Raw genomic sequence first — 55,400 nt, 5'->3', positions numbered from 1 at the left:
CAGTCGCTGCCTGCCGCGGCTGTTACCAGTGTTGAAAGCCCAATCGTTAATAGCCCCGCGGCTAAAAACAGCGAAATTTCCCCGCGCATGGCCGGTAGCCGCGTGGTGGTGTGCTGGCGAATACGTCGCAGGGTAAAACGGGGCCCATGGGGTAGGTTGCTCAATACCGCCACGCTGGGCAGCAGAAAGGTAATAATGCTGACAATGGTAAGGGCAGGGGTGAGCACAAAGTGAAAAAGCATCACCAACGCTGCCATACCTACCGGCATCAATAGGCTACGTGGTGCCAGTGAGTAGCCATCCACCTCGCTGAGATCAAACCGGCGCCGCAGCTCTAGCGTGGTTAACAGCCCCGACAGCATCGCCATGGGAAAACCCACCACGGCAATTTGCGCGTACTCAACGTCGGGTACTAGCGCGATCACTACGCCCATGGAGGCAAAAAAAGGCGACCACAGCGCCGCGCTAGAGAGCCCGCGGTTAAGCGCCAACAGCTGCGGCGTAGTGAGCGGCCCACGCCGGGCCAGCTTATCGCCGACCATAAACACGGTAGAGAGATTTAAAATCGTACCCAGGAAGTGAACGCCCAACCAGGTACGCAGCACGCCACCCGCTCCGGTCACTCGACTTCCCGTCGCGCCCTTATTACCTTGCTTACCAATCAGCGAAATAAAACTAACGCCCACCAGCATCGCCGCCACAAACGAATTGCCCTGCAACATAGCGGGCCAATCCACCTCGGCGCCATACACAAACCGCGCCACCAGCAGCATGCCCGCACCGAGTGCGATTAGTACGGCCGCCTGAATCCGCGAACGCTTAGGAATATCCCGCCACAGCAACACAACCGCCACCCACAGCAAATAGCTCACCGCATGCGCAGTACTCAACCAACTGGTAAAGCCAATAATTTGTGCGATCAATCCAAGCAAAATCAGCACGCCCGCCAAGCGCTGCCGAGAAGTCGTCTCTTGCATGCCAAACCCTTAATAGTGAATTAGCAGGCTAATAGGATTTGCAAAGGAAGGCCAGTGGCAACGAGTTATGAAGCAAGAGCATTTTGTACACGTGAGAAGAATTGGCAACACTACTTGCGTAGCCACATTTTGTAGCGCGTGGTAACGAGCGGAGCGAGGCACCCGCGAGAGCATCGCGCAGCGATGCCAGACCAAGGCAACCAAACTGACTGTTGAGCCCAAGATAAAAAAATTTGCATAGCCACGTGACCTAAGGCGAACTTGTGAATAAAGTAAGGTTAATAAACTAGCGTGAGCAATTTAAGAGAGCGGTCTGGTGGCTTAAGACAGTATGCCGGGTGGAAAAAAAACAGAGACGGTCGCAAGCGGAGCGTTTTAACGTAACCCAGGTGCGCCGTGGCGGTAGCGTGGTGAGAGTAAATGCCTAGTAACTAAGCTTATAGCATCCAGAGGGCTTGTTAAGCCCGCAAAATGTTGGCCGAGCACATGGGTATAAATCTGTGTGGTAGATACATCAGAATGCCCAAGTAATTCTTGAACCGTTCGAATATCCCTACCGTTTCTCAGCAGCTCGGTAGCAAAGCTATGACGAAATGTATGGCAAGAGATCCGCTTATTAGTCAGCTTTACAGCCGTCACGGCTTTTTTTAACGCCTTCCTGGGTACAGAATCATGCAAATGGTGGCGACACAACACGCCAGTAACGGGATGGCGAGAAATGCTGCTAGATGGAAACAAATACATCCACGCAGACTGCCGGTAAGCAGAAGGGTATTTTTTTGCCAAAACACCCGGAATAGAAGGGCCAATGCTTTCCTGATTGTCTCGGGTCATCTCCTTGAGGATACTAGCGACTTCAGCCGCCATGAGCACTTCAGGCAACCGTTGTGGCTTGGAGGCATACTTGAATTCAAGATCACCCAATGGCTGTTTCAGGAATTGGTTATACAAATACGCCAGCGCGTTCAACGCTATACGTTGGGTGTGGACTACGACATTGCGTTCAGTGGCCAGGTGACCGAGGAAGCCCACAACTTCGGCTGCCCCCATTTCAGTTGGATGACGGCAATGGTTGTATCGAATGAAAAAGCGAATCCAGTAAATGTATGTTTTCTCAGTCCGAATGCTCATCCCGCGGACGCGAATAGACGTGCGAACCTCATTTAGGAAAGGGCTACTGGCCATTTGGGGAAACTCTCTCAATTGCTGTATATAAAATCAGTATAATAAAGTATTCTTAATCTGTAATGCGCGCTTTTCCATATCGCTGGCGGGGTAAGTGCTCAAATTTGCAGCTGTGTCTTAATAAAGCCTTTAAATAACAATGAGTTGATAAATTCAATTGTATGTTTATGTGCAATTTGTAAAGATATCTTAAAATGGTTACGTGCATGCGCATTTCTCTAGCGAACTGTTGTATGGATATTGGTGATTTACCAATACTATCAATTGGTTGGTAGTTTTTGGCAGGGTTGGGCCTTCCAGAAAAACGCGCATGCGCACTAATAAACTGTTAGGCAACTACAGGATTCGATTTTGTTTGTATTTTCTTTCATCATATTTTCGGGATCATTGGGCTGGATGTACTTCGAGCCGGGCTGGGAGCCAGCGTTGTTTTCAATATCTAGCCTAGCAGCCCTTATATTTAACGAAAGCCATGTAAAGAGGTATTTTTCAGAAAAATTAAGGACCTTGAGAGCCAAAAAAATTCCTATCGAGAATGGCTTGATTGCAATCTCCGACGATGAGCTTTTAGATATAGTTCGACCGCTATGCTTGGGGGAAATCAGTCGTATAAATTCGAAGATAGAAATGCTAAAAGCCTGTCTGCGCATGCCCGAAAGAATGTAAAGGACAAGAACCAAAAATTTTATGCTCTCTCCCAAGTAAAGAGATCTAATTCGAAGCTTGAACTGGTTGGTTCTGGGGTAGAAAAAATTATCTACCTATATAACAAAAGGCTGCTAAACGTCGCTATCGACTGTGTTCCAAAAATTATCAAAAACTTTGTTAAAGTTGTTTACTCGTCTTCGACCGGGTATCCAAGTTTTTCAGAAAAAACGAAGCCCTTTGATGTCTACTCAAATAATGTGACTGACGGACAAATTCATTTTGTTGCAGATATACCTGAAACTATAGTAAAGCAGATTTTAGAAAAGCTAAATCTCTCGTCCACACAGCAACTTGCAATACCATACCAGTACTCATTACTGGACTTGCCTGACAAGGCAGTATACGAGTACGTAGTCCCAGCACAGCTGTTTGCTGCGTTGACGAGGTTCGAGGGCTTAAATAGCGAGGATCAGTTCTGGGCGATACATAACTGGGCTTTCGGACCTCATTAAAATGCCTAACCAGGCCAAGCACGGCGACAGCTTTTCCGTTGCGGCTTCGCCTCCACTCCAAAGCTGCGCGTGTTGGCAGCGTTACATTTTGAGGGACAGGCTCTTTGCTCAGTTTCAAAAATAAAGTTCCCACTGACCTGGAAATTCTGGAGTACATATACAGGCACTACTACAATGTGTTCGTTAAATTCGACAAGGAAAACCCGAGTAGGGATGCGAAAATCTATGTCCCTATCGATTGTAGTAGGATCGCCGATCACTTTGGTGTGGATCGGGACATTATATTTGGTCGGCTGTATTACCATTTAGAGCAGAAGTATGCATACTCTTCCGACGGCGTGAAAGTACACTTCTTCGCCAATCGCCTTAAAGAAGACACAAAGTGCATAAACTTCCCATATATGGCCTCTATACTGTCTGATCTTCAGGACCAACAGCGGAAGTATGGGTGGTCGCTAAAGCTATCAATTATTGCAATTGCAATATCTGCAGTTTCCGTAGGCTTTACTGTATATAAGACATTGGATCCGGCACCAGAGGCGCAGACCAATGCAGTCCAAAAAGAGAAAAAAATGTAACAAGTCAATTAAGTTCGTTCCGGCCTGCGGCCTCCACCGGACGCCCCTGTCGGGCCGCCGCTTATTTCAGCGTTGTACCTATGTGATTAGGGGGACTCCGAGTGAAATGGTTTATTCTTTTGTTATTAGCGCTATTTTTGTTTTCCGCAATCGCTGGTTACCAAACAGGGAAAGACTATTTGTCCCAGAACAACGTGGTGCACAGACATGCCTTCGGTAACATTACTCATAAAGTTATTGAAGATAAGGTTTACCTAGTCAAAGAGATAGATGGCTCCGACTCTTACATTTACGATGTAAACACGAATGAGCTTAGTGTAGCTTCATTGGAAATTCTATTGTCAACGTTAGATCGCAAAGACAAATCTCCCTTGTCCTTGGATGGCAAGATTTTTTCCGGCATCGTTGGCGGTGCAACTCTGGGGTTTTCGGTCAAAGATGTACTAACTAATCCAAGAGCTGCTCTCCAGCGTGCGCGGGGCGATTGGAGGAGGATGCTCATAGCGATGTCTGTGATGGCATCGGGATACGGTTTAGGGTTTTGGGTGGCCACCAAAGACCTACCGAACATAAACTCGCAACGGGTCTCAACAATTCTTGAAGATAGAGAAAATTGGATAAAGCAAGAATACATAGAATACTTACTACTTGTAAAAACAGGTGTTAAAAGACTCAAATTCTTGATTGAAAATTCAAGCGAAAAGAAAATTTACGAGCAGCGCTTAGAAGAGTTGACTGGGGCATCGCTTGAAATGGAAATACTTAAGCATCGAGAGAAAGCTGACTTGAAATCAGACCATTTTATCGCTGCATATTCAATACTTGCTGAATCGTCAAATGAGTACGATAAGCTAAAGGAATACAACGATAGTTTCGTTGAAAGATGGGGCGCCTATTTTATGTGGGGATTCTTGGCATTAGGGATGTGTATTCTTGCCGGCTTTTTTTTACAGGAAAAGTTTCGTGAGAACCGTGGTAGGTAGATACAACAATCGGTTGCAGCGGATTCGCTCCGCTCACCGCTGAACCGAGCGTTGAGCCTGTAGAAAAAAACCGCTGACGGCTAAGTTTTGGTAGGATCGAGAAAACAGACGAGGAGTGGTCAGCATGCCGCGCTTCAAGGCTTATAACTACGATCAGAACGCCATGGTGGTGATCAACTACCAGGATCAGCTCCAGCCAGGCACCTTTGAACACGCGGTGCACTACCTGATCGAGCACAAGCTCGACTTATCCGTTTTCCATCCCAAGTACTGCAACGACGCGACCGGTCGGCTGGCCTACGATCCGGCTATCCTACTTAAGATTATCCTGTTTGCTTACTCAAAAGGCATCACCTCCAGTAGTGAAATGCAGTGGTGCTGCGAGACCAATATTATTTTTAAAGCTCTTTCCTGCGATACCGTTCCCCACATCACCACACTGGCCAGCTTTGTCAGTCGCCATGCCGATGAGATTGAAGCGCTGTTTGAATGAGTGCTGCTGGTGTGCCATGAACAAGGCTTTCTGGGCAACGAGCTCTTTGCGATTGACGGCTGCAAGATGTCCTCCGATGCCTCTAAGTAGTGGTCGGGTACGTTCAAAGATAAGAAACATCAGATCATCATTGACGCTCAGGCCTTTGGTTAAGGCCAGGAACATCACACCCTGAAGCCATTTCTGGAGAAGGTTGAAGCGCGTTTTAAGCAGTTTGGCATCGGGCCCGTCGTGACCACCGATATTGGCTTTGCCAATGACAAATTTATCGGGAATAAATTTGCCCAGCCGCAGGCTGGCCCGAAGGGCAAGTCTCATGGATGAGATGAGTGAATTGCCTGTATGAACAGTAGATCATCACTGATTGGATGAAGCACCGAGTGGATAGTCCCCAGGGCAAGCAGATCTACAGCCATCGCATGTCGGTAGTGGAGCCGGTGTTCAGCAATATTGGCACGAAGAAAAGACTGAACCAGTTCAGTCTACGGGGTAAGAAAAAGGTGCAGGGCCCGTGGCAGTTATACTGCCAGGTGCACAATATTGAGAAGTTGGCGAATTACAACCATTTTTCAGCGTGGTGAAGGGGCTTATAGACCGCTTTATGAACAAAGTATCCGTTTTATTGTGTTAAAGGGTGCAGTTTGCATAGTGGGGCGCTGAAATTTAGGGGCTGTCCAGTCAAATAAAATGGCTGAGTAAATAAATTAGGACAAAAGGCGGTGGGGGAGGAAATAGGGTTTTTCTTATAGCCTCGTTAGATTTACTTACACAGATTGGAGAAATCATGCAGTTTGCAGTAGCATTAATCGAATACTTAATTTCTGGCATAGTCGCATCTGCCTGGCTAATGACAGTATTAAGCAATTACATCCCTTTGCCATTCAAGCTCATTAGTGATTATAAAGAGCTTATTTTGGTAATATACTTTCCCATCGCATATGTTTTGGGAATATATGTAGACGTAGTATCATCATTTTTGATACGACGCACAAAAGAAATAGATACAGCATCAAACAAACACATGAAGCCATATGCTTGGCTTAGGTGCGGTGTAGTCAAATGCTTTACCTTTATTGCTGGCACACCAAAGTCAGACTCATATGAAAGAAGCGCTGAAATACTTTCATACTCCATACCGGACGCTGTAAGAACCATGGAGGCTTATGTTAGTAGAGACCGAATTGCCCGCGGCATGGCTCTTAACTCTTTCCTAGGAGCAATCACAGCTTATGTATATGCCCCATGCGAACTGAAATCAACAATCACCATTGCATGCCTAGCATCCTTAATCATTTCTCTTTTGGCATACAAGCGCCTTCGTAGACTATCCTCACGCTTCAAAAGAGTGGTACTTCCAAAGATAAGAAAAAGCAGCACTACCAGAGAAAGCGAAACTGAAAATACCAATGCGTAAAAAACTAACAACTGGACAAATCGTTCGCTGCGCTCACTTGGAGGGCTAAAGCACTTCCCTTAACCAAATGTTGAGCCTGTAGAAAAAAACCGCTGACGCCTAGGTTTTGGTAGAATCGAGAAAACATACGAGGCGTGGTTAGCACGCCTCGCTTCAAGACCTATAACCAAGATCAGAACGCCATGGTTGAGCTCAGCGACCAAGATTAGCTCTAACACGGCACCTTTGAGCTATATGATTGAACACAAAATCGTCTTGTCTTTTTTCCAAACAAGGTGATGTGCTTATAGCGGTGTAATGTCTCGTCAGGTTTCGCATAATCATACCCCACCTCAGTAACGGCTCACATAAATGTCCAGGCCAACACCCTCGTAACCTTATTTCCCTGCTTCATCTCTATTTCCCGACTATCAACGGCACCGAGCTTACGAATCAACTTCTTTGCAGGCTTAACATTGTCAGCTTTTGAAACCAGGCTGCTAAACCAGCGGCATTGAGTTGAATACACTTGGCTTTCTCTTATAAGCTTTTTAAGAAACAGCTGTTCACCACCCTTACACCAAAGCTCTGCCTCCAGCCCACCAAAATTTAGGGTGGGAGATTTAGCTTTTGCTTTTTGTTCACCGCGACTACGCGCAAGGTTATTGAGTTTAAGCTGGCTACCTTTCAGTGCTTCATCAAGCGAGGCATGGAAGGGTGGGTTGCATACGCTGACGTCAAAGAATTCCCCCGCTTGAATGATCCCTTCAAATATGTGGTTTTTATCGTGCTGCGTGCGCAGCGTGAAGCGATCTTTGAGTGTGGGGTTGTTGGTGATAATCGTGGCTACGTTCTCAAGCGACTGAGTGTTAATGTCACTACCGACACACTGCCAGCCGTAAATTTGGCAGGCCAGTAGCGGGTAGATTCCATTTGCTCCAGTCCCTATATCAAGCAGCTTGATGCTGGACTGTTCATGCCCAAGCCCAATTAAATCCGCCATGTAATGGATATAGTCGGCTCTGCCTGGGATGGGAGGGCAAAGCGCGCCCTCTGGAATATCCCAGTCGACAATGTCGTAGTATCGGCTTAATAACGCAGCGTTGAGCGTTTTTACGGCCAATGGGACTGCGAAATCGATGGAAAGGTCGCCATAAGCGTTCGCTTTCACATGGGGGGCTAGTGCTGGGTGGCTTTTTACGAGAGCTGGGAAGTCATAGCCTTGGTTGTGTAGATTCTTCGGGTGCAGGCCTTTGCGAACAGGCTTGGTTCGGCTATTTTCACTTCGGTGGACGGTGTTCACAGTAATAGGCCTGAGGCTTGGCGTTCAATAGTCGAATGGGCTTGTCTTAGTCCGTGATTATAATCTTAATAGCTGTGTTGAGCATACTCGGCAGTTCGAGGGTGGCGTGAGAGCTCAAAGAGGTTCGGATTTTGATTCATGATTGCTCTTCTTGCTCACTCGCTGAGGTATGGTTTGAAGAAGGTGATTCCGATGTTTACCTCAACCTGAATGGGGTGGTGACAGAGGAGAGGAAGACTCTGAGGCGATCCATTATCTAGAGTACGAGGGACAGATAATCGAGTCTGTAAGAATCAGCGTGGCTTTCTGCCCATTTTGCGGCTAAAAACTCGCAAGCTCGCACCGGTGCAAGCGGCGTTAAATTTTCAATCGAGTTAAGTGATGAATATTGAGATTGTTGAAAAAGCAGGTCACCTTAAGCTGATAGAAATTTGGGAAGCATCGGTCAGAGCAACCCACGATTTTTTGGCTGAAGATGATCTACAGGAGCTAAAGCCTTTAATTCTGGAACAGTACTTTGACGCTGTTGATTTAAGGTGTGCTAAAAACGGCAATGGTGAAATACTGGGTTTCTGCGGTGTACATGACGGTAATATTGAAATGTTGTTCATCTCACCTGATGCGCGCGGAAAAGGTATTGGTTCATTGTTAGCGGCCCATGCTCTCAAAGAGCAGGGAGCGACAAAAGTCGACGTTAATGAACAGAATGAGCAGGCGCTAGGTTTTTACCAGCATATTGGCTTTAAAGTGACGGGGCGCTCTCCGGTTGATGGGCAGGGTAAAGCCTATCCGCTGCTACATATGGCGCTATAAAAATTTATCAAGGCTAGGCTAGGCACGGCGACGGCTTTTCCGTTGCGGCTTCGCCTTTACTACAACGCGTTGGGTGTCATAGGGGAAGAATTTAATGCCAACGATGTATGACAAACCCGTTCGCATGTTGATGCAGGACATGATCCCCGCACTTGGCATATCTCCTGGCGGTACGTTCACGCGGGAGCAAGCTGTTCATTGGTTCGCTGAAAACTATCCAAAGATCAAACAAGGTACCGTTGCCGCGCATTTGATCCGCCTCTCTACAAACGTGCCGACGAGGTTGCAGTATAGCGTGCGATCCGATGGATCGGATGATCACTTCTACAAGATCGATAGCAGCACTTTTCGACTGTACGAACCAGGAAGAGACCCCACTCCGATCTCGGAATCCACCCCTGCTCCTGAAGAGCCACCTGAATCACCCTCTGACGGAACTGGCGAGTTTGCCTATGAGCATGACCTTCGAGATTTCCTAGCGAGAAACCTTCAACTTCTTGAGCCGGGCCTTACCTTGTACACCGATGAGGGCATCACTGGTGTAGAGTTTCCCGTCGGCGGTCGATTCATCGATCTATTGGCAGTTGATTCATCTGGAAATTACGTCGTAATCGAACTAAAGGTGTCTAAGGGCTATGATCGAGTAGTCGGCCAGCTCCTTCGGTACATGAACTGGATTAAGATAAACCAAGCTGACGAAGGCCAGCGTGTTAGAGGTGTAATCGTCGCGAAAAACATTAGTGAAGATCTTAGTCTGGCTTGTGCTGGGTTGCCAGATGTCGCATTAGCTGAATATGAGCTGGCTGTGTCGATTAGGCCAATTGCTGGGCTGAAGGCATGATGCCCAACAAATCGCTATAGGCGATGTTTGACCCGCCGCCCACTTTTGCCAAAGCTAAAAGAATTGCCTTCAGCGTATGCTGATATCTATGAACAATTCTGTTGTGCCAACATATATGGCTACTGGCATAGATATTGAAGCGTCTCTGTACATGATTTCATCGGATGCAGCCTAGTAAAGCACATCTACGTGCAGCGCTGTTTAGCGAGTTGTTAGTCTGAGCTACAGCACGGCCCGAAACTAACATTAACAAGTCGCTATAGTACGGCCGATGGCCGCCAGACGCCCTTTCATTGTGGCTTCGCTTCCATTACGAGGGCGCAAAACTCAGCGTTATGTGTATCAATTGGAACGGAGGTATAAATGAAGTCCATTACGACCTCGCTGATGTTTGTAGGAGAGCAAGCCGGGAAGGCCGAACAGGCAATCAAGTTCTATACTTCACTATTCCCTGGTTCATAGTTCATCAATATTCAGCGCTACCAAGCTGGCGAGAATGAGCCAGAGGGTTCCACCAAGATGGCTAGCTTTTACGATAAATCGAAAGAGATATAGCTGAAGGTTAGGTGGTTTCCTAAACTGGACACTGAGATGTAGCCCGGGCGAGGGTGACACCGTGGAAATCGATGAAAACAAGGTCGACGATACTGTTTTGGCTCTTCTCTACCTGACATTGCATGACGGTGCTCGCGCGTGGAAGACTTTTGATTGGGAGTCGCTAAATAGGCTTCACGAAAAGGGGTTCATTGCTGATCCTGTCAATAAAGCGAAGTCAGTCGTTTTGACAGAGGAGGGGCTTCAGGCATCAGAGCGACTTTTCAATCAGCTTTTCTCCATGAAGCAGTAACATTGGCAGGCATTCAGGCGGATATCGCTAACGACACACGAGTTAATGCATAACTAGTGGCTGTTATCGGCCCTTCGGGGCTGGCCCATTCTCTCGGGGAGAGAAATGTTAGTCGCGATGCTTCTTGTCATTAATTGCGGCGGTGTTGTCGATTTTGATCAGTGGCGAACGACTACTCTATGCAAAACGCATTATTGCGGTGCTGCAACCCGGAACAATGCTGAATCCACGCGAGGAAGTCCGTCATGAGCCAGATTAAATCACCTAGAGTTGTCTCCAAAGAGGAATGGTTACAGGCACGCAAAGCCCACCTAAAGAACGAGAAGGCGCTCACCCGCATGCGCGATCTGGTCGCCCGTGAACGGCGTGAGCTGCCATGGGTCAAGATGGAGAAGGAATACGTCTTCGACACGCTGGAAGGGAAGAAGACGCTTACCGAACTATTCGGCACAACCAGTCAACTGGTCATTCACCATTTCATGTTCGGCCCTGACTGGAATGTGGGCTGCCCGAGCTGCTCGCTGGAGGCGGATCATGCCGAAGGCGCTATTGTCCACCTCGCCAATCACGATGTCAGTTACGTTCGTGTATCCCGCGCGCCGCTGGAAAAGCTGGAAGCCTACAGGAGGCGCATGGGTTGGACTGCCACGTGGGTGTCCTCCCAGGGCAGCGATTTCAATTTTGACTTTCAGGTCTCTTTCGCTCGGGAGGATCTTGAGGCTGGTCGGCTCTACTACAATTACCAAGCTATCAAGGATCCGAAATACTTCAGCGAAGAGCTGCCCGGTCTTAGTGTTTTCTATAGGGACGAAAGCGGGGCCGTGTTCCACACCTACTCCTGCTACGCCCGTGGCAATGAGGAGGTCATTGGCGCCTTCGTTTATCTCGACATCACGCCGAAAGGCCGCAACGAGAAGGAAATCATGGACTGGGTTCGGCGCCACGATGAGTATGACGCGAGCCCCGCAAACGTGAGTTGTCACTCATGCTGATGATCTCTGCCGACCGCCTAGCACTCGATCACAACACTCCGGTTTAGCGGACAAAGTTGAGGCTGCGGCCGGTGAAGATCTGCCTATCTCGCTTGGTTATGGCGACTCGCATCTGACAAATCTCAGTACCTGCGGCCCCAGTTTTCGAACCTTTGTTGCCGGGCAAACTAATAGCTTTTGGATGCATGTTGATTTCGATGTGCGATGTGGTTGATTCTAATGAAATGCCCGCGGCAGACTGTCCAGAAAATAAATTAAGACAGTAGGAAATATGAGGTAGATCGAAATTTGGTTTTACTAGAGCCTTGTTACTTATCCTGTACTGGCTTGTGGCCAAGTCTCAGGCTAAGGAACGGATAAAGCTCTAAAATATTAAACTCGGAGATAGAATACGGTGAACAGTGCGTCTCATAATATTAAAGGTCGGTGTCGTTGTGGCCAGGTTGAATTTGAGGTTAGCTCAAAGCCCATGATCACAATGGCTTGTCACTGCACAGGCTGTCAGCAAATGACTTCAAGCGCGTTTAGCCTTAGTTCGCTATTTTCTAGCGCTGCCTTTTCGATTACATCTGGAGAGCCCGTTATCGGAGGGCTGCACGGTCATACACACCACTTTTTCTGTGAGCATTGCATGAGCTGGCTATTCACACGTCCTGAAGGTATGGATGACTTTGTTAATGTGCGCTCAACGTTGCTAGAGAATTCTCGAACCTATAAGCCATTCATTGAAACTTACACGGATGAAAAGCTGGAGTGGGCGATTACTGGTGCAGAGCATAGTTTCGTTAAGTTTCCACCACAGGAGAAATTCCCAGAATTACTCCAGGAGTATGCGCAAAAACAAGGATAAATGCAGTATTGAAGAATGTGGTTCAGCACACATCAATCGGCTGCAGCGGAGCAATTCACGCTGCACTTCAATCACCTCCGAACGCAAGCACCTGGAATTGGGCGGCGGAATATACGCAGACCTAACAGGCGAGGAGTATGTCGCGGATTTCTTGCTGCCCAACTTCTACTTTCACTTGGTCACGACTTACTCAATATTGCGCAGTGTCGGAGTGCCGATCGGTAAAAAAGATTATATGCTTCACCTGATGCCAAAAGTGAAACAAAGTGCAATCTAACCAGCACTCCGAACTGATTACTGCATGTTTCTGCGCAGCTCAAGCTCCGGTATGTGCTGATGGAGAAGTAATTTGAACATTACAGATTTACCTTTCGGGGTCACGGATTGGTCTGAAATTGAGAGGACTGAGTACTCCGGAGAATACGGTGTTGCTTATTGGAAGACTCGAAATTTCGGGGATATCCGGGTTCGTATGGTTGAGTACAGTCCTGGCTATCTGGCGGATCATTGGTGTGCTAAAGGGCACATATTGCTCTGCCTCGAAGGTGAGCTTCATACTGAGCTAGACGATGGTCGTTGTTTTGTTCTCACGCCTGGTTCGAGCTATCAAGTTGCCGACAATGCAGAACTTCATCGTTCTTCGACGGAGCAGGGAGCTACGTTGTTCGTCGTCGATTAGCATCGCATAATCACTGTTATGGATAGGGAGTAAACGTATGGTCTTCGACTTACCTGCACCAGAGCAGCAAGACTCCAAGTCATTGGTTGGCAGTATTGCGGCTCGGCGCAGCGTGAGGGAGTACACGAATGCACCGCTCCCTATCGGTGTTTTGTCTCAATTGCTTTGGTCGGCCCAGGGCGTAACAGGGCCGGATACAAAAAGAGCAACGCCATCGGCAGGTGGATTATACCCGCTACACCTAAAAATCTTGGTGCAGCGGGTATCGGAACTTGAGCCCGGTATCTATGAGTATCAGGCTGATAATCATTCGTTAAAGTTAATTGGGAACCGTGTTCCGGAAGGGGCAGTGCAAGCGCTAGGGATTGGCGATCAACCATGGTTGAAAGAAGCGGCTCTCGTCATTGGAGTTGCCGCGAATCTTGGAGAGGCAGTTCGGCACTTTGAAGCTCAGCCACCCCAGGGAGAACGCGGCGCTCGCTATGTCTATATGGAAACGGGGGCTCTAGCACAAAATGTTCATCTTCAGAGTACAGCGCTCGGAGTTGGTTGTGTTTTAGTGGCAGGTTTCGATGATCCAGGGGTGAAGGAAGTATTGAGATTGCCTTCAGACTTGGAGCCTACTGCGCTGCTTTGTATTGGGCAGCGGCGTGCCTGATAGAGGAGTCGTCATTCATGTTCTCTACTGAGTTCTTGCTTACCTCGTTGGTTGTCGTACTTATCCCAGGTACAGGCGTTATCTTTACCGTTTCCATTGGCTTAATGCATGGGCGTCTGGCAAGCCTCTATGCTTCTCTCGGTTGTACACTTGGTATTGTGCCGCACCTACTGGCTACTGTTCTGGGCCTTGCGGCCATCATGCATACGAGCGCGATAGCATTTCAGGTGCTCAAGTATGCGGGTGTCGCGTATCTTCTTTACCTTGCCGTTGTTACTTGGCGTGACCGAAGCGCTTTCTCTGTTCATGAGGTGAAGCGAAAGGGTGATGCCGTTTCGCTTATGAGCAAGGCGTTTCTGCTGAATATCCTCAACCCCAAGCTGACCATTTTCTTCTTGGCCTTCTTGCCGCAGTTCGTTGCAACTGACGCCCAGTCATCATTAGGACAATTGTTTGGACTGAGTGCTATTTTCATGGCGATGACCTTTGTTGTCTTCGTCATCTACGGGCAGCTTGCCCATGCGTTTAGAGCAGCCGTTATTGAGTCACCGAAGATTCAGAGTTGGTTGCGCAGAAGCTTCTCAGCAGCGTTCGCGGGACTAGGCTTACAGCTCGCTCTGACTGAGCGGTAAGGCTTAACAATTCATTTAAACCGACACCGCAAAGCGGTGCGGCTTAATTCAGCGCTAGGTACAAAGAGAGAAGGGATGAGCGCGACACGAATAATGATCTTCGGAGGCCCTGGCGCAGGTAAATCCAGGTTGGCTCTTAGACTGTCGAGAGTTCTTGACATAGCCGTTTATTGTGTTGATGGGGCCGTTCATGATGAGAAGGGGAAGCTTCGGCCAAACTCCGAAATTGATTGCACAGTAAGATCCTGGGCATCAAAACATCAATGGATCATTGAAGGAGGAAACTCCAGAACCTATTCGGATAGAGCATCTAGAGCTACCGTTCTTGTATGTATGAAGCCGCCACGTTGGCTAAGAGTCTATCGAGTAGCTATTCGAGATAAGCTTAATTTTTCATCGCTTTATTGGTCTTTTAAGTATGATGAGGTGTTTGGGTTTAAAGATGATCTAACCTTGAGCTCAGTAGGAAGAGATATTGCCACCTATAAGATTAGAACAAATAAAGATGCAGATGAATTATTAAAAATACTGGCGCGGAATAATTGTTCTTCATCGCTATGAATGAATAATGCGCTGTGATCATGGGTATAAAATATTCAGTGTGCGAAATTAAGGAGCACCAAATTGGCCAGCATGTTAGAAGAAGGGAAAGAAATTCTATCCCAGCAGCCCTTCAGCTTGCTGTTGGGTGCAAACTTGGAAGTATTTGAAACTGGCTTTGCTGAAATAAGCCTTAAAATGAGAGAAGAGTTTAAGCAAAACAATGGTTTTGCGCATGGTGGTATCGTTAGCTATTTGGCTGATAACTGCATCACCTTTGCTGGCGCGTCAGTACTAGGAAGCTGCGTTACCTCAGAATATAAAGTAAATTATGTTCGGCCTGCTGTTGGAGATCGGTTGGTTGCTAGATCTACAGTTTTATACTCAGGTAAGCACCAGTCTACTTGTGAGTGTAAAGTATACTCGCAAGGAAATGGCGAGGAGAAGCTGGTTGCGGTTTCTCTTGGAACCATAAGCAAGACCGGTGCGTTGTAATCTAACCATTCATTCCGAAGGCCAGCTTACAACATGCACATTTTTTGTGTGGCCGCTGCACTCCTAACTGTGCACAAAAAACTGCACATTGCAGGCTGTCCTTACACTCAGCTTTAGCCATTAAAAGGAGGAATTGAGATGTGCGAGACTCTAGAGAAAAGCGTTTCGTTTCGCGTGGCCACCCGCCAAGATCTGCAAGCTATCGTTCAGATGCTCGCCGATGATAGCCTTGGTCTAAAGCGTGAAGATCCTTCAACTCCTCTGTCTCGTTCCTATCATATGGCCTTCGAAGCTATCGATGCTGATCCTAACAATGAGTTGGTAGTTGCAGTTACAGGTCATCATATTGTGGGCGTGCTTCAAATTACCTTCATTCCATATCTAACCTACCAGGGGGGATGGCGAGCTCTGATAGAGGGCGTTCGCGTATCCAAGGAAATCCGGTCATCTGGAATTGGTCGCGCTATGTTTGAGTGGGCCATAAATCGCGCTAAAGAAAGAGGGTGTGTTCTGGTTCAGCTCACAACTGACAAGTTGAGGCCGGATGCATTACGCTTTTATGAGGGCTTTGGCTTTGTAGCGTCTCACGAAGGAATGAAACTCAAGCTGTAATCCTACAAGCAGACGAGGATTCTTTAAGGCCTCCCAATGCTTGGCCTCTTTGGTTAATAAAAACGTCAATGCGACCTGGCTGCTTTAAATCAAGCTGTTTACGCTCATCGTTCAGCTTCTCCCTTGACCGCCTACAGAAGATATTTGAGTACACATATGGCCTTTATTGAACCCGTCACCCTCTCTGCGCGCGGCGTAAAAATCGTGCCGCTTACACTCAACCACGAAGCCGGTCTGCGCGCTGCCGCAGCGGATGGGGAGCTATGGAACCTGCGCATTACATCGGTACCAGCGCCTGACGAGACGCACCGCTATATTGATACTGCTTTGAAAGCCCGAGAGGAAGGCCACCGCTTTGCCTTTACCGTCATTGCTGAGGCCAGTGGTACGGTGCTTGGCTCTACGAGTTACCATGATATTTTGCCTGACGTAAAAAGAGTGGAAATTGGCTACACGTGGTACGCCAAGCGAGTGCAGCACACGCATGTCAACACCACTTGCAAGCTGCTGCTATTGACACACGCTTTCGAGACGCTGGGATGTAATGTAGTCGGCTGGCGTACTGACAACTTCAATTTTGCCAGTCAGCGTGCAATTGAGCGACTAGGCGCGAAAAAGGACGGCGTGATCCGTGGCAACGTGTTGCGCCGAGACGGTACTATTCGCGATACGGTGATGTATAGCCTGCACAAGGGCGAATGGCCAGAGGTGCGTGCGCATCTCGACTATCTGTTGAGCCGACCCCGTGCGTAGTGAGGAAAGCGTCGTGGCTTAGTCGATCAAGGCTTTGTAGTGTCGCTATATGCATGCTTAAACGCCATACAAGCATGACTGGATCCGTTTATTCAGGTGTTATGGTACGTGTTGAGGAGGTGGTATGTCGTTCGAAGAGTTACGGTCTGAAGTGCATAAAACTTACATGGAATACTATGTTGCTGGGTTTAAGAGCAACGACGTAACGCTGATCGATAAAATGGTCAAATATCCAATCGCATATATTAAAAATGGCTCGGTGACAATGTGTGATTCCTATCCGATAGATCCCAAAAGCCTTAAAAAAGAAAAGGGTTGGGATCATTCTGTCGACTGGAAGTTTGAGGTGACAGCTGTCAATGATAGTGAAGCTCATGCAGTTGCCTCTGCTGTCAGATGCAAAAAAGATGGTTCGAAAATTGAGAGTGTTCATGGGTTCTATGCTTTCACCAAGACGGCCGATGGATGGAAAATGTATGCCGTTGCGGATACTACCTTTTGATCATAACAAAACGAAGCAGCACATGGCTTACAGCCTCCGAACGCTTCTAAACTCGCGCCGCAGTGCTTGGCATTATAAGTATCCATATGGGTAAAAGGAGTCGTAAGTGTTTGAGGTAAAAGCAACCCAACATGTGCTGGCGGTTAACGATCTTGAGAAGACCGAGAGTTACTTTCTCGACAAACTCGGATTTTCTGTCCGTTTCCGTGTAGATGGCTGGTCGTTCCTTAGCCTTGGTAGCTTTCACGTTATGTTGGGGTACTGCCCGGACGAACTTCCTGCCCGTGATACGCATGAGCACTCGTACTTCGCATATGTAAACTGTGAGGGCATAGACGAGATATATCGTGATTATCAGCAGAGTGGCGCTGAGATTTTCCAGGCAATAGCTGATAAGCCTTGGGGACTGCGTGAGTTTGGTGTGGCAACGCCAGAGGGGCACCGAATCATGTTCGGTCAAGATCGTCCGTTGGGAGGTTGATACCTGCAGCACTATTTAGTAACGATGTTGCAACGCCGACAAGCTAAAAGGAGGTGATTATATGTAGTGCGGAAAAATTTGCTCACAGGATGCGACGATCACCGTGGATGTACAGAACGATTTCTGCGCTGGCAGGGCTCTGGGCATCGAAGCGGGCCGATATCCCCTCCACCAAGCCCTGGTTCAACGTTTAACCATCGATCCAACAAACTATCTGCCGCGCCCATACCTTAAATGGAGAGTCTAATTTTGAGCTATCTTGGTGGGTGTTGCTAAGAAACCTTGTAGCTATTTTGGCTTTTGACGGTTAAACACGATCAGAACTGAAGGAGAGACACATGGTAACCAACACAGAGCTTCATGGGGCTTGTCTTTGCGGGATTGTCAGCGTCACCGTTACCACCAAAAGCAACCATGTCGGCGTTTGTCACTGCTCGATGTGCAGAAAGTGGGGTGGGGGGCCGCTGTTTGCGGTGGAGTTTGCCGGTGATGTGGATTTTAACGGCTCGGAGCATATAACTACCTTCAGTTCCTCAGAATGGGCTGAGCGTGGGTTCTGCCAACAGTGTGGCACCCACCTCTTCTATCGCTTAAAGCAGGGTGGGCATTACGCGCTTCCCGTTGGGCTTCTTGATGGCGCGGATGATTGGAAAATAAGCGAACAGATATTTATCGACCAAAAGCCCACTTACTATTCACTCGCAGAAAAAACCAAGCAGCTGACCGGGGAAGAAGTGTTTGCCCAATTTGGGGAGCAGTAGAAGCTCAGTTCATGGTGCGCCAATTCCGCTCTCTTACTAATGCTGGCTTGAACTGGAGCTTGGGTTTGCCAAAATGAGGGTTATAACCGGCAGCACTTGGCAAGGAGAGCCTTCATCAGCGGCCGCTACGTAATGCCTGGTAATAGTCGGAGGAGCTTATGAGCGACAAGAGCAGAATCAGCGTGCAGTGCGTGGTGGGCGATATCGCTCAACAACCCGATGTAGATGCCGTGGTCAATGCCGCCAATGCACAATTGAGAACCGGTGGGGGCGTTGCCGGGGCGCTTCATCGCGCTGCTGGGCCCGGCCTGGCCGAAGAGGGGCAGTCAATGGCGCCCATCAACCCGGGCCAAGCGGTACTCACCGGCGGTCATAATCTGCCCAACCGCTGGGTGATTCACTGCCTGGGCCCGGTATACGGCGTCGACAAGCCGGAGGATCAACTGCTGGCGGACTGTTACCGCAATGCGCTGAAACTGGCCGACGAGCACGGTATTGAGCGGCTTGCTTTCCCGGCACTGTCTACCGGCGCTTTCGGCTACCCGGTGGAAGAAGCCGCTCAGGTGTGTGCGGCTACCCTCGAAGCCATACTGCCCAGCTTGCATAAAGTGCGCCTGATCCGCTTTGTGCTGTACGACGAAGCAGCTCGGCATACCCTCCACCAAGCTCTGACTCAACGCTTAACCATTGATCCAGTAGACTAGCTGTAGCGCCAATTGTTTAGCATGACGCATGCATGAGAGCTGAGTGGAGGTGCAGCTTCTGCTTAGGGGGCAGCTTTAGCACTGCTGCGCTGCCGCGGGTGCACTTGAGCCTATTTTATAGCACTATCACGCCGCGTATTCTCCAGTTCCTCAATCATTCGGCGCGCTGCATTAGAAAGCGTTCGATTGGTATGCACCAAATAGCCCAGCGGTCGGTAAATAGGCGGGGTGTCTACCTTTAGCTCTACCAGTTCGCTGTCGATCATCTTTTCCGGCAGCAGGCTCCAGCCTAATCCTACGCTGCACATCATTTTTAGCGTTTCTAAATAGTTGGTCGCCATGCTTACAGGCAATTGAAGTCCAGCTTCGTTAAAACGTTTCGCAATAAGTGACCCTGTAAAGGTCTTCGCCCCCGGCATTACACAGTTGAATTCACACAGGTCGGCCAATGACCGGAGGCTTTGAGGTGCCGGGTCTTGGTTGGCAAGTGGGTGGTCAATCGCACAGGTAAAACAGAGCCGATCACGCCAAAGCTCTACGACCTGCAGTTGTTCATGAGGGTGGGGGGCGAGAGTCACCACCGCCATTTCCAGAGTGCCATCCAGCACCCCCTGGTAAGCCTGCTCAGAATCCAGAAAGTGCAGGTCGAGTTCGACTTCCGGATGGCGCTGAGTGTACTGCTTTAATAGTGGTGGTAAGCGGTGCAGGCCAATATGGTGGCTGGTGGCCAGGGTAAGCTTGCCGCCCACTTGGCCAGACAGGTTGGCTAGTGCCCGGCGGCTGTCCTCAACGGTAAACAGGATGCGCCTCGCTTGGGGCAGTAAGACATTACCGGCTTCGGTTAGCGCAATACGCCGACCAATGCGGTCAAACAGCCGTGCACCTACCTGAGACTCCAAGGTAGCGATGCGTTTGCTAACGGCGGGCTGGGTAAGATAAAGCTGCTCCGCTGCGCGAGAGAAACTTTGCGTATCGGCGACAGCCAGAAAGGCTTGTAGGCTTTGGGTATCCACTTACGAATCCTTGATTAAGCATTCCTGTTTGGAATCTAATCTATGAATAACATGAATTGCTTTTATGCGCGAGTCGCGTAACACTCGTGCTATCGCCATATAAGCAGCACGAAGAGGCTGCCATACCGAACTAGCAGGGCACTGCCCAGGAGAGCCATATGTCAGGTCAAACCCTTTACGACAAACTCTGGAACCAGCACTTGGTCAAGCAGCGCGACGACGGTACTGCCTTGATCTATATCGACCGCCAGCTGCTTCACGAGGTGACTTCGCCTCAAGCGTTTGAAGGCCTGCGTTTAGCTAATCGTAAGCCGTGGCGTTTGGATGCCAACTTGGCCACGCCCGACCATAACGTGCCGACGACCATTAAAGAGCGCGCCGAGGGCAACAGCGGTATTAAAGACCCGGTGTCGCTGATTCAGGTGCAAACCCTGGACGACAACTGCCTTGAGTACGGCATCGAAGAGTTCAAAATCAACGACCCGCGCCAGGGCATCGTGCACGTAGTGGGTCCCGAACAGGGCGCAACGCTGCCAGGAATGACCGTGGTGTGTGGCGACTCCCACACCGCGACCCACGGTGCCTTTGGCGCTTTGGCCCACGGTATTGGTACCTCGGAAGTCGAGCACGTCATGGCGACCCAGTGCTTGCTGGCGCAGAAAATGAAGAATATGCAGGTCCGCGTAGAAGGCGAGCTGGGCCTGGGCGTAACAGCAAAAGATGTGGTGCTGGCGATTATCGGCAAGATCGGTACCGCTGGCGGCACTGGTTATGCCATTGAATTTGCCGGTAGCGCGATCGCTTCGCTTTCTATGGAAGGGCGCATGACCGTGTGCAACATGGCTATTGAAGCGGGCGCACGGGTTGGTTTGATCGCCGTTGACGACACCACGATTGATTACCTTGCCAAGCGTCCTTTCGCGCCCACGGCAGAGCAGTGGGAAGCCGCCGTGGCGGACTGGCGCAATCTGGTGTCTGACGACGATGCGCAGTTCGATAAAGTGGTTACTTTGCAGGCTGAAGAGATCGAGCCACAGGTGAGCTGGGGCACCAGCCCGGAAATGGTCACCGGTATTTCCGGCCAAGTGCCCGATCCCAGCGCTGCGCTGGATGAAACCGTGCAGCGCAGCCACACTCGTGCCTTAGAGTACATGGGCCTTCACGCCAATCAGAAAATCACTGATATCAAGCTGGATAAAATCTTTATCGGCTCCTGCACCAACTCGCGTATTGAAGATTTACGCGAAGCCGCCAAAGTCGCCAAAGGTAAGAAAGTGGCTGATTCCATCAAGCTGGCCATGGTGGTGCCGGGTTCTGGCTTGGTGAAGCGCCAAGCTGAAGCGGAAGGTTTGGATAAGATCTTTATTGAAGCAGGCTTTGAGTGGCGCGAGCCGGGCTGCTCCATGTGTTTGGCCATGAACGCGGATAAGCTGGGTGCCGGTGAACACTGCGCCTCTACTTCTAACCGAAACTTTGAAGGGCGCCAGGGTTACGGTGGCCGCACGCACTTGGTCAGCCCGGCCATGGCAGCGGCAGCGGCGATTGCCGGTCACTTTGTTGATGTTCGCAGCTTGCCCGCCAACGACGCCACTCACGCTCAGGAGGCCTAAACCATGAAAAAATTTGAACGTTTTGAAGGCGTGGTAGCACCCCTTGACCGCGCCAACGTCGACACCGACTTGATTATCCCGAAGCAGTTTTTGAAGTCGATCAAGCGCACCGGCTTTGGCGTTAACCTGTTTGACGAACTGCGTTACTTGGATGAAGGCCAGCCGGGGCAAGACTGCTCACAGCGCCCGCTGAACCCTGATTTTGTCTTGAATCAGCCGCGCTTCAAAGGCGCGGAAGTGCTGCTTGCTCGGCGCAACTTTGGCTGCGGCAGCTCTCGTGAGCACGCGCCTTGGGCGCTGGAAGATTTCGGTTTCAAGGTAGTGATTGCGCCTAGCTTTGCCGATATTTTCTACAATAACTCGTTCAAGAACGGCATTTTGCTGATTACCTTCCCAGAAGATGTGATAGATCGCCTGTTTGCCGAGGTGGAAGCCAATGAAGGCTACCAGTTAGATGTGGACTTGGAGAACCAGCGGGTCATTACCCCGAGCGGCGAAATTCTAGAGTTTGAAGTGGATGAGTTCCGCAAGCACTGCCTGCTGGAAGGGCTGGACGATATTGGTCTGACGCTAAAAGACGAAGACGCCATTCGTGCTTTTGAACAGAAGCATAAAGCTGCGCGCCCCTGGTTGTTCCGGCAGTCTGCCTAAACGCTTTCCAGTTTTCACAGTAAGTTTGATAGCGCGTTGCAACCCCATTGCAATGCGCAAAGCGGCCAAAGTCGCTCGATAACATGTTAAGGAATCAGCATGACTCATAAGGTATTACTGCTGCCGGGTGACGGTATTGGCCCCGAGATTGCTGCTCAAGCAGCTCGCTTGTTGAAAGCTTGCCAAGAAGCGGGCCTGGATATTGAAGTAGAAGAGGGTTTGGTGGGCGGCTCTGCGTTTGATGTCCATGGTGAGCCGCTGCCCGCGGAGACTCTGGAAAAAGCCAAAGCGGCCAGCGCTATTTTGCTGGGTGCGGTAGGCGGCCCCAAGTGGGACAAAATTGAAGACCTCTCCAAGCGTCCTGAAAAAGGCCTGCTGGGGCTGCGCAAAAACCTGGGATTGTTCGGCAACCTGCGGCCGGCAATGCTCTACCCGCAGTTGGCCAGCGCCTCTAGCCTGAAGCCTGAATTGGTGGCCGGACTGGATATTATGATCGTCCGCGAACTCACCGGCGGCATTTACTTCGGCCAGCCCCGTGGCATTGAAGTACGAAATGGCGAGCGGGTCGGTTTTAACACCTATATTTATTCTGAAAGCGAAATTGAGCGCATTGGCCGCGTCGCCTTTGAAATGGCCCAGAAGCGTGGCAAGAAACTTTGCTCAGTAGATAAAGCTAACGTGCTGGAAGTGACCATCTTGTGGCGTGAAGTGATGGAGCGTTTAGCGCCGGAATACCCGGACGTTGAGCTTTCCCATATGTACGTCGATAACGCCGCCATGCAGCTGGTGCGCGCACCCAAGCAGTTTGACGTGGTGGTGACTGGCAATATGTTTGGCGACATTCTCTCTGACGCTGCCGCTATGCTGACCGGCTCCATCGGTATGCTGCCTTCTGCTTCGCTAAACGAAAGCGGGCAGGGCATGTACGAGCCATGCCACGGTAGCGCGCCGGATATTGCCGGCCAGAATGTAGCTAACCCACTGGCCATGATGCTTTCGGTAGCCATGATGCTGCGTTATTCGTTGGGTGAAAATGCCATGGCGGAGCGTATTGAAGCCGCCGTCGGCAGCGTGCTGGATGACGGTCTGCGCACTGCGGATATCGCCTCTGAAGGTATGCAGACCATCGGCACTGATGCCATGGGCGATGCGGTGTTAGCGGCGTTTGCTAAGCAGTGAGTAAAGTCGTCGGGCTACCCCGGCGCCCTTATTTACTCAGCCATTATCATTGAGCCGTTGTTCAGTGCGGCTTCAAAATCACCGTAAAGAAGTGTGTATAATGTGAGTACTCATTCTTTGCAGGAGGACTTCATATGTTGAAAGTCGGTTTCGTGGGATGGCGTGGCATGGTGGGCTCAGTGCTGATGCAGCGCATGCAGGAAGATGGTGACTTCAACGGCATCGAGCCGGTGTTCTTCACCACCTCCCAGGTAGGCCAGCCCGGCCCCGACATCGGTGTCGACGTACCTCCGCTGAAAGATGCCTTTGATATCGAAGCGCTCAAAGCGTTGGATGTTGTTGTCACCTGCCAGGGCGGTGACTACACCAAGCCAGTTTATAAAGATCTTCGCAGCGCAGGTTGGAAGGGCTACTGGATTGACGCCGCCAGTACCCTGCGCATGGAAGATGAAGCGACGATCGTGCTGGATCCAGTCAACCGCAAGGTTATCGACGACCAGCTAGCCAAGGGCGCTAAAACCTTTGTGGGCGGCAACTGTACCGTGAGCCTAATGCTGATGGGCTTGGGCGGTCTGTTTGAAGCCGATATGGTCGAGTGGATGACCTCCATGACCTACCAGGCGGCTTCTGGTTCGGGCGCTAAGCACATGCGTGAGCTGCTCAACCAAATGGGCCAACTGCGCGACAGCGTCGGCGAAGAGCTAAAAGATCCGTCAAGCGCGATTCTGGATATCGACCGCAAAGTAACGGCTGCCATGCGCAGCGGTGACTTCCCGACCGATAACTTTGCCGCACCGCTGGCAGGTAGCTTGCTGCCGTGGATCGATACCAAGCTAGATAACGGCCAGAGCCGCGAAGAGTGGAAGGGCAGCGTTGAGACCAATAAGATTCTCGGGCTCGACAACAACCCGATCCCCATTGATGGCCTGTGTGTGCGTATCGGCGCGATGCGTTCGCACAGCCAGGCGTTCACTATCAAGCTGAAGCACGATGTGCCGCTTGATGAGATCGAAGATCGCATCGCCAAGCACAATGAGTGGGTCAAGCTGATTCCTAATGACAAAGATGCCACCATTGCTGGTCTAACGCCTGCGGCTGCCACTGGCACGCTGCAAGTGCCGGTTGGGCGCCTGCGTAAACTGCAAATGGGCGGCGAATACCTCTCAGCATTTAGCGTGGGTGACCAGTTGCTGTGGGGCGCCGCAGAGCCGCTGAAGCGTATGTTGAAGATTCTTCGCGAACAGTAATTGTTTATTGTTGTACGCCAGTCGAAAACGGGAAGCTGTTCGCAGCTTCCCGTTTTTTTCGGCTAGTCATCTTGATAGTGGGAATAACACCGTTATTTCGTTAAGTTATGACAAAAAAGACTTAGTAAAATTATTTGGTATCAGTCGTTAAAAGTAAGTAGGTGATCAGGGAACATTCATGAAAAAATCACTGACATGGATTGCATGGCTCTCGTTGAGTGCAGTAAGTCCGATTGCGCTGGCCGTTGGTTTTGGGCAGGCGAGTGTCAGCTCATATCTGGATGCGCCTTTAGATGCTTCGATCCCTCTGCTCGAAAGCAGTGATTACGCCCTCGACGAGATTCATATCAGCGTTGCCGAGCCTCCAGCCTTTGCCTCAGCAGGCCTTGAATGGACGCCATTAGCGGCCAGCGTGCGCGTCCAGATTCAAGAGCAGCAGGGGCGCCGACAGGTACGCTTAAGCTCTGATAAAACGATGCAGGAGCCCTGGCTTGATTTGCTGTTAACGGTGGAGTTGCCAGACGGGCAGCAGTTTCGCGACATAACACTACTGTTTGATCCCCAAGGCTATGCTCAGAATCAAGCGCTTGCTCAAAATGCTGTCCCCAGCTCGTCAGCAGTAAGCAGTGCCGTCACGTCTCCGCTTGCTCAGCCCAGTTCGACGCCGCCATCGAGTGCCTATGTGGGGAGCGGCGATACCCTATGGAGCGTTGCCGAGCGTATTAAACCTGACGAGGTGAGCGTACAGCAGATGATGCTGGCGCTGCTGGAGGCCAACTCTGAGGTCTTTCCATCGGGCAATATAAATGACATGCGTGCAGAGCAAACGCTTCGGGTGCCTAATTCTGAACGCATTCTGGCGCGCTCTCACGGTGATGCCGATGCTGCTATCAAAGCGATGAATGAAGCCTGGCAGCAACGCCGCCCTGGCTCATTGCAAACAGTGGCGCTACCGAAGGTTGAAGCCGCCACGTCTGTTTCTGCTACCTCCATAGCCGCCGACCAAGCTGGGGTTGAAGAGGAAGTCGACGAGCCTGAAGCAATAACGCGTTCGGAGCTGACCGAGCAACTGCACCTAAGCCAAGCGACATTACAGCAGGTTCGTGAAGAGCGTGAGTTGATGCGCGCTGAGCTTGATGAGCTGCGTGGTGAGGTTGCCTCCCTAACGCAGGCGCTAAGCGATACGTTGGCTGCTCAAGAGCCACCTTCAGCGCCACTCATTGCTAGCATGGATGAGACGAAGAGCCCGGGTGTGGCTGGCTTAATTGAGCGCTACCAGTGGACGTTGGCTTTGGCCGCCATCACACTGCTGCTAGCGCTGTTGGCATGGTTACGTAAGCGCCGAGAGGAGACCTGGGAAGACATTCCGCTGGCTGAACCCGTGGTTAAGCCAGCGGCTTCGCCTCGCGTAGACCCCAAGGCTGAGAACGATGCTCTTGCCACTAACGCCGCGCCGACATTAGATACTGATCAGTGGCTGGTCGACGATCAAGGGCAGACGCCATCGCAAGACGACCCCCTTCGCTATGAAAAAAGTCAGGCATCGGGACTCGCTGAGCAGGGGCGTCAGCGGAGGCTGAAGCTACACGCTGTTTCCGCTGACCGTTCTCAAAATGTCTCTTTAGCACCGCCGCCGAGTCCTATGCCCATGAGCCAACTGCTAGCTTCTATCCGTGCCGGTATGCCTGCCTCTAAGCCTGCGGCTGCTAATGCTCATGTGCAGCAAACCGACAAGCCTTCTGAAACAGCTGAGGACCCAGACCATCGCTTTATCGATTACCACCCGCCGATCTTAAACAGCGCTTCGCCCACCCATGATGGTCAGCGCACCGAGACCCCAATGCAGCCCACGGTGGAGTTCTTCAGTGAGTCGCATGCCGCACCGGTGCCTCCCGCGAAACAGCCACGTAGGCCAGTTGAAGAGGAGTGGGAAATTGAAGAGGTAGCATTCAAGCCGCGAGGCCTGGATAATAGCGATCCTTCAAAATCTTCAAAATGATGTGGCTTGATGACGCTGTTCTATCACTTCGATGAAAAAATTCCGCTTACCGGCCGCTTGGCAATGGGTATCGAGTACGATGGTACCCGCTACTGCGGTTTTCAGCGCTTAAACCATGCTGCATCGGTTCAGGCATCGTTAGAGGATGCGCTGTCCAAGGTGGCCAATGAGCCTATCCGGGTGAATGCCAGTGGGCGCACCGATTCGGGGGTGCATGCGACCCGTCAGATCGTCCATTTTGACCCGCCGGTAGGGCGCTCCGAAAAAGCCTGGATCTTTGGCGCTAATACTCATTTGCCCCGCGACGTTGCTGTACGCTGGGTGAAGCCAGTGGGCGATGACTTTCATTCACGCCTATGCGCCCTGGGGCGCCGCTACCGCTACGTGCTGCTGAACCAGATCAGCCGCCCGGTATTGGAGCGGGCCAATGTGACCTGGTGCCGTGACCCGTTAGACGCCGATGCCATGCACCGGGCTGCCCAGGCGCTGGTAGGCGAGCACGATTTTTCCAGCTTCCGGGCCGCTGGGTGTCAGTCCAAAACCCCCTGGCGACATATGCACTTTGTGGACGTAAAGCGCTACGGCCAGTTGGTGATGATCGATATTCAAGGCAACGCGTTCTTACACCACATGATTCGCAACATTGCCGGGGCGCTGGTGAGCGTCGGACGCGGTGCCCAGGATGAAGCTTATATTGGTGAACTTTTAGCGCTTAAAAACCGTCGCAAAGGGGATGTGACAGCACCCGCCTGCGGGCTGCATTTTGTCGATTCGGTCTACGATGAGCGCTTTGATCTGCCTAAAGAGCCGTTGGGGCCGCATCTGCTCTCATTTACTGGAGAGTGGACGGGAGAGCGCGAGCTTCCTGATACGCCACGGGTGGCCTATCGACGCAATCGCTCGTTGTGTAACCCGGCAGCTACCCCTAAACAGGAGGCGTCGTCATGAGTGCTTCTCCGCAAATCCGCACCCGAATAAAGTTCTGTGGTTTTACGCGTGATGAGGATATTGACCTCGCCGTGGCGCTGGGCGTGGATGCCTTGGGTTTCGTTATGTGGCCAAAAAGTGCGCGCAGCGTGAATGTCGAACAACTGGTGGCGCTCTCTGCCCGTGTGCCTGCCTTTGTGACCCGCGTGGGGCTGTTTGTCGACCAGCCTGCTGAGCTCATTGAGCAGTGCTTGCCCTATCTCGATATGCTTCAGTTTCATGGTAATGAAACTCCCGATGAGTGCCAGCGCTTTTCGCTACCCTGGATGAAAGCGCTACGCATGCGCGATGAGATAGATCTTACCCATGAGGCCGAGCGCTATCATCATGCTCAGGCGCTGCTGCTAGACGCATATCGACCGGGGACGCCGGGAGGCACGGGGGAGACCTTTGATTGGTCTAGAATTCCCGCAAATCTTGCAAAACCTGTTATCCTCGCCGGTGGGCTGAGTGCTGATAACATTGCTGACGCTGTGCGTCAGGTAGCGCCTTATGCAGTGGATGTGTCCGGTGGTATTGAAGCCTCTCACGGCTGTAAAGATGCTGACAAAATGGCGTCTTTCGTGCGTCATGTGGCGTTAGCCGACACCCACTAGCGTTCCCCGCATAAGTTTATGTAAGCCTAGTTTTTGTGTAATTTATGCGTATTGCTTATGGGTATTTTATCGAGCTACGTGTTTACGTCGATTCATTTATTGTTTGCCTGCTCTGGCGATCTTGTGAGGTATCCCTGTGACTGTTTCTGCGACGCCTACACCAAAAACCAAGTTCAGCGATCTGACCCGAATGCCGGATGCCCGTGGTCATTTTGGCCCTTACGGCGGTCGGTTTGTGTCAGAAACCCTGAGCTTTGCGTTGGAAGAGTTGGAGAAAACGTACTTAAGCCTGCGTGATGACCCCGACTTTCAGGCCGAGTTTGACTACGATCTTGCCCACTATGTGGGACGTCCATCGCCGCTCTACCACGCCAAACGCTGGTCGGCGAGTCTTGGGGGCGCACAGATTTGGTTGAAACGGGAAGATCTGAATCATACCGGCGCTCACAAGGTAAACAACACCATTGGTCAGGCACTGCTGGCCAAAAAAACCGGCAAACCACGCATTATCGCTGAAACCGGGGCGGGCCAGCATGGCGTTGCCTCGGCGACCGTTGCTGCTCGCCTAGGGCTTGAGTGCGACGTGTATATGGGGGCTGAAGACGTACAGCGCCAAAAGCTTAACGTTTACCGTATGCGCCTACTGGGCGCTCGGGTCATTCCGGTAGAGTCCGGTACCCGCACCCTCAAAGACGCCATGAACGAAGCGCTGCGTGACTGGGTCACCAACGTTGACAACACCTTCTATATCATCGGTACCGTGGCGGGCCCGCACCCTTATCCGCTGCTGGTGCGCGATTTCAACGCGGTGGTGGGGCGTGAAGCGCGCCGCCAGTCGCTGGAGCAGATCGGCCGTCTTCCCGATGCGCTGATTGCCTGCGTGGGCGGTGGCTCTAATGCTTTGGGTCTGTTCTACCCCTTTGTGGAAGATGACGATGTGGCCATGTATGGCGTGGAGGCCGGTGGCGATGGCGTCGAAACCGGCCGCCACGCGGCGCCGCTGGCATCCAATGCGCCGCGTGGCGTGCTCCACGGCAATCGCACCTACTTAATGTCAGATGAAGCCGGGCAGGTGTCGGATACGCACTCCATTTCAGCTGGCCTGGATTATCCTGGCGTAGGCCCCGAACACGCGCTTTGGAAAGACGTGGGTCGGGTCTCCTATGTGGCCGCTAACGATAAAGAAGTGCTCGAAGCGTTTCGCGAACTGACCCACATGGAAGGCATTATGCCGGCCCTTGAGTCGGCCCATGCGCTGGCCCATGCCAAGGTGTTGGCGCCTACCATGCGTCCTGACCAGCATATCGTGGTCAACCTCTCCGGGCGTGGCGACAAAGACATCATGACCGTTGCTAAGATTGATGGCATCGAATTTTAAGGTCAGCTTTTTTTAAGGGCGAGCATGAACCGTATTGATCAGCGTTTCAGTGAACTTAAGCAGCAGGGCCGCAAGGCCCTGATCCCTTACATCACCGCAGGTGATCCAGCACCTCAGTACACCGTTGGTTTTATGCATGCTCTGGTGGAAGCAGGTGCCGATGTGATTGAGCTAGGCGTGCCTTTTTCCGACCCCATGGCGGATGGCCCGGTCATTCAAAAAGCCTGTGAGCGTGCGTTAAAGCAGGGCACGCGGCTGGTTGACCTTATGCAGATGGTCAAAGAGTTCCGCCAAACCGATACCACCACACCGGTTGTGTTGATGGGCTACTTGAATCCGATTGAGCGAATTGGCTACGAAAACTTTGCCGATCAAGCTGCCAGCGTGGGCGTTGATGGTGTGCTGATAGTGGATATGCCGCCTGAAGAGGCCGAAGAGATTGGGCCGCTGCTGAAATCGCGAGATTTAGCGGCGATTTTTTTGGTTGCGCCTACCACTTCTAACCAGCGTGCCGCTACAATATGCGCCCATGGCGAGGGCTACCTCTACTACGTTTCGCTGAAAGGCGTGACCGGTGCCGCCACCCTGAACGCAGACGATGTGGCCGAGCACTTGGCGCCGCTGCGGGGGATGACCGATTTACCGCTATGTGTTGGTTTCGGTATCCGCGATGGCGTGACGGCCGCTGAAGTAGCTAAAGTCGCCGATGGTGTGATTGTAGGTAGCGCTTTGGTTAACCGCATCGCTGAAAGTGTCGATGCGCCGGAAACCATTGCGGGCCAGTTGAAAAGTGTATTAGCAGAGATGCGTACGGCGATGGATGCCTAAAGCGAATTGCTTTATCGCCTATACTGAATAGATTCACGACACTCATCGAGCCTGGTTCTGCCAGGCGTTGACGTATAACGGAAGCCTTTTTGATATGAGCTGGTTAGACAAGATCGTACCCTCCATGGGTCGCATCCAGCGTAAAGACCGTCGCGCTAGCGTGCCCGACGGCCTCTGGCGTAAATGTCCCAAGTGCGAAGCGGTTCTCTACCTCCCTGAGCTAGAGAAACATAACAGCGTCTGTCCCAAGTGCGATCACCACCTGCGCTTGACGGCACGCAAACGCTTGGACTGGTTCTTGGATAAAGCAGAACGCGAAGAGATCGCGGCGGAAATCGAACCCAATGATCGGTTGAAGTTTCGCGACTCTAAAAAATACAAAGACCGCCTGACTGCGGCGCAAAAAGATACTGGCGAGAAAGATGCGCTGGTCGCTATGCGCGGTGAGTTGGATGGTCTTCCGGTCGTTGCCGTTGCCTTTGAGTTCACCTTTATGGGCGGCTCAATGGGGGCAGTGGTCGGCGAGAAATTTGTTCGCGCCGCTACCGTGGCGCTGGAAGAGAACATCCCGCTGGTGTGCTTTGCCGCCTCCGGTGGGGCACGTATGCAGGAAGCGCTCTTCTCGTTGATGCAGATGGCTAAAACATCCGCCGCGCTTGAAAAGCTCAAACAAGCGGGTGTGCCGTATATTTCTGTGCTTACGGATCCCGTCTTTGGCGGTGTTTCAGCCTCACTAGCCATGTTGGGTGACTTGAATATTGCCGAACCCAATGCCTTGATTGGTTTTGCAGGCCCCAGGGTCATCGAGCAAACGGTGCGTGAAACCTTGCCAGAAGGGTTCCAGCGCAGCGAGTTTCTGCTTGAGCACGGTACCGTCGACATGATCGTTCATCGTCATGAAATGCGTGCCCGCGTGGGTAGTGTGCTGCGTAAGTTAACCCACCACGACGCAACGCCGGTGAGTTCGACCAATCCTGATGATGCTGAGGTCGTTGAGCCTATCGTTGAGGAAGATAGCTTGGCGGAAACCGCTGACGTAACGTTCGAGAAAGTTGAGGCGCCTAAGAAGGACACCACTTTCGTTAAGAGTGATGACCATTCGCGCAATGCCTGACTCTCTGCAGACACCTTCTTTGCCGCTCTACTCTTTGCAACAGTGGCTCCAGCATTTGGAAACGCTGCATCCGGTAGGGATTGATATGGGCCTGGAGCGGGTCTCGCAGGTGGCTAAACGGATGGGGCTGCTTTCAAGCCCCATCGCCCCCCGCGTTATTACGGTAGCAGGCACCAACGGCAAGGGCTCAACCCTTGCCATGATTGATAGCGTTGCCCGTGCCCATGGTTGGCGAGTGGGTACCTACACTTCTCCCCATTTATTGCGCTACAACGAACGCGTTAAAATCGATGATCAGGAAGCCGACGACCAACTGCTGGTGCAAGGCTTTGAGCGGGTTGAGCAGGCACGATTGGAGGGCAGTGAAATCAGCCTGACCTATTTTGAAGCGGGGACACTGTGCGGACTGTGGTGCTTGGCCAATGCAAAGCTTGATCTTGCGGTGCTAGAAGTGGGGCTGGGTGGTCGCCTTGATGCAGTCAATATTATTGATGCGGATGTGGCCATTGTTACCACTATTGCTCAGGATCACGCTAACTTTTTAGGCACCGATTTAGCCCAGATTGGGCGTGAAAAAGCCGGTATTTTTCGTGCCAATCGTCCCGCCGTGCTAGGTAGCCAAACGTTACCTTCCAGTGTCGCTGAATGTGCTCAGGTGCTGGCGGCGCCTATGTTTTGTTTGGGCCAGCAATTTGCCCATCAGACGATGGCTTCTGAGCCTTCGCAATGGCGCTGGCAGGGGCAGCATCCGGATGGTCAACGCATTGTTATTGACGAGCTTCCCGAGCCGGGGCTGCCTATCGATAACGCCGCCACTGCTTTGCAGGCGCTTGTGCTTGCAGGGCTTGGGTTGGAAGCGGCGCGCGTGCAAGCTGCGTTGAGTTCTGTGCAGTTGCCGGGGCGGCTGCAATGGATTGGGCCTTGGTGCCTGGATGTAGGTCATAATCCTCATGCTGCCGAGTATGTCGTTCGCCATTTGCCGCAACCTCCGGAAGGTGGTCGGCAGTGGGGCCTTATTGGCATGTTGAATGATAAGGATATTGACGGTGTCATACAGACGTTAGCGTCTCGCATTAGTGATTGGGTGTGCGTGTCGTTGAGCGGAGAGCGAGGTTGCCAGGCAAGCGAGTTGTCGCAACGTATTATAGCTCAGGGAGGGCGGGTGCATTTTAGTGCTGATTCGCCGCAAGCAGGCGTCGATTGGCTCGCTAACATGTTAACGCCCAATGATCGTGTCTTGGCCACCGGGTCGTTCTTTACAGTAGCGGCACTGTTAGCTCGGCCACTGCCAACAGGCGCTGCGTCGCTTGATGGAGACGGAAATGAAATACGGTAAAACGGAACGCATTAGCGGTATTGTGATTCTGCTCGCGCTACTGGCGATCTTTGTGCCGTGGCTAATGAGCGACCCCGCACCAAGGGAAGAACGTCCCCAGCCGAACTTTGTGATCGAGCAGCCCGTTGAAGTGGAGCGCCGTGACGTTCCTGCACCGGAAAGGCCTTCAACCATCGGCGAGCCGTCTCTATCGTCAGCGGCCCGTAATGAAGAGGGCGATATGCCTATTGACGTCGATCCGAGGTTGCCGGAAACCGATCAAATTACTGCTGCTAATCAGTCGCCCTCGAGTCCCGAGGCGGCGGGATCCAGTCAACCGGATGAAGAGCCGGAGACCTCCGATAGCGACCCTATTGCTGACCTGATTGCCAGCAATAGTGGCAGCGGTCAAAACAGCAGTGAAGGTTCTTCACAGGGCTCTTCACAACGTTCATCGCAAAGCTCCTCATCTAGCTCATCCACCCCCTCAGCAAGTGCTCAGGGAGAGTGGGCGGTGCAAGTCGGCAGCTTTGGTGAGCCCGGTAATGCGCAGCGCCTTAGCGAGCAGCTTTCGGGTGAAGGGTTTACTGTTTATCAGCGTGAGCGCGATAACAATATGACCACCGTCTTTGTGGGCCCTTATGCCACTTCTGAGGAGGGGGAGTCTGCCATGTCCTCGATTAAAGAGCGGGCCAATGTGCAGGGCCTGCTTGTTCGGGTAAGAGACTAAACGATGGCATTAACCTGGATTGATGCGGTGTTCTTGGCCGTGCTGGCGCTATCAATGCTAGCCGGATTCGTCCGGGGATTTGTTCGCGAGGCATTGGGGTTGGCCGCCTGGGTCGTTGCCTTAATGGTTGCCCGAGTCCTCGCCGAACCGGTGGCCGAACTGATGAGCGGGTTTATCGATAGCTTTGATGCCCGCCTAGTGCTCGCTTTTATACTGGTGATCTTTGCCGTTATTTTGCTTTGCGGCATAGTCATTCGCTTGGTGCATGCGGCGATTGAGTGGGTAGGCATGGGGCTTTTGAACCGTGTGGCGGGGGCCGCTTTTGGTGTTGCTCGTGGGGCGGTTATTTTGCTTATTGCTACCGTGCTGATTACCCTCACACCGCTGGCGGAACTGCAGGCGTGGCAACAAGCCGAGCTGCGACCGACCTTTATTCAACTGCGCGATTGGGCGGTGAGCCAGTTAGATCAGTGGGATCGTGAGCTGCCTGAGGCGCCATCGTCGCTGCGCGACATCTCTCTACCTGAACTGCGTCTGCCTAGTGCGACGGAGCGTGAGGTTATCCCGGCAGGTGATTGACCTGCTACTGAAGTCGATTCTACGAACGTTCGGGCTTTCTTAGGTATGTGACTTAGGTAAGCCATGGCATTAAGCGAGGTAACGTGAATGTGCGGTATAGTGGGCCTTCTGGGCAAGCAGGCGGTAAATCAGGGAATCTACGATGCCCTGACCGTACTTCAGCATCGTGGCCAGGACGCTGCCGGCATGATGACATGGAGCGAGGGACGCTTCCTACTGCGCAAGAGTAACGGCTTGGTACGTGATGTATTTCACACCCGTCATATGGCCCGCCTAAAAGGTAACCTAGGCATTGGTCACGTGCGTTACCCGACGGCAGGCTCTTCAAGTGAAGCTGAGTCACAGCCGTTCTATGTTAACTCTCCTTACGGCATTGCGCTGGCGCATAACGGTAACCTGACCAACTCTGAGCAGTTGAAGCAGGAGCTGTTCTCTACCGATCTGCGTCACATCAACACCAGCTCCGATTCTGAAGTGCTGCTTAACGTCTTCGCTCACGAGCTGGGCAAGCAGGGTTTGCACCTGGAAGCGGAAGATATCTTCGACGCCGTGCGTCGTGTTCACCGTCGCTGCAAGGGTGGTTATGCCGCTGTCGCGATTATTAATGGCTTTGGCATGGTGGCATTTCGTGACCCCTTCGGTATTCGCCCCGTGGTGTTTGGTACCCGCGAAGAGGAGAACGGGCAGGCGGTGATGATCGCCTCCGAATCCGTCGCCTTGGATGTGGGCGGTTTTGAACTGGAGCGTGACCTATCGCCTGGTGAAGCCATCTTTGTCGACATCGAAGGCAATATTCACACCCAGGTATGTGCTGACCGCCCCGAGCTACGTTCGTGTATCTTTGAGCACGTTTATCTAGCGCGTCCCGATTCACTGTTGGACGGCGCCTATGTTTACGGCACCCGTATGCAGATGGGTCGCAAGCTGGGGGATCGCATTCTCAACGAGTGGCCGGATCACGATATCGACGTGGTCATCCCGATCCCTGATACGTCGCGTACCTCCGCCCTTGAAATGGCGCAGCACCTCGGGGTGACCTACCGCGAAGGGTTCATGAAGAACCGCTATATTGGCCGTACCTTTATTATGCCGGGGCAAACTCAGCGTAAAAAATCGGTACGCCAAAAGCTCAATGCGATAGACGTTGAGTTTAAAGGCAAAAACGTTTTGTTGGTGGACGACTCCATTGTGCGCGGCACGACCTGTAAGCAGATCATTCAAATGGCCCGCGATGCCGGGGCACGCAAGGTCTATTTTGCCTCGGCGGCGCCCCCGGTACGTTTCCCCAACGTGTATGGCATCGATATGCCTGCAGCGTCTGAGCTGATTGCTCATGGCCGCAGCGAAGAGGAAGTAGGGGATTTGATTGGCGCTGACCGTATCTTCTATCAAAACCTAGAGGATCTAAAAGCGGCCTGCCGCGAAGTGAACCCGGAAATGGAAGAGTTTGATTGCTCGGTGTTTGACGGCAATTACGTGACTGGTGATATCGACGACGCCTACCTGGCCGCCTTGGAAGCTAGCCGTAATGATTCCGCCAAGGATCAAAGTGCCGGTGATCATGCCCTGGTCGATATGCACAATCAGGACGATGACCTGGACGATTAGGAGAGAAGTCTTATGCATGATGATAATCATCAGGAAGACGGTCACCAGGATGAGTGGTCATTAGAGACGCTGGCTATCCGTGCGGGCCATCAGCGCACCTTCGAGCAAGAACACTCGGAGCCTATTTTTCCGACCTCAAGCTTTGTCTACGAAAGCGCTGCAGAAGCGGCGCGTAAATTTGGTGGGCAGGAGCCGGGCAACGTCTACTCGCGCTTTACCAACCCGACAGTGCATACCTTTGAGCGCCGCCTGGCGGCCCTTGAAGGTGGCGAGCGTTGTGTGGCCACCAGCTCGGGTATGTCCGCTATTCTCTCCACTGCGCTGGCACTGCTTTCCGCAGGGGACGAGATTGTGGCCTCCCGGTCGCTATTTGGCTCGACGGTTAGTCTGTTCGATAAGTATCTAGGTAAGCTGGGTATTACCACGCGCTATGTGGAACTTTCCAGCGTTGCTGCCTGGGAAGCGGCGATTACTCCCAAAACGCGGCTACTGTTTGCCGAAACGCCCTCAAATCCACTGTCAGAAATTGCCGATATTTCGGCCCTGTCTGCGTTGGCAAAACGTCACGATGCGCTACTGGCGATAGATAACTGCTTCCTTACCCCGGCACTTCAGCAGCCCTTGGCGTTAGGTGCTGACTTGGTTATTCACTCAGCGACCAAGTATTTGGACGGCCAAGGCCGTGCAGTTGGTGGTGCCGTGGTAGGTAGTCATGCGCTGCTTGAGGAAGTGTTCGGCGTGGTGCGCACCTGCGGGCCTTGCTTGAGCCCCTTCAACGCGTGGATTTTTACCAAGGGCCTGGAAACCCTGTCGCTGCGTATGAAAGCTCACTGTGAAAACGCCTTGACCCTGGCGCGTTGGCTGGATGCCCACTCGGCGGTTAAGCATGTGTTTTATAGCGGCCTGGAGAATCATCCTCAGCACGATTTGGCTAAACAGCAGCAGAAAGGGTTTGGCGCGGTGCTGGGTTTTGAAGTGAAAGGAGGACAAGAGGGTGCGTGGCAGGTGATCGATGCAACCCGAATGCTTTCGATAACAGGGAATTTGGGTGACGTTAAATCCACTATTACTCATCCGGCCACCACTACCCATGGGCGTTTGTCTGATGCTCAGAAAGAAGCGGCGGGTATTGCGCCAGGGCTGATCCGCGTGGCGGTAGGGCTTGAGAGTCAGCAGGATATCCAGCGCGATCTTGCTCGTGGCTTGGATGTTCTGGCTGGCTAATTGATGTTAAGCAATCCTACACAGTCACGAAAACCCACCTTTGAAGGTGGGTTTTTCGTACTTTTGAAACCTAATGGGTCATATGCTGTGCAAACAAAGCCCCCTTATTTGTTTCAAGAAGCGTTGCGGTGAGGCAGGTCTGACAGCGCAACCTGATCTTCATTGCTGGAAGAGTGATTGATGTGAGAGCTCGGAGCAACAACGGTGTTGTTCTTTGCATCGCCGTTGACCAAAGGCAAATCAGCTGGTGTCAGGTGCACGCTGTCAGTGCTGTAATTCGCTGAAGAGCTAGGCTGAATAATCTGGTTAAGCTCGCCAGATCCCAGTTCAGCTAGAACGGCAGTAGAAGACAATGTCATGGCAATAGCGGTGATAAGGGTCATTTTTTTCATGATTGGCGCTCTCTAATAGAAAGTTTATGTACCGTTTTTCGGTCATTGCTGGATGTCCTTTAGGACATGCATTAATAGTAAGCGTGCAAACAAAATTATAAAATTGGTTATATTTGCTTTTTTTGTTCGATTTTATAGAATGGATTGGCTTTGTCTTTTTAGAAAGACGAACTGCGTAAAAATTGTTACCTGGTTATTCAATGGTTTTTACGAATGAAATATCCTGCTTTTTTCAGCGGTTTTTATTAGCTTCTAGCGGTAAGGTTCTGGGCGTGGACGAATAGCGTAATCCAAGATCTGATAAGCGCGTTGGCTAAGTTGAAGCAGCCATAGATAAAATGAGGAATAGCACAATGTGGCGTAACAGTCGCAACGGTTGGGGATTGATTAGTATTCTGTTTCATTGGCTAAGCGCGCTGGCCATTATTGGTCTGTTTGCACTGGGCTGGTGGATGACTGACCTGGGCTATTATGACCCTTGGTATAATCAGGGGCCGTGGGTACACCGCTCGATTGGCATCTTGCTATTGTTTGCTACCTTTGCGCGTTTGGTATGGCGCTTCGTACAGCCGACGCCCTACGCCGAGGGGAGTCGATTAGAAACTATTGCTGCCCATCTCGGTCATATTGCGCTCTATGTGCTTCTAATAGTCGTTATGGTGAGCGGTTATTTAATTTCTACTGCTGATGGACGTGGTATTAGTGTGTTTGGTTGGTTTGAGGTGCCGGCGTTGCTATATGACTTGCCCAATCAGGCAAGCCAGGCGGGCACCGTACACTGGTACAGCGCCCTGGCGTTGATGATCCTGGCAGCGGGCCACGCCCTTGCTGCTGTTAAGCACCATTGGTTAGGTCGGCATAAAACCTTGGTACGCATGTTAAACCCAGCGCATAGCCAAGCTGGCAATTAAAACGCACCAAGTTAATGACGTTGTCTGTATACACGTTTTTCTAAACACTGCGGGTAAGATAATTGACTGCCCGCGGTGCCTATTAAGTAAAGCAAGGAGCAATTCAATATGTTCAAGAAGACAGCATTTGCATCCGCGATCGCCGCTGTAGCGCTGGTACCTTTGAGCCAAGCGCAGGCAGCTGATTATCAGATTGATACCGAAGGTCAGCACGCTTTTGTCCAGTTTAAAATTTCACATCTGGGCTTCTCCTACATTCTCGGCAGCTTTGAAGAGTTCGATGGTCAGTTTGCCTATGATCCTGAAGATCTCGACGCGTCTTCTGCTGAAATCGAAGTGCAGGTTGATAGCCTGACCAGCAATCACGCCGAGCGTGATCGCCATATCTTGAGCGAAGATTTCCTTAATGCCGGTGAGTTCCCTACCGCCACATTTAGCTCCACAGGCTTTGAATCAACGGGTGAAAATGAAGGCGTCTTGACTGGTGATCTGACCCTGCATGGCGAAACCCAAGAGATTGAAATGCCGGTTACACTGATGGGTGAGGGTGATGACCCTTGGGGTAACTACCGCGCTGGTTTCGAAGGCAGCACTACGCTGACGTTGAGTGATTACGGAATCGACATGAGCGATTTTCCAGAATCCATGCATGAGCTTGAGCTGTACGTCACGTTTGAAGGTATTCGTCAGTAAAGAGTACTTTTAGTTAAGCGCCATCACTCCGCTAGGGGTGGTGGCGTTTTTGCGTTTAAGGCGAATAAAAGGAGAGTTGGCTTGGCAATTGTGATGCAGCAACGCGAGTTGGCGATAACCCTATGGCGGCAAACCTGGCCAATGGCCATCGGGGTGTTGGCGCTATTGGGTTTTCAACTTGTTGATAGCGCCTTTATTGCCCGTTTGGGTACCGCACAGCTAGCGGCGCAGTCGTTCACCTTTCCGCTGTCATTTCTGATTATCGGCATTCAAGTGGGTATGGGTATCGCCATTGCGGCACTTATTTCCCGGGCGCTCGGCGCAGGGGAAGGGGAGCGAGCGAGGCGCTTGAGCAGCCTGGTATTAATGGCAGGTGGCGGAGTGATTGGTCTGTTGGCGTTTGCCTTGTGGGTGTTCCATGTGCCCGTTTTTCAGCTCCTTGGCGCCGATGAAGCGACGCTTTCCTATATCCATATTTACTGGGGGCCGCAACTGTTGTCCGCCTGGCTGGGAGCACTGCTCTATTTCAGCTACAGCATTTTCCGTGCCCATGGCGATACCCGTTTACCAGGTAAAATGATGGTTCTCAGTAGTGTTGTGAACCTGGTGCTCGATCCACTACTGATTTTTGGTGTCGGCGATTGGGAGGGTTGGGGATTGCCCGGTGCTGCCTGGGCAACTGCAATTGCCTTCTCAGTGGGTCTGTTGGTCACTACACGTAAACTGCTCAAACGCCAGTGGGCATCGCAGCAAGGCCTATGGCTAGAGGCGAGGCAGTCGTGGCGGCCGTTTACTGGCATTGCCGCCCCCGCGATGGTCAGCCAACTGATGCCGCCCTTGGCTGCGATGCTGGCAATCTCAGTGGTGGCGGGTCTGGGTGAAAGTGAAGTAGCGGCCTGGGGGTTGGCGAGCCGTTTGGAAACGCTTTCCCTGATGGTTATTCTGGCTATGACCATGTCGCTACCGCCGTGGTTAGGACGCTGCTATGGTGCCGGAGATTGGGGGCAAATTCAGCAGCTTATGCGTTTGGCGGTAAAGGTCGCGCTGGTTTGGCAGCTTAGTCTGGGCGTGTTACTGGCCCTGGGGGCTCCCTGGCTAGCCATGGCCTTAGCAGGCAATCCAGAGGTACAAAACGAGCTGACCCTGCTGATTCGCTTTCTGCTGCCAAGCTACGCAGCGCTGGGCGTTTGTATGTTAGTGGTTTCGGCGGGCAATGCTCTAGGTTGGCCGCTGCGAGCGATGCTGCTATCCAGCGCACGGCTGTTTATCTGCTATTTGCCCTGCCTGTGGTTAGGTTCACAGTTCTTCGGTTGGTGGGGGCTGGCGGCGGGCGCCGCCGTAGGCAACCTGCTGGCAGGCTTGATGGCGTGGCAAGTCATGCGGCGCATTCTTTCCCGCCCGCATCGGCAGGCGGGATTCGTTAATTAACGCAGGCGCCCAGCTTCCTGAAAGGAGAAGTAGATAAACAGCAGCGCCATCCCTAAGTAGCCCATCACGAACTCTGGGGCAGCATTGAATGACAGTTCGGGGGCGTGCATCAGCCCAACGAAGGAAAAGCCCGCGGCAATGGCAGCGAAGGCGGCCGCGCGTCGGAACTGGTGATCAATCACCGATACCGTCATAGCGCCCAACAGAATGGCCATAAACATAGCCCCTTGGCCCATCACCACAATGGCACTGGATATATCGGTGACGACCTCACCAGCCCCGCGGTTAAAGCGCGTCATCACGTAGTTGGCGAAGTAGGGTAGCATGGCCAACGCCACGGCAGGATAGTAGCGTGTGTCGTTGGACTGAAACGCGGTGGCAATCATCGACATACCGACAAAGACCAAAATCGGTGCGACCACTGAAACGGGAATGATTGCGGCTAGGGCAGCGATTAAGCCGAACATGGTAGCCAGCGCATATACCGCGCCGTTGAGAAGGCTGTAGCCCCGGCCTGCGCCCATCCACTTGGCCCCTACGGTGGCAATATAGACCGTGGTAGGAAAGACGCCGCCAAACAGCGCGCCAATCATGGTGCCTGCGCCATCAACCGCCTGACACTCCCGCACATCGTACTTATCGCCTGCGGCCTCCATCGCCTCGACGTTGTTCATCGTCTCAATGGCGTTATAGAGCGTAATCGGCAGCACCACGGTGAGTACCGCCAGCATACTGGTCAGCAGTAATCCCAGCCCTTCAAACCAGGCTAGGTTGGGAAGTAATGGATAAAAGCCCAAGTGCGTGAACGCATCGCTAAAGCGCTCGGTGCCGGCGTCGCCAATCAAATAGGCCATGGTGGTGCCGACGATAATGGCGAATAGTGAGGTGGGGAGTTTAAACGGCATACTCACTCGTGCGACCAGCCCAACAATAATGATCGCTAGCACCAGTAGACCAATAATCGGCATTTCCAGCGTTTTGAACAGCATTTCACCGGCGATAAACGTCAGTGCGACACCCGCAACGGCGCCCAGCATGGCAGCGCGCGGTAGGTGGTACTGCACCCAGCGGCCAATTATGCTGATTGCGGCTTCGATGGCGCCGCTGATAAAGCAGGCGGCGACGGCTACTTTCCAGGCCATTTCTGCATCACCGGTGAGCTGTTTGGCGGGTAGCAGTACGCCGAATAGAAACACAAACATAACCGGCGTTGAGATACCGTAAGAGAGCGCCGTTACATCGGCACGGTTCTCCTTGCGGGCCAGTCTTGCCGCGCTCCAGGCATAGTAGAAATTACCGACCATTACCGCTACTGCCGCGCCTGGCAGCACCTGCCCATAGACAATGGAAGAGGGGAATCCCATGCCCAGCATGGTGATGGCAATAATGACAAAGTTGGCAATATTGTTTTGGAACAGGGCGAAGAACGCGTCGGTGTCTTCTTTTTTGTACCAGGGGTAGTGGGTGCTGGCAGCCGCCATGTTAGGCCTCTTGATTATGGTGTGTTGTATACAAGGCAACGCTGAGTGTGCCGAAGTGTTGACTAATCGGTCAAGTGTTCAGCACACAAAAACGCCCAGGTAGGCCTGGGCGTTTGTAGTGCGGCAATGCTTGCTAGCTAGTCGTTGACAGCGGCAATCGCTTTGGCCAGGTAGGGCAGGTTCTCATGGGAGAAGCCCGCTACGTTAGCGCGACCCGAGCGTACCATGTAGATGCCAAACTCATCGCGCAACCGATCTACCTGTTCCGGCGTTAAGCCTGTGTAGGAGAACATACCGCGCTGTTCAGCTACGCAGGCGTACTTCTCGTCCAGGCCATAGGGTTTCAGTGCTTCAACGAAATCGCGACGCAGAGTATTGATACGGTCACGCATTTCGGTGAGCTCTTCACGCCATAGCGCAGTCAGCTCTGGATCGTGGAGGATCTCACTGACGATAGCGCCGCCGTGTGCAGGCGGGTTTGAGTAGTTTTCCCGTGCCACGATCGCGACCTGTGAGCGAATGTTGTCCATCTGCTCGCTGTCTTTTGCCACCATGATCAAGCAGCCGGTACGCTCACAATAAATACCGAAGTTCTTGGAGCAGGAGCTGGTGATGATCGCTTCGTCGAGGTTTTCCGCCAGTAAGCGAACGCCGTAAGCATCCTCGTCCAGCCCTTCGCCAAAGCCCTGATAGGCAAAGTCGATCAGCGGCAGCAGCTTGCGCTCACGGACGATCTCTAATACTTCCTGCCACTGGTCGTGGGAAAGGTCAAACCCGGTCGGGTTATGGCAGCAGGCGTGGAGTACGACTACATCGCCTTCTGGAATGCTTTTTAGCGCTGCACGCATACCGTCGAAGTCGAGACGGTTGTCGGGGTCAACGTAGGGGTACTTGTGCAGCTCAATACCCGCGGCGGTAAAAATACCGTGGTGGTTGGGCCATGTTGGGTCGCTTACCCAGATACCTTTGCCCGGCAACTGAGTGGAAATGAAGTCGGCTGCTAGGCGCAGGGCGCCGGTGCCGCCAGGCGACTGGGTAGCGCTGGCACGGTTGGCTTTGAGTACCGGTGACTCAGCACCGAAAACCATGGGAAGTACTACTTCACCATAGCTGGGCGCGCCGTGAGAACCGATATAGGTTTTCGTCGTTTCATTCTTGAGCAGGCGAGCTTCTGCTTCCTTAACGGCGCGCATTACCGGCGTATTGCCTTGGGTATCGCGGTAAACACCAACACCTAAATCCACCTTTTGCGGATTGGTATCTTTCTTGAAAGCTTCGATCAGCCCGAGAATGGCATCTCCTGGGACTCGCTCAATATGCTCAAACATTTATTCGGCTACCTCGTCGGTTCTGGCGGCAAGAATGAAGTCATTAAGATGCAGGCCTTTAATAGCGTGAGACCACCACGTGACGGTGGCTTTGCCCCACTCGGTCACGATAACGGGGTGATGGCCAGCCTGCTCTGCAATATCGCCAACGCCTTGGGTAAATGCCAATGCGCTGGCAAAGTCACGGAATTTAAAACTTCGCGACAGCTTCATGATGCCATCGTGCTCGACAATCTGCCACTGGCTGAGGCTTTTTAGCCGCTCTTGGGCTTCATCTTTACTTAAAGGTTGAGCATCTTTGCTGCACGGTTCACAAATGGCGTCGGCTAGCCTTGTCATTGTTTGGCTCCTGCAATTGAGTATGCTTTATCAGCGTAGATGGCAAACGCAGTCACGACCAACGTCTTTGGCGCTATACAGCGCCTGGTCGGCCCGCTCGATCAGACTCGTGAGGGGTTCGCCACAGCGATATTCGGCAACCCCAATACTCAGCGTCACTTGGCCTGGCCCCATACCGAAGTCGCGTACACTGATAGCCTGGCGTAAGCGGTCGGCAAGTGCATGGCATTGCTGCAGCGGAGTAAGCGGCAGCACGACCATAAACTCTTCTCCTCCCAACCGAGCCACCATGTCTTCGCAACGCAGCAGCGACTGGGCGTAGGTTGCCAACTGTTTAAGCACATCATCCCCGTGCAGATGTCCCCAACGATCATTAAGCCGCTTAAAGTGATCAATATCGATCATCATGATGGAGAGCGGTGTGCCGTGGCGGGCGCTAAGCGATGCAACATGGGTTAAGTGCATCATGAGCTTGCGCCGATTGGGGAGTTGAGTCAGGGGGTCTGTATCGCATAGTTTGCGCAGCCGCTGCTCTTCGCTGACTTGATCGCTAATATCCATCATTATGCCGTTCCACTGCACGCCATCGACGACGGGCTTTGGTTTGGCGCTAACCGCAATCCAGTGTGGTTTGTCTTGTGGAAACGGTAGCCTAAAGCGTGTGGTTAGAGGCAACATCCAGCGGGCTGAGCGTTCGATAGCGGACATTATCTTGGGGTGGTCGTTGCCGGTCAGTTGCTCAACTAGCTGCCCTGCATTTTCGGCGAGCAGTTCCCGGTCAATATGTTTGAGAGCCACGCCGCCGCCCTCCAAGTAGGGGAACCGCATATGGCCATTGCGCGCGCGATGAAACTGAAAGATAACGCCGGGTATGTGGGGTACGAGGTGGTCTGCACTGACTCGCTCTGGTGCGTCTATATCATTCACGGGCATGCGTGAATCTCCAAACATATGCCAATTTAAATTCGATCGTGAAGATTAGCCCTAAATACGTAATCAGGATGTAAGCCATTGCAGACAAAATGGCTATTATCTATATTTTTTTAGAATATATATGTTCTATTTATATATATTCGATTGCATTATAAGCAATAGACAAGGTGTTATTGGCATTTAGTGGTAAAATTAATTACTTTTTTGCATATTAAAAAACTTTTTTATTCCTGGGGTGGATTCTTGGAAGCAGGACGAGAGCAAACGGCTCAGCCATACGGCCTGGTAAGTCTAGTGGGCGCGGGCCCTGGCGACCCGGAGTTATTGACGCTAAAAGCGTATAAGCGACTGCAGTCCGCTGAAGTGGTGCTGTACGACCGCTTGGTTAGCGGTGAAATAGTCGCCTTTATACCGCCACAGGCGCAGCGATTTTATGTGGGTAAAGCACGCTCTCTGCACAGCGTCCCTCAAGAGGGGATTAATCAAGCGCTTGTAAAGTGGGCTCAGCAGGGTAAGCGTGTCGTGCGCCTTAAAGGTGGTGATCCGTTTATTTTTGGCCGGGGCGGAGAGGAGCTTGAGGCGCTGGTGGCAGCACAAGTGAGCGTGGAAGTCATCCCAGGGGTGACGGCGGCATCAGGCTGCGCGGCGTATGCGGGCATTCCTTTGACCCATCGCGACCATGCCCAGTCGGTGCGTTTCATCACCGGGCATTTACAGCAGGGGGAGTGTGAGCTTGATTGGGATGCGTTAGCGCGGCCTGGGCAAACCTTGGTGTTTTATATGGGGCTGGGCACCGTAAAGGTGATCAGCCAGGCGCTGGTTAAGCATGGTTTAGCGCCAGACACACCGCTGGCGCTGATTGAACAGGGCACGACCCGCCGACAGCGTACCCACGTGGGGACGTTATCTGGATTACCAGATACTTTCTTGGCGGGCCACATTAAACCGCCTACGCTGCTAATAGTGGGCAGCGTAGTGTCACTGCATACCACACTGGATTGGTTTGATGCGCTGAGCGGAGAGGCCTCTGGTTTTCATGAGGGAAAGCATCCTCCTTCTGGCTAAAATAATAATCGTTCCTACCTGTCTGGTAACGCAGTAGCAACATTTGTACACGATTTTGCAAACAGACTGGCTAGATACAGTGAGCTGTGTATGCTGAAGGGGGAGAGCATTCACGGTTAGCGCATTACCTATGTACTTGATCATCGCGCAACTGATTGTTGTTAGCTTGGACAAACGTTAGCTAAGACCATAGAGGAACGCATAATGTCGGAAGCAAACCACTCGGATCACCAGTCGCCTGCCAACAAGCCAGAACCGGCTAAAAAGTCGGACATGAAAACCCTCTTTCAAGATAACCGGGTAAAAGCGATTGCTGGTATCGCCGCCATTGCCGTTATCTGGGCCATTATGGCGCAGTCTAATGCAGGTTCTCGCCAGGATCGTGTCGATAGCTTAGAAGAGCAGCTCGCCAGCGCTGAGCAGGAAAATAGCCAAATGAGCCAGCGCATTAGCGAAATTGAGGAAGCTGAAACCAATTTAGCCGCGCTGCAAGAGGAGATGGCGTCCCTTGAGGCTCAACAGCAAGAGGCCAGCTCGTCGCTTGAGAGTGCCCAAGGCAATGTCAGCGATGTGCAGTCGCGTTTAGAAGAGCTTGAGTCCGAGCGCGATGCGCTGGAAGAAGAAATTGCCTCTCTTAATGAGCAGGTAGAGAGCGCTGAAAGCGAGATGACTGCGTTGCGCGAAGAGCGTGATCAAATCACCAGCACTCGGGATGAGGCGGAAAGTGCCCTCCAGCAAGTAGAAGAAGCGCGTTCTAGTGCTGAAGAAGCCCGCCAGGAGGCTGAGGCTGCCCGTCAGGAAGCGGAGCAGCAGCGTCAGCAAGCGATTGAAGAGCTGGGCAATACCGAAGATGAGTTGTCCTCGCTGGAAGATCAGATTAGCCAGTCAAATGAACAGCTAAGTGGCTTAGAAGAGGAAATTTCGAGTGTCCAGAGCGAGCTTGGTGAGCTAAAAAATGAGCGTGACTCACTCACCAGCGAACGCGATGAGCTGCAAAGTGATGTTGATTCGCTAACGGCGCTGCGCGAAGAAGAAGAGCAGAGCTTGAGTCAGGTGCGCAGTGAGCTGGATGACGTCATGGTTGCCCTGGATATTGGGCGTGAAGAAGTGGCCAGCGTTGAGAGTGATATTGAAAAGCGTGAAAGCCAGCTAGAGCGTTTAGAGAGCCAGTTAAGTGAATGGCGCGATGAGCTGTCGACGTTAGACAGCCGTTTGGCCGATGCAGAAGAGTCAGCGGGTGAGGCTGCATCATCTTCCCCGAGCAGCTCTTCTGATAGCTCGTCGAATTGGGGCTCGTCAGATGGGAACTCTTCAAGTGAGAGTGCCAATGACAGTGATGGTGGCAGTGAAGAGTCGCAGCAAAACGCTGGCTAATAAGTGGCGGGATAGTAATGCTGTAACGCACCTTTCGCGTTAGAAAAGTAAGGGCGGATGTCGGGGAACCGGCATCCGCCCACTTGTTGTTGGTTTATGATTTTGGCTGTGAGGCGTATCATTCACTCAACGTTAATTCAGTTATTAAGAGCTTAAAACGAGGAGTGCCATTGAATGGATGGGGTTAAACATATTATTGCAGTGGCATCGGGCAAGGGAGGCGTGGGAAAATCCACCGTCACCGTGAATTTGGCATTAGCGCTGGCAGCACAGGGCTATCGCGTGGGTGTCCTGGATGCGGATATCTATGGACCCAGCCAGGCACAAATGCTCGGTGTTAAAGAGGGTACGCGCCCCCAGGCGGCAAGTAATGACAAATTCCTTCCGCTCCAGGCCCATGGCATTCAGGCCATGTCGATGGCATTTATGGTCAATACCCGTGAGCCAATGGTGTGGCGCGGGCCGATGGTAGTGGGCGCGTTTCAACAGATGCTGACGCAAACCCAATGGGATAATCTCGATTTTCTATTGATCGACATGCCCCCAGGCACTGGCGATATCCAACTGACCCTGGCCCAGAAAGTGCCGGTGGCAGGGGCGGTGATTGTGACCACCCCACAGGATATTGCGCTGTTAGATGCCCGTAAAGGGATCGAAATGTTCCGCAAGGTCAACGTGCCGGTGCTTGGCGTGGTGGAAAATATGAGCCTCTACCACTGCGAAAAGTGCGGCCATGAAGCGGCTATTTTCGGCACAGGTGGTGGCGATAATATCGCCCAGGAGTACGATACCCAAGTACTTGGACGCCTGCCGCTGACGCTCTCCATCCGAGAGCTGACAGATTCGGGACGCCCGAGTGTGGTATCCGAACCTGACGGGGCGGTGAGTCAAACCTTTGCGACTATTGCCCAAAAAGTCGCTGAAGCGGTTAGCGCGAATCAAGGCGACGGCCCAACTATTTCCTTTAGTGAGTGATAACGACATAAATGAGTATCAAATCTGATAATTGGATTCGTCGCATGGCCAAAAGCGACGCGATGATTGAGCCGTTTGAAGCCGAGCAAGTGCGCTACGTGAACGAACAGCGCGTGATTTCCTACGGCACCTCAAGCTACGGTTACGATGTGCGCTGCTCAGACGAATTCAAAGTCTTCACCAATATTCACTCAGCGATTGTTGATCCCAAAGCGTTTGACGCGAACAGCTTCGTCGATATTAAAGGCGATGTCTGTATTATTCCGCCGAACTCTTTTGCGCTGGCGCGCACGGTGGAGTATTTCCGTATTCCCCGTAACGTGCTGACTATTTGCCTGGGGAAATCCACCTACGCGCGCTGCGGCATTATTGTCAACGTGACGCCGCTGGAGCCCGAGTGGGAGGGCCACGTTACGCTGGAATTCTCTAACACCACCAACCTGCCGGCAAAAATCTACGCTCATGAGGGCGTCGCCCAGATGTTGTTCTTAGAGTCCGACGAAGTATGCGAAACCTCGTATAAAGACCGGGGCGGAAAGTATATGGGGCAGCGTGGGGTAACCTTGCCGCGTACCTAGTTATACGAAGTACATTGCTACAAAAAAGCGCCTTACGGCAAAAACGTAAGGCGCTTTTCAATGCTTATGATGACGTTTTCATGCTAATCCTGCGACTCTTCGTCGAGCTCCTCATCAAGCTCTTCTGCAGCATCAGCGTGGGAAAGCCGCATACCGTGTTCCGGTAGCAGATGACCGTCCATTTTGGCGCCTTCGGCACTGAACTGCAGCCTGCCTTCCAAAAACCACTGCACTGCAATCGGGTAGATTAGGTGTTCCCGGGAGCGAACCTTCTCTTGCAGTGTTTCAGCCGTGTCGTCCGCGTTGACCAGCAGCTCCGCTTGCAGTACCACTGGGCCACCGTCTAGCTCTTCGGTGACGAAGTGAACGCTACAGCCGTGGCTGGCAACACCGTCTGCCAGGGCGCGGGCGTGAGTGTTGAGCCCTTGGTAGTCTGGCAGCAATGAAGGATGGATATTCAGCATACGGCCCAGGAAGCGCTGCACAAAGCGAGGCGTCAAAATGCGCATAAAGCCCGCCAGTACAATCAGATCCGGCTCGTGACGCTCAATGACTTTGATCAAGGCGCCGTCGTAGGCTTCGCGACTATCATACTCCCTGTGGGGGAGGGCAACCGCTTCAATGCCCGCTTCGTGTGCGCGTTTCAAACCATAGGCGTCAGCAATATTGGAAATCACTGCGACAATCTCACCGCCGCCTAAGCGGTCGTGGGACTGAGCATCAATCAGCGCCTGAAGATTGCTACCGCTGCCAGAGATAAGCACGACAATGCGGCGTGCACCGAGAGGCTCTGGTGTTACGTCTTTAATGGTATCGCTCTGGTAGTCCGTATTGGTCATGCCGAGAGGTTCTCCAAAATAACGGCGTCCCCTTGGCGTTCAACGATCTGCCCTAGACGATAAACGGATTCGCCTTCGGCTTCCAGGTGAGCCATTGCCTGTTTTGCTTGATGCTGCGGCACCACAACGACCATCCCAATACCGCAATTGAGCACGCGGTGCATTTCAGTTTCATTCACGTTTCCATTGGCCTGTAGCCAATCAAACACGGCTGGTCGCTGCCAACTGGCAATATCAATATGCGCAGCGAGGTTGTCCGGCAGTACGCGAGGAATGTTTTCAAGCAAACCGCCACCGGTGATGTGTGATAACGCATGCACGGCAATCTCGCTACCGCGCATCAAGGAGAGCAGTGATTTGACATAGATGCGGGTGGGGGCCATCAGCGCATCGCCAAGGGTTTTACCGGCGATGTCGGTCTCTAGAGAAGCGTCGCTGACCTCAAGGATTTTACGAATCAATGAGTAGCCGTTGGAGTGTGGCCCGGATGAGGCAAGCCCCAATATGACGTCGCCTTCGGCCACTTTGCTGCCATCTAAAATATCTGCTTTTTCAACCACGCCCACGCAAAAGCCCGCTAAATCGTAGTCGCTGCCTTCGTACATACCCGGCATTTCGGCGGTTTCGCCGCCTACCAGGGCGCAGCCAGCCAATTCGCAACCAGCGCCAATGCCGGTGACAACGTCAGCAGCAATATCCACATCGAGCTTACCCGTGGCATAGTAGTCAAGAAATAGCAGCGGTTCGGCGCCAGCCACGATAAGGTCGTTGACACACATGGCGACCAAATCAATACCAATGGTGTCGTGCTTGCCAAGATCCATTGCCAGGCGCAGCTTGGTGCCGACGCCATCGGTACCTGAGACGAGCACGGGCTGCCGATAGCCCGCGGGGATCTCGCATAGCGCGCCAAAGCCGCCAAGCCCGCCCATGACTTCGGGGCGAGTCGTGCGTTTGGCAACGTGTTTAATGCGGTCAACAAGGGCGTTACCGGCATCGATATCGACGCCTGCATCCTTATAGCTGAGGGAAGGAGTAGCCGAAGAAGAAGAGGTCTCGGTCATGACAGATCCTGTGAAGCAAATAGCGGTGCTGGTAGTGCTGGCGAATTGGCCAGTGCTGGGCTTAACTTTGGCGGATTGTAACACTCAGCGACGCTGGCCGCACCGCCGTCGCGCAGGATGAAAAGCAGACGCGCGACTTTCGTTCATTTGCGGCATAGTAGTGGCGAGTGAAAGTTAGTAGTGATAAGTAAAGTGTGTCGTGATCAGTGCCATAGTAACGATAAGTGATATTTAGCGGATTAAATCCACGTTTGAGAGGGAACTATGCGGAATTCTTGGTGGGGCGTCCTATTTTTGGTGGTAATAGGCGGTTTAATTTATTTGTTAGACGCGGCGCTGATGCCTTTTATTGCTGGGATGATTCTCGCTTACTTAGCTGACCCGCTGGCTAACCGTTTCCAGCGCTGGGGCATGAATCGGCCGTTCGCGGTGAGCAGTGTGTTTTTAGTACTGTTGGTCGTCCTCGTGGCGAGCCTGTTGATATTGATCCCGCTGCTTGTTCAGCAGCTTAAACAGCTGGGCGAAGCTATTCCGGGTATCTTCAATTGGGTAGAAAATACGCTTGCTCCTCAGGTACAAGAGTGGACAGGTTATGACTTGACCGCGGAGTTAACCAACGCGCGCGAGACGCTGGTCGAAAACTGGCGCGATGCTGGTGGCTACCTAGCCCAGGCGCTAGGCCAAATTGGCCGCTCCGGTATGGCGTTTGCCTCTTGGATCACCTATGTGGCACTTATTCCTGTGGTGACCTTCTATTTGCTTTTGGACTGGAACCGCCTGCTGACCAATATTGCCAATCTCGTGCCACGCCAGTGGGCGGATGATACCTTCCGGTTGGCGCGTCGCTGTGATGAAGTGTTGTCATCGTTTCTACGCGGCCAGCTGCTGGTAATGCTCTGTTTAGGGATTATTTATGCGGTGGGCTTAACGTTGATGGGGCTCAACTTTGGCCTATTGATCGGCTTTGTGTCCGGACTGGTGAGCATTGTCCCGTTCCTGGGTTTTATTGTCGGCTTGGTGATTGCCCTTGTTGTGGCGCTGTTCCAGTACGCCACCTGGTGGGCGGTGTTAGGCGTTATCCTGGTGTTTAGTATTGGCCAAATGGCCGAGAGTGTGATTCTCCAGCCTAAATTGTTGGGCGATAAGATTGGCCTGCATCCGGTCGCGGTTATCTTCGCCGTGCTGGCGGGGGGGAATCTGTTTGGCCTAACAGGGGTGTTGTTGGCTCTGCCTGTTGCCGCGGTGATTCTAGTGCTGCTAAAAGAAGTAAAAGTTCGCTATCAGCATAGCGAGTTATACGACGAACAAAATACTGATAAACATACGCCAATCATTGAGGTCAGCTCTTCACATAACGATGAGCTGGGCCATCATGATGGACGGGAGTCACCATGAGCCGAGCACCGGCACAGCTTCCCTTGGGAATTGGTCTGCGTGATGACGCGACCTTTGATAATTATTATGTGGCGCGTGCAAATACGCCGCTGGTAGAACACCTTACCCAGCAGCTTACCCCGGAGGGGGAGCAGTTCCTCTATCTGTGGGGCGCGCCAGGGGTAGGGCGTAGCCATCTTTTACAGGCGGCGTGTCATGCGGCGTCCGATGCAGATAAACGAGCACTGTATCTCCCCCTGGATGACTTGGGCCACTTTCCGCCATTAATGCTGGAAGACATCGAGCGCCTGGATCTGGTCGCCATTGATGACCTGGAGTGTGTGATTGGTCGCAAGCGCTGGGAGGAAGCGCTGTTCCATGCTTTTAACCGGCTAAGAGATGCTGGCAAGAAATTAGTGATTGCCGCCAGTGCTTCACCGCGTCAATTAAACGTGGTGCTACCGGATTTGGCTTCGCGCCTGACCTGGGGGGTAACGTTTCATGTTCACCCTTTGGAGGATGACGAAGAGCGTTTGGCAGCGCTAAAGCTGCGCGCCAGTGTGAGAGGGATGCAGCTCCCCGATGATGTTGGGCGCTATATCTTGCATCGTGGCCCCCGCGAGTTAGGTGAGCTGTGTCGCGCGGTGGAGACTCTGGATAAAGCATCGCTCTCAGCCAAGCGCAAGCTTACTATTCCCTTTGTGAAATCCGCCCTCGGTTGGTGAAACGGCTGGTACAGAAATGCTAAAGGCAACGACTAAAACGCCCCTGTCAGCGAGAGCCGACAGGGGCGTTTTATAAAACATGCTTGCTAGCTTACTGTTTCAATAAGCGATTAAGCGGTTTTGTTCAACTTGCTAGCAGCGGTTTGCGCCTGCTTAACGTTGTCTTCGGTAATTTTCTGGCTTTTCTGGATAAAGTCCTGCTGCAGAGATACGACTTTATCGGTATCGCCTTTAACACGCTCAGCCAACTCTTTAGCTACCTTTTGCTGGCCTTCCATGTAGCTACGCAGGCCCTCTGCGTCTTTTACTTCCATCATTTGGCGCATTTGCGCAATGCCGGTGTCGGCATAAGCTTTGCTGGCGTCCATCTGAGCGTTAATCATTTTTTCACTGTAATCGATGCTCAGCGCCATGTAAGCGCGTACTGGCGCCATGAACATGTTGTCAAACTGCTGAGTCATTTCGTTAGTATTTAATGTACGCATCATCATACCCTCCTGGGGTTAGTCTTACCAAAAGCAGCTATCCAGAGGTTGGCGCTGCTTATTTAATTGGGTAACTTTATTTATAAGCTATCTTGCAGTGCAGCATAGCAACTGTTTTTGTGCAGTGCAACATTTGGTTTTTGGCATTTTAAAGTGCACGGGGCAAGAGCCTGTTTACCCCTATGGTCTAACCAGCTAGCTTGAAGGCAGTGGATGTGGCTTTAGCGAGTGAACGATAGGTTGGCTATGCGCTCAGATAAGCATCACCATTAATCTTACTGATGGGAGAAAGAGCAATGGCAACACGGATGGAACGCGATAGCATGGGCGAGTTGGAAGTGCCTTCTGAGGCTCTTTATGGGGCACAAACCCAGCGGGCAATCAATAACTTCCCTGTCTCTCATTCGCCCATGCCCCCGGCCTTTATTCACGCTGTCACGCGTGTCAAGCTAGCGGCAGCCCGGGCTAATCAATCGCTAGGAGGGCTTGATAGTGCGCGGGGGGAAGCGATTCAAAAAGCGGCGCGGGAAGTGTTAACGGGCAAGCATGACCAGCACTTTCCTATCGATGTGTTTCAAACTGGCTCAGGTACCTCCACCAATATGAATGTCAACGAGGTGTTGGCTACATTGGCAAGCCGTGAAGGCGTTGAGGTAACCCCGAACGATCACGTCAATATGGGGCAGTCCAGCAATGATGTGATTCCCACGGCCATTCACCTGTCGGCTGCCATCGCGGTGCACGAATCGTTGCGCCCAGCCCTTGTCCACCTGCGTGACACTATCGACAAGCGGGCCAGTGAGCTGAGCCATGTGGTAAAAACCGGTCGTACTCACCTCATGGACGCCATGCCGCTGCGTATGGATCAAGAGCTGGGTGCTTGGTCTAGCCAACTAGGTCAGGCCATTGAGCGCTTTGATAGTGCCATGAAACGGCTGTGCCGATTAGCTCAAGGTGGTACGGCCGTGGGGACCGGCATTAACGCTCCTATCGGTTTTGCTGAGCAGGTCGCCCAAGAGCTGAGCGAACAGACCGGGTTGATGTTTACCCCTAATGACAGCTTCTTTGCCAGCCTCTCGTCTCAGGATGCGGCGGTAGAGCTCTCGGGGCAGTTGAAAGGCTTAGCCTGCGTGATTATGAAAATAGCCAACGACCTGCGCTGGATGAATTCGGGGCCGCTGGCGGGGCTGGGCGAGATTGAGCTCGAGGCGTTACAGCCCGGTAGCTCAATTATGCCTGGGAAGGTTAATCCTGTTATTCCTGAGTCAGCCGCCCAGGCCGCTGCCCAGGTTATTGGCCTGGATACCGCGATTACCGTGGCCGGGCAGAGTGGTAACTTTCAACTGAACGTGATGTTGCCGTTGGTGGCTTCCAACTTATTAACGTCTATAAGCTTGATGAGTAATACCGCTCGATTGCTGGCTGATCGTGCGATTGCCACCTTTAAGGTTCGTGAAGATAACCTGGAAGGCCCGCTGGCCAGAAATCCCATTTTGGTAACGGCGCTAAATGGCGTGATTGGCTATAACGCCGCCGCCGCTGTCGCCAAAGAGGCTTACCAGGCGGGGAGGCCAATTATTGATGTGGCGGAGGAGAAAACTGACCTTGATCGGGAGACGCTAGAGCGGCTGCTGGATCCGGTCGCGTTAACGCACGGAGGCATTCCTGAGTAACACGTTTAAGGTCAGCTATCTTTAGGCCAACCGCGTTCAGGTTTCCTGCTTTTCGGTTTTACCTTCCTGAATCGTTTCGCTGGCCTCGCTGCGCTCCTCAGCATCGGCTTCGGGCGTTTCATGCTCATCTTGACGCGAAGGGCGGTAGCAAAAGGTGGCCAGTATCGGGAAGTGGTCGGAGCCGAAGTAACTCAGGCGCTGCATGCCGACTAAGGTGAAGTGTTCGGTCACAAAAATGTGGTCAAGGGGCCAGCGCAACACGGGATATTTGGCGTGGAAGGTGCTGAATAAACCACGTCCCCGGCGTGGGTCGAGCATGCCGCCAACGCGGCAGAAAAGTCGCGTAGTGCGCGACCACGCTACATCGTTCAGATCCCCGGCGACCAACGTTGCTTGGGGATCTTCATGAATTTTCTTGCCGACCAATAGCAGTTCAGCATCCCGCCAAAGGGA

At 52.3% G+C, this 55,400-nt stretch carries 62 protein-coding genes (2 of these 62 cut by a window edge); 49 read left to right on the top strand and 13 right to left on the bottom strand.

The window, feature by feature from the left end:
- Both RO22_RS13695 and RO22_RS24165 read right to left on the bottom strand, forming a co-directional pair.
- A protein-coding gene (locus RO22_RS13695) for a hypothetical protein (protein ID WP_041158533.1) crosses the window boundary here: on the bottom strand, positions 1-977 show its 5' portion. 337 nt of this gene lie to the left of the window's left edge; 977 of the gene's 1,314 nt are visible here — the first part of the coding sequence; its start codon is at positions 975-977; its stop codon lies beyond the left edge, outside the window.
- 375 nt (positions 978-1,352) lie between these two features.
- Positions 1,353-2,162 (bottom strand): phage integrase N-terminal SAM-like domain-containing protein, encoded by an 810-nt coding sequence (locus RO22_RS24165; protein ID WP_084625341.1) that lies wholly within the window; start codon positions 2,160-2,162, stop codon positions 1,353-1,355.
- A gap of 587 nt (positions 2,163-2,749) precedes the next feature.
- Between RO22_RS24165 and RO22_RS13685 the strand changes: the two genes are divergently transcribed.
- The 5 genes from RO22_RS13685 to RO22_RS24470 all read left to right on the top strand — a co-directional run bounded on the left by RO22_RS13685 (position 2,750) and on the right by RO22_RS24470 (position 6,790).
- Positions 2,750-3,322, top strand: coding sequence for a hypothetical protein (locus RO22_RS13685; RefSeq protein WP_041158531.1), 573 nt, complete (start codon positions 2,750-2,752; stop codon positions 3,320-3,322).
- Between the two features lie 679 nt (positions 3,323-4,001).
- The gene (locus tag RO22_RS13675) at positions 4,002-4,883 is read left to right on the top strand and encodes a hypothetical protein (protein ID WP_041158530.1); all 882 of its coding nucleotides are present in this window, start codon (positions 4,002-4,004) and stop codon (positions 4,881-4,883) included.
- 124 nt (positions 4,884-5,007) lie between these two features.
- Positions 5,008-5,376: a transposase gene (locus RO22_RS25040; RefSeq protein ID WP_235270510.1), complete on the top strand. Its 369-nt coding sequence runs from the start codon at positions 5,008-5,010 to the stop codon at positions 5,374-5,376.
- Positions 5,377-5,744: 368 nt separating this feature from the next.
- Complete coding sequence (locus RO22_RS25035; RefSeq protein WP_052475631.1) at positions 5,745-5,957, top strand: transposase; 213 nt, start codon at positions 5,745-5,747, stop codon at positions 5,955-5,957.
- 203 nt (positions 5,958-6,160) lie between these two features.
- Complete coding sequence (locus tag RO22_RS24470; RefSeq protein WP_152618910.1) at positions 6,161-6,790, top strand: hypothetical protein; 630 nt, start codon at positions 6,161-6,163, stop codon at positions 6,788-6,790.
- Positions 6,791-7,133: 343 nt separating this feature from the next.
- On the opposite strand, the gene rlmF is transcribed toward RO22_RS24470, so the two are convergent.
- Positions 7,134-8,072: a 23S rRNA (adenine(1618)-N(6))-methyltransferase RlmF gene (rlmF, locus tag RO22_RS13660; protein ID WP_041158528.1), complete on the bottom strand. Its 939-nt coding sequence runs from the start codon at positions 8,070-8,072 to the stop codon at positions 7,134-7,136.
- Between the two features lie 381 nt (positions 8,073-8,453).
- Between rlmF and RO22_RS13655 the strand changes: the two genes are divergently transcribed.
- The 18 genes from RO22_RS13655 (at position 8,454) to RO22_RS13575 (ending at position 19,232) form a co-directional block, all read left to right on the top strand.
- Complete coding sequence (locus RO22_RS13655; RefSeq protein ID WP_041158527.1) at positions 8,454-8,885, top strand: acetyltransferase; 432 nt, start codon at positions 8,454-8,456, stop codon at positions 8,883-8,885.
- A 94-nt stretch (positions 8,886-8,979) separates the two neighbouring features.
- Positions 8,980-9,726, top strand: a complete 747-nt coding sequence (locus RO22_RS13650) for an endonuclease NucS domain-containing protein (protein WP_041158526.1) — start codon at positions 8,980-8,982, stop codon at positions 9,724-9,726.
- Positions 9,727-10,089: 363 nt separating this feature from the next.
- Positions 10,090-10,188, top strand: a complete 99-nt coding sequence (locus RO22_RS24880) for a VOC family protein (RefSeq protein WP_200890251.1) — start codon at positions 10,090-10,092, stop codon at positions 10,186-10,188.
- 154 nt (positions 10,189-10,342) lie between these two features.
- Positions 10,343-10,573 (top strand): DUF6429 family protein, encoded by a 231-nt coding sequence (locus RO22_RS13640; RefSeq protein ID WP_041158525.1) that lies wholly within the window; start codon positions 10,343-10,345, stop codon positions 10,571-10,573.
- Between the two features lie 245 nt (positions 10,574-10,818).
- The gene (locus RO22_RS13635; RefSeq protein WP_041158524.1) at positions 10,819-11,565 is read left to right on the top strand and encodes a DUF899 domain-containing protein; all 747 of its coding nucleotides are present in this window, start codon (positions 10,819-10,821) and stop codon (positions 11,563-11,565) included.
- A gap of 469 nt (positions 11,566-12,034) precedes the next feature.
- Positions 12,035-12,415, top strand: coding sequence for a GFA family protein (locus tag RO22_RS13630; RefSeq protein ID WP_084625363.1), 381 nt, complete (start codon positions 12,035-12,037; stop codon positions 12,413-12,415).
- On the top strand, positions 12,396-12,692 hold the full coding sequence (locus RO22_RS24155; protein WP_200890250.1) for a DUF1993 family protein: 297 nt from the start codon (positions 12,396-12,398) through the stop codon (positions 12,690-12,692). The genes RO22_RS13630 and RO22_RS24155 overlap by 20 nt, the downstream gene beginning before the upstream one ends.
- 72 nt (positions 12,693-12,764) lie before the next feature.
- Positions 12,765-13,094, top strand: a complete 330-nt coding sequence (locus RO22_RS13620) for a DHCW motif cupin fold protein (RefSeq protein ID WP_041158522.1) — start codon at positions 12,765-12,767, stop codon at positions 13,092-13,094.
- Positions 13,095-13,131: 37 nt separating this feature from the next.
- On the top strand, positions 13,132-13,752 hold the full coding sequence (locus tag RO22_RS13615; protein WP_052475630.1) for a SagB/ThcOx family dehydrogenase: 621 nt from the start codon (positions 13,132-13,134) through the stop codon (positions 13,750-13,752).
- Between the two features lie 17 nt (positions 13,753-13,769).
- On the top strand, positions 13,770-14,384 hold the full coding sequence (locus tag RO22_RS13610) for a LysE family translocator (protein ID WP_041158521.1): 615 nt from the start codon (positions 13,770-13,772) through the stop codon (positions 14,382-14,384).
- A gap of 75 nt (positions 14,385-14,459) precedes the next feature.
- Positions 14,460-14,945 (top strand): hypothetical protein, encoded by a 486-nt coding sequence (locus RO22_RS24465; RefSeq protein ID WP_141441002.1) that lies wholly within the window; start codon positions 14,460-14,462, stop codon positions 14,943-14,945.
- Positions 14,946-15,017: 72 nt separating this feature from the next.
- The gene (locus RO22_RS13605) at positions 15,018-15,419 is read left to right on the top strand and encodes a PaaI family thioesterase (protein WP_041158656.1); all 402 of its coding nucleotides are present in this window, start codon (positions 15,018-15,020) and stop codon (positions 15,417-15,419) included.
- Positions 15,420-15,557: 138 nt separating this feature from the next.
- Complete coding sequence (locus tag RO22_RS13600) at positions 15,558-16,031, top strand: GNAT family N-acetyltransferase (RefSeq protein WP_041158520.1); 474 nt, start codon at positions 15,558-15,560, stop codon at positions 16,029-16,031.
- Positions 16,032-16,187: 156 nt separating this feature from the next.
- Positions 16,188-16,784, top strand: coding sequence for a GNAT family N-acetyltransferase (locus RO22_RS13595; RefSeq protein WP_041158519.1), 597 nt, complete (start codon positions 16,188-16,190; stop codon positions 16,782-16,784).
- Positions 16,785-16,908: 124 nt separating this feature from the next.
- Complete coding sequence (locus RO22_RS13590; RefSeq protein WP_041158518.1) at positions 16,909-17,286, top strand: hypothetical protein; 378 nt, start codon at positions 16,909-16,911, stop codon at positions 17,284-17,286.
- 106 nt (positions 17,287-17,392) lie between these two features.
- Entirely contained in the window at positions 17,393-17,767 is a 375-nt protein-coding gene (locus tag RO22_RS13585; RefSeq protein ID WP_041158517.1) for a VOC family protein, read from the top strand.
- A 338-nt stretch (positions 17,768-18,105) separates the two neighbouring features.
- On the top strand, positions 18,106-18,528 hold the full coding sequence (locus RO22_RS13580; protein ID WP_041158516.1) for a GFA family protein: 423 nt from the start codon (positions 18,106-18,108) through the stop codon (positions 18,526-18,528).
- 158 nt (positions 18,529-18,686) lie between these two features.
- The gene (locus RO22_RS13575; RefSeq protein WP_041158515.1) at positions 18,687-19,232 is read left to right on the top strand and encodes a macro domain-containing protein; all 546 of its coding nucleotides are present in this window, start codon (positions 18,687-18,689) and stop codon (positions 19,230-19,232) included.
- A 110-nt stretch (positions 19,233-19,342) separates the two neighbouring features.
- On the opposite strand, the gene RO22_RS13570 is transcribed toward RO22_RS13575, so the two are convergent.
- Positions 19,343-20,245 carry a LysR family transcriptional regulator gene (locus RO22_RS13570; RefSeq protein ID WP_027957487.1) on the bottom strand — a complete coding sequence of 301 codons (903 nt, stop codon included), beginning with the start codon at positions 20,243-20,245 and terminating at the stop codon, positions 19,343-19,345.
- 158 nt (positions 20,246-20,403) lie between these two features.
- Here RO22_RS13570 and leuC point away from each other — a divergent pair, with 158 nt between their 5' ends.
- From leuC to RO22_RS13495, 15 genes are all read left to right on the top strand, one after another.
- A complete protein-coding gene (gene leuC, locus RO22_RS13565; protein WP_009286959.1) occupies positions 20,404-21,855 on the top strand; it encodes a 3-isopropylmalate dehydratase large subunit in 1,452 nt (483 codons plus the stop codon).
- A gap of 3 nt (positions 21,856-21,858) precedes the next feature.
- Positions 21,859-22,506 (top strand): 3-isopropylmalate dehydratase small subunit, encoded by a 648-nt coding sequence (leuD, locus tag RO22_RS13560; RefSeq protein WP_041158514.1) that lies wholly within the window; start codon positions 21,859-21,861, stop codon positions 22,504-22,506.
- Positions 22,507-22,605: 99 nt separating this feature from the next.
- The gene (gene leuB / locus RO22_RS13555) at positions 22,606-23,685 is read left to right on the top strand and encodes a 3-isopropylmalate dehydrogenase (protein WP_041158513.1); all 1,080 of its coding nucleotides are present in this window, start codon (positions 22,606-22,608) and stop codon (positions 23,683-23,685) included.
- 134 nt (positions 23,686-23,819) lie between these two features.
- On the top strand, positions 23,820-24,932 hold the full coding sequence (asd, locus tag RO22_RS13550; protein ID WP_022523215.1) for an aspartate-semialdehyde dehydrogenase: 1,113 nt from the start codon (positions 23,820-23,822) through the stop codon (positions 24,930-24,932).
- A gap of 178 nt (positions 24,933-25,110) precedes the next feature.
- The gene (locus RO22_RS13545) at positions 25,111-26,931 is read left to right on the top strand and encodes a FimV family protein (RefSeq protein WP_041158512.1); all 1,821 of its coding nucleotides are present in this window, start codon (positions 25,111-25,113) and stop codon (positions 26,929-26,931) included.
- 9 nt (positions 26,932-26,940) lie between these two features.
- On the top strand, positions 26,941-27,879 hold the full coding sequence (truA, locus tag RO22_RS13540; RefSeq protein ID WP_022523217.1) for a tRNA pseudouridine(38-40) synthase TruA: 939 nt from the start codon (positions 26,941-26,943) through the stop codon (positions 27,877-27,879).
- The gene (locus RO22_RS13535; protein WP_041158511.1) at positions 27,876-28,514 is read left to right on the top strand and encodes a phosphoribosylanthranilate isomerase; all 639 of its coding nucleotides are present in this window, start codon (positions 27,876-27,878) and stop codon (positions 28,512-28,514) included. Before truA ends, RO22_RS13535 begins: the two co-directional genes overlap by 4 nt.
- 190 nt (positions 28,515-28,704) lie before the next feature.
- On the top strand, positions 28,705-29,892 hold the full coding sequence (trpB, locus tag RO22_RS13530) for a tryptophan synthase subunit beta (RefSeq protein ID WP_171051224.1): 1,188 nt from the start codon (positions 28,705-28,707) through the stop codon (positions 29,890-29,892).
- A 24-nt stretch (positions 29,893-29,916) separates the two neighbouring features.
- Positions 29,917-30,720: a tryptophan synthase subunit alpha gene (gene trpA, locus RO22_RS13525; protein ID WP_009286954.1), complete on the top strand. Its 804-nt coding sequence runs from the start codon at positions 29,917-29,919 to the stop codon at positions 30,718-30,720.
- Positions 30,721-30,814: 94 nt separating this feature from the next.
- Positions 30,815-31,834: an acetyl-CoA carboxylase, carboxyltransferase subunit beta gene (gene accD / locus RO22_RS13520; protein ID WP_041158510.1), complete on the top strand. Its 1,020-nt coding sequence runs from the start codon at positions 30,815-30,817 to the stop codon at positions 31,832-31,834.
- On the top strand, positions 31,812-33,170 hold the full coding sequence (folC, locus tag RO22_RS13515) for a bifunctional tetrahydrofolate synthase/dihydrofolate synthase (RefSeq protein ID WP_235270508.1): 1,359 nt from the start codon (positions 31,812-31,814) through the stop codon (positions 33,168-33,170). The genes accD and folC overlap by 23 nt, the downstream gene beginning before the upstream one ends.
- Positions 33,157-33,879, top strand: coding sequence for an SPOR domain-containing protein (locus RO22_RS13510; RefSeq protein WP_041158509.1), 723 nt, complete (start codon positions 33,157-33,159; stop codon positions 33,877-33,879). Before folC ends, RO22_RS13510 begins: the two co-directional genes overlap by 14 nt.
- 3 nt (positions 33,880-33,882) lie before the next feature.
- Positions 33,883-34,458: a CvpA family protein gene (locus RO22_RS13505; RefSeq protein ID WP_009286953.1), complete on the top strand. Its 576-nt coding sequence runs from the start codon at positions 33,883-33,885 to the stop codon at positions 34,456-34,458.
- An 87-nt stretch (positions 34,459-34,545) separates the two neighbouring features.
- Positions 34,546-36,066, top strand: coding sequence for an amidophosphoribosyltransferase (gene purF, locus RO22_RS13500; RefSeq protein WP_009286952.1), 1,521 nt, complete (start codon positions 34,546-34,548; stop codon positions 36,064-36,066).
- Between the two features lie 12 nt (positions 36,067-36,078).
- On the top strand, positions 36,079-37,290 hold the full coding sequence (locus tag RO22_RS13495) for an O-succinylhomoserine sulfhydrylase (protein WP_041158508.1): 1,212 nt from the start codon (positions 36,079-36,081) through the stop codon (positions 37,288-37,290).
- Positions 37,291-37,403: 113 nt separating this feature from the next.
- On the opposite strand, the gene RO22_RS13490 is transcribed toward RO22_RS13495, so the two are convergent.
- Complete coding sequence (locus RO22_RS13490) at positions 37,404-37,682, bottom strand: hypothetical protein (RefSeq protein WP_041158507.1); 279 nt, start codon at positions 37,680-37,682, stop codon at positions 37,404-37,406.
- 353 nt (positions 37,683-38,035) lie between these two features.
- On the opposite strand from RO22_RS13490, the gene RO22_RS13485 reads away from it, so the two are divergent.
- The 3 genes from RO22_RS13485 to RO22_RS13475 all read left to right on the top strand — a co-directional run bounded on the left by RO22_RS13485 (position 38,036) and on the right by RO22_RS13475 (position 40,714).
- On the top strand, positions 38,036-38,593 hold the full coding sequence (locus RO22_RS13485) for a cytochrome b (RefSeq protein WP_022523226.1): 558 nt from the start codon (positions 38,036-38,038) through the stop codon (positions 38,591-38,593).
- Between the two features lie 108 nt (positions 38,594-38,701).
- Positions 38,702-39,286 (top strand): YceI family protein, encoded by a 585-nt coding sequence (locus tag RO22_RS13480; RefSeq protein WP_022523227.1) that lies wholly within the window; start codon positions 38,702-38,704, stop codon positions 39,284-39,286.
- Between the two features lie 93 nt (positions 39,287-39,379).
- Positions 39,380-40,714, top strand: coding sequence for an MATE family efflux transporter (locus RO22_RS13475; protein WP_041158654.1), 1,335 nt, complete (start codon positions 39,380-39,382; stop codon positions 40,712-40,714).
- On the opposite strand, the gene RO22_RS13470 is transcribed toward RO22_RS13475, so the two are convergent.
- From RO22_RS13470 to RO22_RS13455, 4 genes are all read right to left on the bottom strand, one after another.
- Positions 40,711-42,195 (bottom strand): uracil permease, encoded by a 1,485-nt coding sequence (locus tag RO22_RS13470; RefSeq protein ID WP_027957474.1) that lies wholly within the window; start codon positions 42,193-42,195, stop codon positions 40,711-40,713. The two genes, RO22_RS13475 and RO22_RS13470, sit on opposite strands and share 4 nt — an antisense overlap.
- A 137-nt stretch (positions 42,196-42,332) precedes the next feature.
- Positions 42,333-43,523 carry an aromatic amino acid transaminase gene (locus RO22_RS13465; protein WP_041158506.1) on the bottom strand — a complete coding sequence of 397 codons (1,191 nt, stop codon included), beginning with the start codon at positions 43,521-43,523 and terminating at the stop codon, positions 42,333-42,335.
- Positions 43,524-43,862, bottom strand: a complete 339-nt coding sequence (locus RO22_RS13460; protein ID WP_022523230.1) for a 4a-hydroxytetrahydrobiopterin dehydratase — start codon at positions 43,860-43,862, stop codon at positions 43,524-43,526.
- A 30-nt stretch (positions 43,863-43,892) separates the two neighbouring features.
- A complete protein-coding gene (locus RO22_RS13455; protein WP_022523231.1) occupies positions 43,893-44,795 on the bottom strand; it encodes a GGDEF domain-containing protein in 903 nt (300 codons plus the stop codon).
- Positions 44,796-45,038: 243 nt separating this feature from the next.
- Between RO22_RS13455 and cobA the strand changes: the two genes are divergently transcribed.
- The 4 genes from cobA (at position 45,039) to dcd (ending at position 48,787) form a co-directional block, all read left to right on the top strand.
- Positions 45,039-45,860 (top strand): uroporphyrinogen-III C-methyltransferase, encoded by an 822-nt coding sequence (cobA, locus tag RO22_RS13450; RefSeq protein ID WP_051430467.1) that lies wholly within the window; start codon positions 45,039-45,041, stop codon positions 45,858-45,860.
- Between the two features lie 204 nt (positions 45,861-46,064).
- On the top strand, positions 46,065-47,234 hold the full coding sequence (locus tag RO22_RS13445; RefSeq protein ID WP_041158505.1) for a hypothetical protein: 1,170 nt from the start codon (positions 46,065-46,067) through the stop codon (positions 47,232-47,234).
- A gap of 174 nt (positions 47,235-47,408) precedes the next feature.
- Positions 47,409-48,209: an iron-sulfur cluster carrier protein ApbC gene (gene apbC / locus RO22_RS13440; RefSeq protein WP_009286945.1), complete on the top strand. Its 801-nt coding sequence runs from the start codon at positions 47,409-47,411 to the stop codon at positions 48,207-48,209.
- Between the two features lie 11 nt (positions 48,210-48,220).
- On the top strand, positions 48,221-48,787 hold the full coding sequence (dcd, locus tag RO22_RS13435) for a dCTP deaminase (RefSeq protein ID WP_009286944.1): 567 nt from the start codon (positions 48,221-48,223) through the stop codon (positions 48,785-48,787).
- Positions 48,788-48,870: 83 nt separating this feature from the next.
- On the opposite strand, the gene purN is transcribed toward dcd, so the two are convergent.
- Both purN and purM read right to left on the bottom strand, forming a co-directional pair.
- A complete protein-coding gene (gene purN, locus RO22_RS13430) occupies positions 48,871-49,626 on the bottom strand; it encodes a phosphoribosylglycinamide formyltransferase (protein WP_009286943.1) in 756 nt (251 codons plus the stop codon).
- Complete coding sequence (gene purM / locus RO22_RS13425; RefSeq protein WP_027957471.1) at positions 49,623-50,690, bottom strand: phosphoribosylformylglycinamidine cyclo-ligase; 1,068 nt, start codon at positions 50,688-50,690, stop codon at positions 49,623-49,625. Before purM ends, purN begins: the two co-directional genes overlap by 4 nt.
- On the opposite strand from purM, the gene RO22_RS25210 reads away from it, so the two are divergent.
- The 3 genes from RO22_RS25210 to hda all read left to right on the top strand — a co-directional run bounded on the left by RO22_RS25210 (position 50,689) and on the right by hda (position 52,789).
- On the top strand, positions 50,689-50,811 hold the full coding sequence (locus RO22_RS25210; RefSeq protein WP_255200381.1) for a hypothetical protein: 123 nt from the start codon (positions 50,689-50,691) through the stop codon (positions 50,809-50,811). The two genes, purM and RO22_RS25210, sit on opposite strands and share 2 nt — an antisense overlap.
- A gap of 143 nt (positions 50,812-50,954) precedes the next feature.
- Entirely contained in the window at positions 50,955-52,085 is a 1,131-nt protein-coding gene (locus RO22_RS13420; RefSeq protein WP_009286941.1) for an AI-2E family transporter, read from the top strand.
- Positions 52,082-52,789 (top strand): DnaA regulatory inactivator Hda, encoded by a 708-nt coding sequence (gene hda, locus RO22_RS13415; protein ID WP_009286940.1) that lies wholly within the window; start codon positions 52,082-52,084, stop codon positions 52,787-52,789. Before RO22_RS13420 ends, hda begins: the two co-directional genes overlap by 4 nt.
- A 110-nt stretch (positions 52,790-52,899) precedes the next feature.
- Here hda and RO22_RS13410 read toward each other — a convergent pair whose 3' ends face one another.
- The gene (locus tag RO22_RS13410) at positions 52,900-53,274 is read right to left on the bottom strand and encodes a phasin family protein (protein WP_039859040.1); all 375 of its coding nucleotides are present in this window, start codon (positions 53,272-53,274) and stop codon (positions 52,900-52,902) included.
- Between the two features lie 296 nt (positions 53,275-53,570).
- Here RO22_RS13410 and RO22_RS13405 point away from each other — a divergent pair, with 296 nt between their 5' ends.
- Complete coding sequence (locus tag RO22_RS13405; RefSeq protein ID WP_041158504.1) at positions 53,571-54,947, top strand: class II fumarate hydratase; 1,377 nt, start codon at positions 53,571-53,573, stop codon at positions 54,945-54,947.
- Between the two features lie 36 nt (positions 54,948-54,983).
- On the opposite strand, the gene RO22_RS13400 is transcribed toward RO22_RS13405, so the two are convergent.
- On the bottom strand, positions 54,984-55,400 hold the 3' portion of the coding sequence (locus tag RO22_RS13400) for an endonuclease/exonuclease/phosphatase family protein (protein WP_009286938.1). Its footprint extends 654 nt past the window's final position; only the last 417 of its 1,071 coding nucleotides appear in the window; its start codon lies beyond the right edge, outside the window; it ends in the stop codon at positions 54,984-54,986.

Source organism: Halomonas sp. KHS3, from assembly GCF_000830495.1.
Taxonomy (GTDB): Bacteria; Pseudomonadota; Gammaproteobacteria; order Pseudomonadales; family Halomonadaceae; genus Vreelandella; species Vreelandella titanicae.
This window is presented reverse-complemented; position numbering and strand designations above follow the sequence as displayed.

What these genes read in the sequence shown, in the direction of transcription:
- RO22_RS24165 (WP_084625341.1), bottom strand. Translation starts at nt 2,162, where the DNA reads ATGGCCAGTAGCCCTTTCCTAAATGAGGTTCGCACGTCTATTCGCGTC.
- RO22_RS13685 (WP_041158531.1), top strand. Translation starts at nt 2,750, where the DNA reads ATGCTTGGGGGAAATCAGTCGTATAAATTCGAAGATAGAAATGCTAAA.
- RO22_RS25040 (WP_235270510.1), top strand. Translation starts at nt 5,008, where the DNA reads ATGCCGCGCTTCAAGGCTTATAACTACGATCAGAACGCCATGGTGGTG.
- RO22_RS25035 (WP_052475631.1), top strand. Translation starts at nt 5,745, where the DNA reads ATGAAGCACCGAGTGGATAGTCCCCAGGGCAAGCAGATCTACAGCCAT.
- RO22_RS24470 (WP_152618910.1), top strand. Translation starts at nt 6,161, where the DNA reads ATGCAGTTTGCAGTAGCATTAATCGAATACTTAATTTCTGGCATAGTC.
- RO22_RS13655 (WP_041158527.1), top strand. Translation starts at nt 8,454, where the DNA reads ATGAATATTGAGATTGTTGAAAAAGCAGGTCACCTTAAGCTGATAGAA.
- RO22_RS13650 (WP_041158526.1), top strand. Translation starts at nt 8,980, where the DNA reads ATGCCAACGATGTATGACAAACCCGTTCGCATGTTGATGCAGGACATG.
- RO22_RS24880 (WP_200890251.1), top strand. Translation starts at nt 10,090, where the DNA reads ATGAAGTCCATTACGACCTCGCTGATGTTTGTAGGAGAGCAAGCCGGG.
- RO22_RS13635 (WP_041158524.1), top strand. Translation starts at nt 10,819, where the DNA reads ATGAGCCAGATTAAATCACCTAGAGTTGTCTCCAAAGAGGAATGGTTA.
- RO22_RS13630 (WP_084625363.1), top strand. Translation starts at nt 12,035, where the DNA reads ATGATCACAATGGCTTGTCACTGCACAGGCTGTCAGCAAATGACTTCA.
- RO22_RS24155 (WP_200890250.1), top strand. Translation starts at nt 12,396, where the DNA reads ATGCGCAAAAACAAGGATAAATGCAGTATTGAAGAATGTGGTTCAGCA.
- RO22_RS13615 (WP_052475630.1), top strand. Translation starts at nt 13,132, where the DNA reads ATGGTCTTCGACTTACCTGCACCAGAGCAGCAAGACTCCAAGTCATTG.
- RO22_RS13610 (WP_041158521.1), top strand. Translation starts at nt 13,770, where the DNA reads ATGTTCTCTACTGAGTTCTTGCTTACCTCGTTGGTTGTCGTACTTATC.
- RO22_RS24465 (WP_141441002.1), top strand. Translation starts at nt 14,460, where the DNA reads ATGAGCGCGACACGAATAATGATCTTCGGAGGCCCTGGCGCAGGTAAA.
- RO22_RS13605 (WP_041158656.1), top strand. Translation starts at nt 15,018, where the DNA reads ATGTTAGAAGAAGGGAAAGAAATTCTATCCCAGCAGCCCTTCAGCTTG.
- RO22_RS13600 (WP_041158520.1), top strand. Translation starts at nt 15,558, where the DNA reads ATGTGCGAGACTCTAGAGAAAAGCGTTTCGTTTCGCGTGGCCACCCGC.
- RO22_RS13595 (WP_041158519.1), top strand. Translation starts at nt 16,188, where the DNA reads ATGGCCTTTATTGAACCCGTCACCCTCTCTGCGCGCGGCGTAAAAATC.
- RO22_RS13590 (WP_041158518.1), top strand. Translation starts at nt 16,909, where the DNA reads ATGTCGTTCGAAGAGTTACGGTCTGAAGTGCATAAAACTTACATGGAA.
- RO22_RS13580 (WP_041158516.1), top strand. Translation starts at nt 18,106, where the DNA reads ATGGTAACCAACACAGAGCTTCATGGGGCTTGTCTTTGCGGGATTGTC.
- RO22_RS13575 (WP_041158515.1), top strand. Translation starts at nt 18,687, where the DNA reads ATGAGCGACAAGAGCAGAATCAGCGTGCAGTGCGTGGTGGGCGATATC.
- leuC (WP_009286959.1), top strand. Translation starts at nt 20,404, where the DNA reads ATGTCAGGTCAAACCCTTTACGACAAACTCTGGAACCAGCACTTGGTC.
- leuD (WP_041158514.1), top strand. Translation starts at nt 21,859, where the DNA reads ATGAAAAAATTTGAACGTTTTGAAGGCGTGGTAGCACCCCTTGACCGC.
- leuB (WP_041158513.1), top strand. Translation starts at nt 22,606, where the DNA reads ATGACTCATAAGGTATTACTGCTGCCGGGTGACGGTATTGGCCCCGAG.
- asd (WP_022523215.1), top strand. Translation starts at nt 23,820, where the DNA reads ATGTTGAAAGTCGGTTTCGTGGGATGGCGTGGCATGGTGGGCTCAGTG.
- RO22_RS13545 (WP_041158512.1), top strand. Translation starts at nt 25,111, where the DNA reads ATGAAAAAATCACTGACATGGATTGCATGGCTCTCGTTGAGTGCAGTA.
- truA (WP_022523217.1), top strand. Translation starts at nt 26,941, where the DNA reads ATGACGCTGTTCTATCACTTCGATGAAAAAATTCCGCTTACCGGCCGC.
- RO22_RS13535 (WP_041158511.1), top strand. Translation starts at nt 27,876, where the DNA reads ATGAGTGCTTCTCCGCAAATCCGCACCCGAATAAAGTTCTGTGGTTTT.
- trpB (WP_171051224.1), top strand. Translation starts at nt 28,705, where the DNA reads ATGCCGGATGCCCGTGGTCATTTTGGCCCTTACGGCGGTCGGTTTGTG.
- trpA (WP_009286954.1), top strand. Translation starts at nt 29,917, where the DNA reads ATGAACCGTATTGATCAGCGTTTCAGTGAACTTAAGCAGCAGGGCCGC.
- accD (WP_041158510.1), top strand. Translation starts at nt 30,815, where the DNA reads ATGAGCTGGTTAGACAAGATCGTACCCTCCATGGGTCGCATCCAGCGT.
- folC (WP_235270508.1), top strand. Translation starts at nt 31,812, where the DNA reads ATGACCATTCGCGCAATGCCTGACTCTCTGCAGACACCTTCTTTGCCG.
- RO22_RS13510 (WP_041158509.1), top strand. Translation starts at nt 33,157, where the DNA reads ATGAAATACGGTAAAACGGAACGCATTAGCGGTATTGTGATTCTGCTC.
- RO22_RS13505 (WP_009286953.1), top strand. Translation starts at nt 33,883, where the DNA reads ATGGCATTAACCTGGATTGATGCGGTGTTCTTGGCCGTGCTGGCGCTA.
- purF (WP_009286952.1), top strand. Translation starts at nt 34,546, where the DNA reads ATGTGCGGTATAGTGGGCCTTCTGGGCAAGCAGGCGGTAAATCAGGGA.
- RO22_RS13495 (WP_041158508.1), top strand. Translation starts at nt 36,079, where the DNA reads ATGCATGATGATAATCATCAGGAAGACGGTCACCAGGATGAGTGGTCA.
- RO22_RS13490 (WP_041158507.1), bottom strand. Translation starts at nt 37,682, where the DNA reads ATGAAAAAAATGACCCTTATCACCGCTATTGCCATGACATTGTCTTCT.
- RO22_RS13485 (WP_022523226.1), top strand. Translation starts at nt 38,036, where the DNA reads ATGTGGCGTAACAGTCGCAACGGTTGGGGATTGATTAGTATTCTGTTT.
- RO22_RS13480 (WP_022523227.1), top strand. Translation starts at nt 38,702, where the DNA reads ATGTTCAAGAAGACAGCATTTGCATCCGCGATCGCCGCTGTAGCGCTG.
- RO22_RS13475 (WP_041158654.1), top strand. Translation starts at nt 39,380, where the DNA reads ATGCAGCAACGCGAGTTGGCGATAACCCTATGGCGGCAAACCTGGCCA.
- RO22_RS13470 (WP_027957474.1), bottom strand. Translation starts at nt 42,195, where the DNA reads ATGGCGGCTGCCAGCACCCACTACCCCTGGTACAAAAAAGAAGACACC.
- RO22_RS13465 (WP_041158506.1), bottom strand. Translation starts at nt 43,523, where the DNA reads ATGTTTGAGCATATTGAGCGAGTCCCAGGAGATGCCATTCTCGGGCTG.
- RO22_RS13460 (WP_022523230.1), bottom strand. Translation starts at nt 43,862, where the DNA reads ATGACAAGGCTAGCCGACGCCATTTGTGAACCGTGCAGCAAAGATGCT.
- RO22_RS13455 (WP_022523231.1), bottom strand. Translation starts at nt 44,795, where the DNA reads ATGCCCGTGAATGATATAGACGCACCAGAGCGAGTCAGTGCAGACCAC.
- RO22_RS13445 (WP_041158505.1), top strand. Translation starts at nt 46,065, where the DNA reads ATGTCGGAAGCAAACCACTCGGATCACCAGTCGCCTGCCAACAAGCCA.
- apbC (WP_009286945.1), top strand. Translation starts at nt 47,409, where the DNA reads ATGGATGGGGTTAAACATATTATTGCAGTGGCATCGGGCAAGGGAGGC.
- dcd (WP_009286944.1), top strand. Translation starts at nt 48,221, where the DNA reads ATGAGTATCAAATCTGATAATTGGATTCGTCGCATGGCCAAAAGCGAC.
- purN (WP_009286943.1), bottom strand. Translation starts at nt 49,626, where the DNA reads ATGACCAATACGGACTACCAGAGCGATACCATTAAAGACGTAACACCA.
- RO22_RS25210 (WP_255200381.1), top strand. Translation starts at nt 50,689, where the DNA reads ATGACAGATCCTGTGAAGCAAATAGCGGTGCTGGTAGTGCTGGCGAAT.
- purM (WP_027957471.1), bottom strand. Translation starts at nt 50,690, where the DNA reads ATGACCGAGACCTCTTCTTCTTCGGCTACTCCTTCCCTCAGCTATAAG.
- RO22_RS13420 (WP_009286941.1), top strand. Translation starts at nt 50,955, where the DNA reads ATGCGGAATTCTTGGTGGGGCGTCCTATTTTTGGTGGTAATAGGCGGT.
- hda (WP_009286940.1), top strand. Translation starts at nt 52,082, where the DNA reads ATGAGCCGAGCACCGGCACAGCTTCCCTTGGGAATTGGTCTGCGTGAT.
- RO22_RS13410 (WP_039859040.1), bottom strand. Translation starts at nt 53,274, where the DNA reads ATGCGTACATTAAATACTAACGAAATGACTCAGCAGTTTGACAACATG.
- RO22_RS13405 (WP_041158504.1), top strand. Translation starts at nt 53,571, where the DNA reads ATGGCAACACGGATGGAACGCGATAGCATGGGCGAGTTGGAAGTGCCT.